The sequence below is a fragment of the Capnocytophaga granulosa ATCC 51502 genome (assembly GCF_000411115.1).
In the GTDB taxonomy this organism is placed as follows: domain Bacteria; phylum Bacteroidota; class Bacteroidia; order Flavobacteriales; family Flavobacteriaceae; genus Capnocytophaga; species Capnocytophaga granulosa.
Genome location: NZ_KE150242.1, coordinates 530,187 through 587,857, shown reverse-complemented (window position 1 = coordinate 587,857; position 57,671 = coordinate 530,187). Strand labels below are relative to the sequence as shown.

Genomic DNA, 57,671 nt, shown 5'->3' with positions numbered 1-57,671 from the left:
ACCATGCAATGAAAAACATTAGTTAGTAGTCCGTAGGGGAATCGAACCCCTGTTACAAGGATGAAAACCTTGCGTCCTAACCCCTAGACGAACGGACCATTGAGTCTGTAAATATGTTTCTCAATTGCGAGTGCAAAGGTACAACTTTTTTTTGAACCTGCAAGCCTTTTGATGAAATTTTTTTGTGTTTTTTCTCAACTTTTTTCTTTTGTATTGATTTTCAGTGTTTTGTAGTTTGAAAAACTAATCGTTAAAACTGGAAATAAATGAAAGGCTGTGGTCCTGCAGTAGCAGTGGCATAGACCAACCAAAAGACAGCCGCCACGATAATAGCTTTGCCCACCAGAGGGATTCTTTGGAAAAATAGCTTGAGGGCTTCATTCCATTTATAGGGGAAAAAGTGCCAAATAAAGCCTATGACCAATAGAATCATGACATTCTGATAACCTTCTATAATTACCCACCACTGGTGTGGATCATAACTAAGTTGGCCTATATTCCCTATAAGGGTCATTGACGTAGAAAAATCCCTTGAGCGGAAGAAAATCCAACAAAAGGCAACAAAGTGGAAGGTTACCACAACAGAGATAAGAGCAACAATACCTCTGAGGAAGGAACGCTTAGTAGGGGTTTTGTCAGGGAAAATCTCTTTGAAAGACTTGTGAAAAGACAAGGCCAAACCATGCAGGGCTCCCCATATGATAAATCGGAGATTGGCTCCGTGCCAAAGCCCTCCTAATAGCATAGTAGTTAGTTGGTTAAAATGACTTCTGAGCGCCTTTGCCTTGTCTGGGGATAGTAGTATGGATACCTCAAAGAGGATAATCACTCCTAAGGTAATAAATAGCGGGACAAGACTTTCTCCTCCTTGCATAAATGCCCAAGATAGGGTAGCTATAAAAAATAATGTAGGAAAGAAATAGCCCCAAAAAGATCCCTGACGATTGCCTCCCAAGGGGATATATAGGTAATCTTTTAGCCAAGTGGATAGTGATATATGCCAGCGATGCCAGAACTCGGTGATATTTCTTGACTGATAAGGGGTACGGAAGTTCTCAGGTAGTGTGAAGCCCATAAGTAGTGCCAACCCTATGGCTATATCCGAATACCCTGAGAAATCACAATATATCTGTAAGGCATACCCATATACTGCCAAAAGGTTCTCAAAAGAAGTATAGCTACTAGGAGCATCAAAGACCCTATCTACAAAGTTGATAGAGATGTAGTCCGAGATAACAGCTTTCTTCAGTAGTCCACCTATAATAAGGAATAGGGCTTGAGCGGTTTCCTCTTTTGTGAGGCTGACCTTCTTATATATCTGTGGGATAAAATCCTTTGCTCGTACAATAGGCCCTGCTACTAATTGAGGGAAAAAGCTCACAAAGAAAGTGAAATCCAAAAACGATCTGGCAGGGGCGATCTCTCGCCTATAGATGTCTATGGTATAGCTCATCGTTTGAAAGGTATAGAAGGAGATACCTATAGGCAAGATGATATCTTGAAGGGCAAAATGACTATGGAAAAGTTGGTTTAGGCTGTCTATTAGAAAGTTAGTATACTTGTAATAGCCTAAAATACCTAAGTTTACTATACAACTCAGTGCTAAGAAAAAGCGTTGCAATCGCTTGTTACCCCAGTTCTCATGGATTTGCTGGGCAAGAAAGTAATTAATTCCTGAGGAGAGTAGCAGTAGTACAAAGTAATTCCCTCCTGCCTTATAATAAAAGAAGAGGGAAAATAGCACTACATATACCGTACGGAAGTAGGTATGCTTGCGAGTGAGAATATATACAAAGTAAAATACAAGAAAAAGTCCTAAAAAAAGACTACTGTTAAAGAGTAAGGGCGCCTCAGCATTGTAGGCAAACCAACTCTTGAGCTGTTCCACACTACAGTGGTCAGAAAGCCACTGTTGCCAATCGTTTATTTTCAAAAGAATAGATTATTTTTGCTGATTTTTATATTGTAAATAGTTGCTCATAAGAGCGTTATAGAGCCTGCCTCCTTGTTCTTCATAACCTGAATGGGTATAGTGTACCCTATCATGAGAGATAAGATTTTCGGCTATGAGCTTGGACATACCTTCACTACCGCCCAATACATTGTACATGTCAAAGACACCATAATTTTTCTTTACAGAATTGTCTATAAGCACATGAGTATATTGCTCACAATAGGGGTTGGGTAGCTTCTTTTTGAATAAGGAAGGAGGGGGAGAGGTTAGCAGTATAGGACAATTGCCATAGTGCTCACGAATCTGTGCGATGAAATTCTCCACTTGTTTGTCATAATTCTCCGCCGATAACCTCCCAAAAGCCTCATTAGTACCTAAGGAAACAATGATAAGGTCGGGCTGTAGGGCTTGTATTTGGTCAAAGAAGAGGCTACACTTGTTATAGTCCGAAAAGCGAGCTCCATTGACTCCAATGGCATGGTATATGATTCCATTTTGATCATTCTCAAGTACTATGCCATTGAGGGCAAAGTTAGATCGTTCGCTATTGGGCGTAAGATAGATTCGATCCAGTCCGTTTAGGTTGTTATAGGTATAGCCCAGAGGGGAGATATTATCACCTGACAGAGGTTCAAAATTATTCATAGCCACTGAACTTCCCACAGAAGCAGCTGTAGAGACTACAGGCTCTTCGGTAGGGATTTTTAGCATCGCTCCCTCTCGTATGGTATTGCCTTTGAGATTATTGGCTTGTTGTATCTTACGTTCTGTGGTTTTGTATTTTTTAGACAAAGCATAGAGTGTCTCACCTTTCTGTACCTTGTGAAAGAGGTTTTTATAAGCAGTTCGCCTAACAGCAGGAGCTGGCCTGAGGGGAATGCCTGTTTTGCTGATAGCTAAATCGAATAAATGTTGATTATTAGGGGTGAGTATACGTAGGGTGTTGAATGAATAATCTTTGTTTTTTATATTGAGTTCTATCACAAAATTTTTATTATTGGTAAGCAGCGAGTATCCTGCAATACCAATAGCACCTATATTGTCTTGGCTAGTATTCTTTTGACTATCCCAAGTGATATTGGAGGAAAAGCGTACATAGCGCTCTCCATTGGTATGTATTAGCGAATAAGGAAAGACAAAACCCAAACCAGCATTGCCAAATTGGGATTGGAAGCGTTGGCGTATTTGGCTGGTCATGGCATCACCTTGTATATGAGAGTCTCCTATATGCACGATGTTGAGTTTCCTATCCTTTAAGGTGTCCAAGGCTTTGAGTTTCTCAAAGAAAGGGGTCAAGGCCTTAGCATTGTAGAGGTTCTCATATACCATAGGAATCTCTCCCTCTGCATTATTAGATGAGACTTCTCCTCCAGGAGGAGGAAAAGGAATATGTTTCATCTTAGCATAGAGTAACATAGAGGTAATCAAAGCCATAGATAAGGCAGCAAACCTTAGTACAGATGTCTTTTTTTTCATGGTTTAGTGTTGTTTGTTGTAGTCAAAGAAAATGAAGCCACAAAAATTGTGCAAATACATGGGTGTTATTATTTATTTAGTAATAAATAACATTATTTATAATTATTAGTCACTCGTCATTAGTCACTTGTCATTCGTCACTCGTCATTATCTTCGTATATTTCTTTATTACTTCCTTATCAAAGAAAGGTTCTTCCTCTATACGGCCTAAGATAGGTATTTTAGAGTAGGCTGCAATCCAGGATTCGGTAGCAGGGTTTTCTGCTCCGCTAAAGATAATCCCATAGATAGAGAGTCCTCGGTGTTGTAAGGCCTCTATGGAAAGCATCGTATGATTGATACTGCCTAAGTAGTGGCGTGAGACTAAGATCACCCTATCGGTAGGAAGGATCAGATCCATCATGATATCATGGTCATTGAGGGGTACAAAAAGCCCTCCTGCGGCCTCTATTACCAAGGGACGATCGGTTACAGGACGTATAATCTTGTCCTTTTCTATAGTAACGCCCTCCATTTGTGCTGACAGATGTGGACTGGCAGGGTAATCAAAAGCATAGCTAGAAGGGAAAAAACGAGTTCTCGAATTAGAAATTAATGATTGTACCTTCATGGTATCCGAAGCATGCTTATCTCCCGATTGTATGGGTTTCCAATAATCAGCCTCAAGTGCCTCCACTACTATAGCCGAGGTGATGGTTTTGCCTACTTCGGTAGAGATACCAGTAATAAAATAGGTGTGATTCATGGTCGTTTTTTGAGTCATTTTTTCCGCCACAAAATTACAAAAAATATCTTTCTGATACCATCAAATTATTTGAAAAAAATTAATGTTACGATGTAACTATCGGTAAAGTAACATTGATAAATAATTTTTTGGTATGTAAAAAATAATTTATACCTTTGTCCTAATAAAAGACAATCATGACCGAAAAATGTTATTTACTTAGTGGCTTAGGTGCCGATGGAACTGTATTCCAATATCTTGACTTTAAGGGTGTAGAGGTAGAATATATGGAGTGGTTGTCTCCTTTGCCTAAGGAAACACTCCCTGCCTATGCCAAAAGAATGACACAGAAAATAACGACCCCTTATCCTATTTTGGTAGGATTGTCATTCGGAGGAATGGTGGCTATGGAAATAGCCAAACAAATTCCAGTTAAGAAAGTCATACTGATTTCTTCTGCTAAAGAGCGAAAGGAACTCCCTTGGTTCTATCGCTTTTCAGCAAAGCTGAAACTACAGAAAATTCTTCCTTATACACTTATCAAGCGTACCAATGGGTTTACTTATTGGCTTTTTGGGGCTACTTCAGCTCATGAAAAAGCGCTTTTGAAAGAGATATTTAGAAAAACACCTACGACTTTTCTCAAATGGGCAATAAATGCGATTCTAACATGGAAGAATACAGAAATTTATACGCACATACTCCACATTCATGGTGACAAAGATCGCATTCTCCCATATAAAAATGTAAAAGATACTTTTTGTATAACAGGAGGTGGCCACTCTATGATAGTCAATAAAGCCCATGAAATAACCCCTTTGATCAATAAATTTTTAAATAATGCAAATGATTAAAGACAAAGACTAACCATCGGTCATTAATCATTAGTCATTAATCATTAATAAAATGCTTTCTCTTCAATTACAAACCCTCCCTGATAGCCCTGGGGTATATCAATTCTTTGATAGCTCTGATACAATTATCTATGTAGGTAAGGCGAAAAACCTTAAAAAAAGGGTCTCTTCTTACTTCAACAAGGAGCATGACTCTCCTAAAACACGGGTATTGGTCAGCAAGATTGTTCGTATAGAACATATAGTAGTAGCTACCGAAAACGATGCTTTGCTACTGGAGAATAACCTGATAAAGAAGTACCAACCGCGTTATAATATCCTACTAAAGGACGGAAAGAGTTATCCGTGGATCTGTATCTCCAACGAGCGCTTTCCTCGGGTGTTCTTTACCCGAAAGGTAGAAAAGGACGGAAGTACTTACTTTGGGCCTTATACTAATATTAAGGTGGTACGTACGCTCTTAGACCTTATCAAGGATCTCTACCCCTTGCGCAACTGTAGGTTAGACCTTTCTCAGGAGAATATAGACAAAGGAAAGTACAAGGTGTGCCTCGAATACCATATTAAAAACTGTAAAGGGCCTTGTGAGGGCTTGCAGACTGAGGAGGAATATAATCATAATATACAGCAAATCAAAGAGATACTCAAAGGAAACCTAAAGGAGGTCATCGCTTATTTCAAAAAAGAGATGAGCGAACATGCGACTGCTTTGCGTTTTGAGGAGGCACAAGAGATCAAGCTCAAGTTGGAGAGCTTAGAGAACTATCAGGCTAAATCTACCATTGTAAGCGCTAAAATCCATAATGTAGATGTGTTTTCTATTGTTTCAGACGAGGAATATGCGTATATCAACTTCCTACAGGTGGCTCATGGGGCGATTGTAAGGGGACATACCTTGGAAGTGAAGAAAAAATTGGAGGAAACCGACCAAGAACTACTCGAATTGGGTATAGTGGAACTCAGGGAACGCTTCAAATCCAATTCTAAAGAGCTGATTGTGCCTTTCCCACTGAGTATGGAGTTTTCCGAGCAACTTACAGTGCCCAAAGCAGGGGAGAAGTTCCAGCTTCTGCAACTCTCCGAGCGCAATGCACAGGCATATCGCCAAGAGAAATTCAAACAGGTAAAAATTACAGATCCTGAACGACATACCAACCGCCTACTGACTCAAATGCAGCGTGATTTGCATCTTTCAGAGCCTCCTGCTCATATTGAGTGTTTTGATAACTCTAATATTCAGGGTACCAATCCTGTGGCGGCTTGTGTGGTGTTCAAAAATGCCAAGCCTAGCAAAAAGGATTACCGCCATTTCAATATAAAAACAGTGGAAGGTCCCAATGACTTTGCCTCTATGGAGGAGGTGGTTTATCGTCGTTATCGACGTCTTTTGGACGAAGAGGAACCGCTACCTCAACTCATTATCATAGATGGAGGAAAAGGCCAATTAGGAGCTGCCCTCAAGTCTTTGGAACTCCTAGGATTACGTGGAAAAATAGCTATAGTGGGTATAGCCAAGCGTTTGGAGGAAATCTTCTATCCTGGGGACTCTATTCCTTTGTATTTGGATAAGAAGTCGGAAACGCTCAAGGTGATCCAGCACCTACGCAATGAGGCACACCGTTTCGGAATTACTTTTCATAGGCAGAAGCGCAGCGCTAGTGCCATTCATTCGGAGTTGGAGCAAATCTCTGGCGTTGGTAAGCAAACCCAAGAGACCCTACTCAAGCAATTCAAATCGGTAAAGCGCCTCAAGGAGGCTTCCAAAGAGGAAATCATCGCCGCTATAGGCCTGTCAAGAGCCCAAAAGGTTTGGGATTATTTCCATTCTACTATAGGGGCAAACGACAATTTGCCCCCAGAGAGCAATTCGTCCCAATAGCCCCCCTCCTTCGCAGAGGGGTTAGGGAGAGAAATGTTATTTCCTGTGTAGATCATACAACAAAGCTAATCCTTTGATGGTATGATACTTATCGTCTACTTGGATCTTCTTTGTGAGCTTGCTGAACACATGTCCTACCCCTCCGGTAGAGATGACCAAGAAGTCGCTCTGGTAGGTCTGCTTGATACGTTCTATAAGTCCCTCAACCATAGCGGTATAGCCATAGATGATTCCACTCTGCATACAGGTCTCGGTATCCATGCCCAAGACAGATTTGGGTTCATTAAGTTCTACATAAGGGAGTTGAGCAGTATTGTTGACCAACGATTGTAGAGAGGTTACCACCCCTGGAGCTATGATAACCCCTAGCATTTCTCCCGTTTCTGACACCCCTGTAAGAGTCAGGGCGGTACCAAAGTCTATAATGATCTTCTTTTGCCCTGGGTAGAGATAATGTGCCGCTACTGCATTAGCATATAGGTCAGTACCCATTTGATTCGAATGATGGGTGACCTCACTGGGGGTATCACGATTGACAATAAAGGGTTTTATAGAGAAAGTCTTTTGGAGCATCTTCGCGATGACTTGTGTCTGTTGGGGTACGACTGAACCAACCACAATCTTGCTGATTTTTCTAAAAGCATTTTTATACTGTTCCTTATAGGTTTGGAAACTCATATAGAACTCTCCAGCGGTACGATAGGGCTTAGTGGCAATTGTCCAGGACAGGTGTACCTCTTGGCCTTCTACCACTGCAAAACGAATATTAGAATTACCTATATTAACGGCTAATAACATAATTAGTTTAGTAAGTTAAAGATTATCAGAGGCATACCACTCAGCATAGGAGCTTTCAGTTTCCTGTAAGCGGAGGCTATATAGGGAGATATGTGCGGGTAGGTGTTTCTGTAGGCGGTGTGCAAAATCTACAATAAGCATCTCACTGGTAGGCTGGTAGGGGAGTAGTACTACTTTGTGTCCCTCCGCTTGGAGCTTCTCAGCCAAGGCCTTGTGAGGACTATTTCCATTGAAGAAAATGGTGTGATCGGCTTCTTTGACTATGTATTCATTGACAATTTCTTTGATGTCTCCAAAGTCTATCACCATGCCATTTTTCACATGTGAGGCATCTTCTATAGGACTTCCGATAACGGTTACCCATAGCTTATAACTATGCCCATGTATATTCTTGCACTTGCCATCATACCCATAGAGGGCATGCCCTGCTTCAAATTCAAACTTCTTTGTAATACGGATTTTCGTCATGCTTTATCCTATTTTATGAGTTCTCTTATAGGCATTTAGAGTGTTTTTCATCAGCATCGCAATGGTCATAGGCCCCACACCTCCTGGTACAGGGGTGATATAGCTGGCTTTCTGTTTTACTTGTTCAAAATCTATATCACCTACGATACGGAATCCTTTCTTAGCCGAAGCATCAGCAACGCGGGTAATACCTACATCTATAATTACAGCGCCTTCCTTAACCATTTCTGCCTTTAGGAAGTTGGGAATCCCCAAAGCAGCGATAATAATATCGGCTTCTTGGGTGAGTTTTGAGAGGTTTTGGGTACGGCTATGAGTAAGGGTAACTGTCGCATTCCATGGCTTTTGGGAAAGGAGGATACTAATGGGACGCCCTACGATATCTGAACGACCAATGACCACTACATGTTTTCCATCAGTGGGGATTTTGTATTGAGTGAGCAGTTCCAAAATACCATAAGGAGTAGCAGGGATAAAGGCATCTAAGCCTAAAGCCATACGTCCAAAGTTGGTGGGGTGGAAGCCATCAGCATCTTTGTCTGGATTTACAGCCAATAGCACTTCTTGCTCGTTGATATGCTTAGGCAGAGGCAGTTGTACGATAAAGCCATCTATGGACTTGTCTTTGTTGAGTTTTTCTATTTCTTCCAGCAGCGCCTCTTGCGATATATCTTCAGGCAGATTTACCACTGAGGAGGCAAAGCCTACACGCTCACAGGCGGTAACTTTGTTATTGACATAGGTCATACTTGCTCCATTATTACCTACCAGAATAGCCACTAAGTGCGGGGGTCTATGACCTTTGGCTACGATCTGGCGAACCTCTTCAGCTATAGCCTCTTGCACTAAAGCAGCTGTCTTTTTTCCATCTAATAATTCCATCTCTTTAATTTTAATTGTTAATCACTCTTCACATAAAAGAGTAGGAGCGAATAGAATAGTGTTCGCTCCTACCATTATGAATAAATTTTAAACCATAAAAATATTAAATATCAATAGCCTCTCCATAAGCAGCTGCTACAGCTTCTTTTACCCCTTCGCTCATAGTTGGGTGAGGGTGTACTGCTTTGAGGATTTCATGAGCTGTAGTTTCCAATTTACGAGCAACTACTGCTTCAGCGATCATATCGGTAACACCAGCACCGATCATGTGGCAACCAAGCCATTCGCCATATTTAGCATCAAAGATGACTTTGATAAATCCATCAGTAGTTCCTGCTGCATTGGCCTTACCAGAGGCAGTGAATGGGAACTTACCTACTTTGATTTCATAACCTTTTTCTTTAGCTTGTTTTTCTGTAAGCCCAACAGAGGCAATCTCTGGAGTACAGTAAGTACATCCTGGGATATTGCCATAGTTGATAGGTTCTACATGCAAGCCTTTGATTTTCTCTACGCAGAGGATTCCTTCTGCAGAAGCTACGTGTGCCAAAGCCTGTCCAGGTACCACGTCTCCGATAGCATAATAGCCAGGTACATTGGTTTGGTAGAACTCATTTACTTGGATTTTATCACGTTCGGTCTTGATACCTACCGCTTCCAAACCTATGTTTTCTATGTTAGTCTTGATACCTACGGCAGAGAGCAAGATATCTGCTTCAAGCACTTCTTCTCCTTTGGCTGTTTTCACATAGGCTTTCACTCCTTTGCCAGAGGTATCTACCTTAGTTACTTCAGAAGAAGTCATAACATTGATACCAAGCTTCTTGAAGCTCTTTTCAAGTTGTTTAGAGATTTCCTCATCCTCTACAGGCACTATGTTTGGCATGAACTCAACTACAGTAACTTCAGTACCCATAGAGTGGTAGAAGTAAGCAAACTCAATTCCTATAGCACCACTACCTACAATAATCATTTTCTTAGGCTGTTCAGCAAGAGTGAGGGCTTGGCGATAGCCAATGATTTTCTTACCATCTTGTGGAAGGGCTGGCAATTCGCGTGAGCGTGCACCAGTGGCGATAATGATGTGGTCAGCACTGTATTCAGTTACTTTACCATCTTTATCTTTCACTTCTACTTTTTTACCTGGTTTTAGGGTACCATAGCCGTTGATTACATCTATTTTATTCTTTTTCATAAGGAATTGTACCCCTTTGCTCATGGTACCAGCTACATCGCGGCTACGCTTTACTATAGCAGAAAAATCCTTATCAAATCCTTTGTCACTCACTTTTATTCCGTAGCTTTCAGCATGCTTTAGGTATTCAAACACCTGAGCAGACTTCAGCAGGGCTTTGGTAGGGATACAACCCCAGTTAAGGCACACACCTCCGAGGTTTTCTTTCTCAATAACAGCAGTTTTGAAGCCCAATTGTGAGGCTCTAATAGCGGTTACGTATCCTCCAGGACCGCTACCTAACACTATAACATCGTATTTATTCATTGTAAAATATTTTATGTTCTGAAAAACGGCACGAAATTACGAATTTTATTTTTGATAGAGAAAAATTTTTTGCTAAAAATTTTTCCTCTATATTTTAATTGTCTGATATTCATGTGTTTAGCTAAATAAAATATTTTTCTAAAAAAATTTTTAAATTTCTAAGTTATTTTTTATCTTTGCAGGTGAAAAACTAATTATGGGTTATGCAACATTTATATAGTAGTCTTTCGTTGGAGTTATTAGCTATATTCATTGTGCTACAGTCTTTTGTAGTTTCCTACTTAGTAATACCGCGAATTATAGCAATTGTCAGGATTAAAAACTTAATGGATAATCCTAACCAACGAAGCTCTCATAAGGAGAAAACGCCTACTATGGGAGGAGTGGCTTTCTTTGCAAGTCTGCTCAGTAGTTTGTATTTTTTGCAAGGGCATGACACTCAGGGATTAAGTCTCTCATTAGTTATTGGCCTACTGATCCTTTTTTACATAGGTATAAAAGATGACTTGGTGGGAGTAACTCCTAAAACTAAGATTATAGGGCAGATACTCGCTTTTGTATTTGTCATGGATAGCAGTGAATTGTCTATTGATACATTCAACGGCTTTTTGGGAATTTATGATCTGCCGCTTTGGTTTTCTTACTCTTTAGGAGTATTCATAATCATTTCTATTGTCAATGCTTATAACCTCATTGATGGAATTAATGGTTCTGCCTCCATGGTGGGAATCATGATTTTTAGTATATTTTCCTTTATATTTTACCAAACGAAGGATTATTACTTTGTATTACTTTCTCTGAGTGTTATAGGTTGCTTATTAGCTTTCCTTAGATATAATATTTCAAAGAAAATGGGGATCTTCATGGGCGATACGGGCTCTTTATTGATAGGTTTCATCATAGGGGTATGTGCGCTTCGTTTCTTAAATCTTCCTGTGGAGCGCCTTGAAGCAGCTAATATCAAGTATTACAATAAGTTTGTACTTATATTTATCATCCTCTTCATCCCTTTTGTGGATACTATGCGCGTATTTCTCATACGTGTTCTCAAGCATAGAAGTCCTTTCTTTGCTGATAGGAATCATATTCACCACATTATGATTGATTATATGGGACTCTCTCATATACAAGCAAGTTTGCTTTTGGCCTTGTTTAATCTCTTGGCTTTTGTCTTTTTCTATGTGGCAAACCTTTATATATCTACGATTTCGCTATTTGTAATATTTGTGTTATTTGTTATTGCTACAACGCTCCTTGTCTTTTACTACAATCGTAGCTTCGCAGTACGTAGAAACAAACAGAGAATACAGAGAATACTGGATCAAACACCTATTGGTAGAAAGAAAAAACGCAAACACTAAAACAAAAAAGTAGGGACGAATTTCTATTCGTCCCTATATTTTTACTTATCACTTTTCACTCATCATTTTTATTATCTGTTCCGCCAGTTCATCACCTACCCGCTCTTGTGCCTCAAGAGTGGCGGCTCCTATATGTGGGGAGAGGGATACTCGCGGGTGCATAAGAATACGGATAGAGGGGGTAGGCTCTCCCTCAAATACATCTAAGCCCGCAAAGGCGACCTTCTCATGTTCCAAAGCATGTAGTAGAGCTTCTTCGTCTATTACGCCTCCACGCGCTACATTGACGATGCCTACACCATCTTTCATCTGTTGAAACTCTTTCTCTCCTATGACAGCTTCCTTCTGTGCAGGAATGTGTAAGGTGATAAAATCGGCTTCTTCAAGAACTTCTTTCTTACTAATAGTCTTGATCACAAAGTCAAGACTATGCCCGTCAAAGAAGGAAAGTGTAATGGTGGCTTCTTGTTGCTCAGGATCATAAGCGATGACCTTCATACCTAGCCCTAAGGCGATGGTAGCTACCGCCCTCCCTATACGTCCCAATCCTATGATACCTAGGGTCTTTCCCCTGAGTTCATGCCCATTGGCATAGTCTTTTTTAAGTTCATTGAAGCGGGTGTCTCCCTCCAGAGGCATGTTGCGGTTGGCATCATAGAGAAAACGAACTCCTGAAAAGAGATGGGCAAAAGTAAGCTCTGCTACCGAATGGGAGGAGGCATTGGGGGTATTGATAACCTTAATGCCTTTCTCTTGGGCATAGACGACATCTATATTGTCCATGCCTACCCCTCCACGACCGATGAGCTTTAGGGCTGGACAAGCATCTATAAGGTCTCTCTTGGCTTGGGTGGCTGAGCGTACCAATAGAATGTCTATCTGCTCTTCATTGATGAAAGGTGCTAATTGGTTTTGAGCAACCTTGGTGGTGAGTACTTCAAAACCTGCTCCTTCAAGGGTTTTTATAGCTTTTTCGCTAAGGCCATCGTTAGCTAATATCTTCATAAATAGGTATTTACACTGTTTTTTCAAAATGTTGCATCACCTCTATAAGCAATTGTACACTTTCTATAGGGAGTGCATTATAGATAGAGGCACGATACCCTCCTACACTTCTATGACCCTTGATGCCGCTAATACCAGCTTCTGTCCATAGAGCATTGAAGCGATCACTAAGGGATTCATCTACCAAATTAAAGACAACATTCATGCGCGAACGGTCTTTTACATCGGCATAGCCTTTGAATAGGGGATTACGATCAACTTCTTCATAGAGCAGGCGTGCTTTTTCCTTATTCTTAACTTCTATAGCTGCAACACCGCCTTGCTTTTTAAGCCATTCCATGGTAAGCAGACAGGTGTATACAGCAAAGGTAGGAGGTGTATTGGTCATACTCTCGTTCTTGATATGTACCTGATAGTCCAGGTGGGTAGGAATCTTATGGCTTACCTTGCCTAATATATCCTCACATACGATAATCAAGGTAGTACCTACGGCGCCTATGTTTTTCTGAGCCCCTGCATAGATAAGGCCAAAGTCATCAAAAGGCATTTCCTTAGAAAAAATATCTGAACTCATATCGGCTACCAAGGGAACTGATACCTTGGGGTACTCAAAGTACTCCGTACCATAGATGGTGTTGTTGGTCGTAATATGTAGGTAATCGGCATCCTTGGGAAGGACATATTCTTTAGGTATATTGCGATAGCCGTTTTCTCTAGAAGAGGCTATTACTTCTGTAGCACCTACAAACTGAGCTTCCACTTCTGCCTTATGTGCCCAAGTACCGGTGTCTATATAAGCCCCCTTGCGTTCCAATAGGTTCAGAGCGGAGGCATAGAAGTGCAAACTAGCACCGCCTTGTAGGAATAAGGCTTGGTAGCCCTTACCTGTAAGACCTGCCAGTTCCAACGCCAAAGCTCTGGCTCGCTCCATGATAGCAACAAACTCTTTGCTGCGGTGGGACATCTCCAAGATGGAAAGTCCTGTGCCTTCCAACTCTATAACCGCTTGGGAGGCTTTCTCAAATACCTCTGTAGGGAGAATAGAGGGTCCTGCACTAAAATTATGTTTTTTCATATCTTTTTTCTATATATAGGTAGGCGGCAAAATTAGAACTAAAAAATATGCCAACCAAATTAATTAATACTATTTAAGAAAGCCATAGTATCTACGCCATCGGCATAATCGGCAAGTGACGGCACTTGGCTCTGTCCGAATCCGACGGCCTGGGGAATAGCTGCTCCCCCTACTATACACTGGATCTGTTCTTTATCCGTTTCCAAACGTTGTAAGAGACTGGGTATATTTTTATATCGCTCATAGAAAAGTGTGGCGATAGGGGAGGCGTATTTCTCATCTTCTTTTAGGAGTAGAAACCCGTTTTCTAAGAGTTGGAACAGACTCATAAGGTATACCGCCTTGTTATAATCGTAGTTATTGACGTACTTCTGATGGTCTAAAAGTGTATGATAAGGATAGATGGCCTCAAAAAAAGCAACAAAATCATAGTCTTCAGGGACAAATAGCTTAGAAATACTTCTACAGCCCAATCCAAAATACCTAAAGATGTCTTCTCCTAATAGGAACAACTCCTCTGGAGTCTCTTCTCCTGTAAGCACCGCTACCGAATTGCGATTGCGACGAATGATATGTCGCTTTTGCCCAAAGTAATACTCAAAATAGCGGGCGGTATTATTACTTCCTGTGGCAATCACAGCGTCGAAATCATGGAGTTTCTCTTCAGTAAATTGTACCTTTCCCTGAAATTCAGGAGCTATTTCCTCAAGTTTCTTAACTAAAAAGGGGAGTAATACTTTGTCATTAGAGGAGAGTTTCACCAAGGCTTTATGCCCTGAGAGCAATGCGCAGAGTAGGTCATGAAAGCCTACCATAGGAATATTCCCAGCCAAGACAAGAGCTACTTGTTTGGGTGTTTTTTCTGCTATAGTATAAGGGGAAAGCCACGTCCGTAAGCCATCTTCTTTCAAAAGACCTGCCCAGTGTTTCAGTGCAAAAAGGCAGTTCTCCCTGTCAAACCATGCGTTCTGCTGCTCCGCTTTTTCAACAGCGGCTTCCACTTCGGCATATATAGGAGCTTCCTTCCCATAGAGGAAATAGTCCCTAAGCATAGCACCTAAGGCAGCTATCCCTTGTATTCTCTGTTCTAAAGTCTGCATCAAAATCATTTTTTCAAACCACAAATATACGAATTATAATTGTTAATTGTTAGTTGTCAATTGTTAATTTTAATCGTTAACAATTAACCATTAATAATTAACAATTAAAAAAAAGCTACTTTGTTTTGCATAGTACTGAAATTATTTGTAATTTTGCAGGGTCAAATCAGATGTTTATGGAAACAATTAATTTAGAGAAGATCAAAACCCAGATGCGAAAAGGGGTCTTGGAGATGTGTATTCTTTCTATCATCCATAAGAAGAAGGAAGCCTACGCATCGGACATCATGGAAGCGCTTAAGGAGGCGGATATGATCGTGGTAGAGGGAACGCTCTACCCGCTGATGACCCGACTGAAAAATGCTTCCTTACTTAACTATTCTTGGCGTGAGTCTACCGAAGGGCCGCCGAGAAAGTATTACACCCTTACCGACAAGGGCAACACCTTCCTTAACGAAGCCCTTGCCTCTTGGAATGAATTACAAACCACAATAAACCAACTTATTTAATCATGGACAAAACACATAACATCAGTTTAGGAGGCTTTTCTTTTATCATAGAAAATGGTGCCGCTTCCCAGCTCTCTGCCTACCTTACCAAGGTGCGCCAATACTTAGGTCAATCTGCTGATACGGACGAAATACTCACCGATGTAGAACAGCGCATGGCCGAACTCCTCAGAGCACGTATGCAAAATACCGAAGTAGTTACTTCTTCTGATATAGATTACTTAATACAAGTAATGGGTAAGCCTGAACAATATGTACAGGACGATGAAGAACTTACTTTTGAAAAATCTGCTCCAGTACTCCCACTAAGAAGCAGAAAACTCTATCGTGATATAAACAAAGGGAGTATAGGCGGAGTACTCTCTGGCCTAAGCTACTATTTCCAGATAGATGTAACCCTCCTTAGAATCATCTATATGCTGCCGATCCTCTTGAATATCGGAATTTTGTCCTTCACTTTCAACGGGTCTGCCATGTCGCTCTCTACCTTCTCTATACTCCTTTATGTAGTGCTTTGGCTGGTGATTCCGCCTGCAAAAACAACTGCTGAAAAATTGGAAATGAAGGGGTTAGAGGTGAATATTGATACGATTTCCTCTCACAAAGACGAAGAAGAAGCCCCCAAAAAACGTCAGTGGCTTAGAAGCACTTCCGATAAGTGGCTGATGGGGGTCTTGGGCGGATTGGCTAAGTACTTTTCTATCTCATCTATTTGGCTGAGAATAGGGGTTATCTGCTGTATGATAGCGGCTCTTATCTCTACTCATGGGCGTGCGCTACTTTTTGTGCTCCTTTATGGGTTCTTGGCTTATGGTCTTAAAAAGGATAACGAGTCTGATAGCGGGCAGGATAAGCAGCAAGAGAGTAGTCCCATGCCATTGGCGGACAATACCGCGCCACAAAGACACTCTCGCTCTATTTTGGGGCAGTTTTTCCATATCATGTTCAAGGGGGCAAGCTATTTCTTAGTGATGATATTCATCTTTATCGTCTTTATCTTGCTTTTGGTGGTGCTCTCTGCCCTCTTAGGAATAGGAATTTTCAGTGGGGCTTCCTTGGTACTCTTGCATGATTATTTAGATTTTGTCCTAACCAAAAGCTGGCAACAGGTGTTGTTTTACCTCTCTACTACTCTTTTGATAGTGCTTTTTATCTCTATCTTTACGCTTTTGATAATGAAGGTGTTTTCTGCCAAGGGTTACCAAACACCTCGCTGGTGGTTTGCAGGAAATATCCTGATTACCTTGGTGAGCTTCTTGGGGGTATTTGCCTTGGTAACGAGTGCTTCAAGGAGTTTTATATCTTACAATACAGTAGAAGAAAAGCATCCTATTGCCTTGACTTCCGATACACTTTTTGTTCGTGAAAAAACAATAACCCCCTTCTCTTATAGCCTCTTAGTTGATAGCAAAGGAGTAGGGCGAAGTGGGAATGTACACTTCTTAGGCTTAGGCACAACCCAACAGCAAGCGCCTTATTTGCTAATAAAAACGACTTCTCAAGGAGGAGACACCGATGAGGCCATAGAGAATGCCCAAAAGATAGAATACCCCATAGAGATGGTAGGGGATACGCTAAACCTCCCCGATGGTTTCCTCCTAAAGAAAGGCAACCCTTATCGTATGCAAAGGGTATATCTCAAGCTCTTCCTTCCCCAAGGGAAAATGGCCAAATTTACCCAATTCCCTACCATGAAGCGAGGTAATCTATATCCTCGTGGCATCTATAAGGCTGTCAATGATAGCATTGTAGAAGTGAAAAAATAAATACAATTTGCTAACTTTCTAATAAACAATTTATTGCGTCTCTACCCAGACCTTAGCTAAGATAAATCCTCACCTAGCATAGTCCTCCGTAGAGACGCAATTTATTGCGTCTTAACTAATTAGATATAATTTATTGTTTATCAACTAATTAAGAAAGCGATTTTTAACCTATTGATTTACATTAGCAACTAACTCAAAATTCAAAACTTAAAGCTCAAAACTCAGAAAAAAAGTAGTATCTTTGCCCTTGTAACCATTTAACCTGTTTGTCTCCCCTCTGCTGGCGCGAGCTTGCAGCTCGTGCCTACTATAATAAGGGCTTATAGCTCATTCTTAAAGGGCTAAATCCTAAAATTATGAATTTAGTAGAATTATTACAAAGTAAAGGGATTTCTATAGAAAGGAGCGCTTATCCGATTCTATTGGAAGATATAGAAGAAGAAATCCCTTATTCATTCCTTGATAAGGAGGATTTTATAGATTTTTACTTGTTAAGCAATGGAGGGTATTTTAATAAAGCTCCTTATCTATGCTATAATGAACGAGGAGTCAAGAAAACAATAGAGGTTAGAGGATTCTATAACATACCCAAGATAGGAAGCGAATCCAGTATGAGTATAACAAGGGCACTTTCAAGAAGAGAGGGATATTCACAAGATTTTGATGAGTTTATTGATTTTCATTTTCCTTTTGCTTTTAATGATGGGGATAATGATTTTTGGATAGATATTCAAAGTGGGGAGGTGAAGTATATAGATTATGAGGATTTTGGATATGATCCCGACAAAGCTATTATAGTTGCATCTTCATTTAAGGAATTTATTACAAATTTGGAAAGCAGAGAATAATGTTATTAGGATAAAGGGCTATGACAAACTGAAAGTATTAAGTAAAGCGATTGACGGTTGTGATAGTTTCTTTATAGTCAAACAGAAGTGGTTTGCGAAAAATTAGCATGTGCAGGTGTAGGGGCAAAGTCCGCGAGAGCGGAGTATGTGAGCAATTCGCCCTTGAAAAAGAGCAAATTAAAAATTGGTCTCCTCCGCTGGCGCAAGTTTGCAGCTTGTGCCTATCATAGGAAGAGCTTATAGCTCCCATAAAGAGCCGAAGGCTCTACTGAGTAGTAGGTACAAACTGTAAGAAACACACCAACAAGGGAAATTCTGTAGGCGATTTCTGTTATACCGAACTCATGTCATTTAGAACACTTTATAGGCTTTAAAAACGCTTATCTCTATAGTGGGTAAAGGGAAATAAGGTTTTAACCATTTGTATTTTACTGATAGTTAAGTTGTTGGGATTTTGACAACACATCTGATACATTACCCAACATATAGGTTTTATTATCCATTACCTAATCTTCTTCTCCTATACATATTAATTGTAAATCTTTATCTAAAGCTTTTTTAGCACTAATATATAAAGAATCCAAAAAATAATTATTTTTTAGGCTATCATTTTTTTGTATCTTCTCTATCTCTTCTATCAGTTCTTCAATTTCCTTTTTATACAAATTGACATCTTCACTATAATCTTCTAATTCTCTAATTATGGGAAAGAGTAATTTTAACTCCTTCAATGTTCTAAATAAATTGATATGTTCTGTTTTATTAAAAATATATAATTCTATAAAATCAGATAATTTATCAATATCATTCCCAATAAATATCCTATAGCTCATTATTCTTCATTTAGTTTTGCAAAACTTCAGGTAATAGTTCCCCACTAGCACAAATGTGTCGCTTTTGCCCTCTATCAATTAGGTTTAAAAAACGTTTATCTCTATGGTAGTAAAGGAAATAGGGTTTGTTTTCTTTGTATTTTATTGATTGTAAATCTATTGAGATTTTAACATCACGTCTGAAATATTATTATCATTTTTGATAATCTATAATATCACCAAAATGTTGATATAATTTTTTAATTATAGTTTCTTCTGGAACTCCAAGAATAAGTAAATCATAAGAAGCATATTCTATTATAAGCTCGCTATCTTCTACCCCTCCCACAAAGAAACATATAAATAAATCAAACAATTTTTTCTCTACTTCTGACATTTCTTTAAAAGTCTTATATTCCAGTAAAGTACTTGAGATTTTTTTATTCAAAGTAACTGAATTATTCAGAAACTTTTGATTGTCATTCTCAATATTAGCTATTTGATATTCAATTTCTTCTATTGATATTGGGAATATAGAAAAATTTATTAAATGGAAGAATTCTGAGATAAATAACACTTCTTTTTTCAAAAAAGCGATATTGTCTGTTACATATTCATTCCAATAGTCTGTTATTTTATCAATTAAATAATCTAATCTATTTGTTTCCACTGTCCTTATTTTTGTCTTTTTACGCTTAATTTTTTTAGTATTAGTTTATAAAAGTAGTACGTTTTTGCAGGATCTTCCCCCCACTGATGTGACTCGTGCCAGCGAGGGGAAATCTTAACAACACAGCTAAAACATTACCCCTTTCTATTTTAAAAGAACAAAATACCAATTTTTAGGATATTCTTTTTCAATCATATTAAAAAGTAATTTAAAGTTGTTAGAACGTTTTTGGGTAAGTATTTCATAAAAATAATTATGGCAAATACAGCAAGCTCTTTGCTTTTGAGACACTATACCATAAAAAATATCTTTTTCATTCTCAATATAATACCATTGCCATTGATATTTAGCATTTATTAAGTTACCGAAGAGAGACCCTAATTTATAAGCATAGTCTTCCTCTAAACTATTATCACTATTATTCTCTATGAAATTATCTACAAATATATTCATTTTATTTAAGATATCAAAGATATTTGATTCATCAGATAAGTTTAATAATTTTAGAGCCTCGTTAGATAAGCGATTTATTTCATCACTTTCTTCCTTGTTAATAAGTCTTACATTTTTTACATTCATATTTATCCCATTTTATCACATATATTATCACATTATATCCCATCTGGAACCTTACTCTTTTTTCAAACGTTCTTTTACTCGAATATGTTCTTCTCCTAATAGATGAATCAGTTCTTCTGTTGAATAATCTTTTAAATATTTAATTTTTTCATAAGGTTCATAATTAGGTAATAAATGCTTTATAAAAGATTTTTCAGGAGCTTCATCTACATCAGGGTCACAGTCCCAAGGATATAATCCAAAAAAGGGATCTAAAAATGAATAAGGGTCTGTGGAGTAATTATTGTAATGACCTAACTTAAGAATATTATTTTTGTATATAATATCTGTTTCAATATTTTTTTCTCCTAACAAAATCCATCCATATATCCAAGGTTTTGAATTTATTGTTGCTATTGCAAATGGGGAAGACATATCTAAATGATACCATTTTTCTATTATCTCTTGTAATGAATTGTATTTATAATTAAAAAAGGTAAATGTATCAAAGGATTTGTTCTTCCCAAAAATATATTTATTATATAGCTGGGCTATCGTATAATTACCATCTGATAGAGGTATTGCATATACTTCCCCTTCTTTTAAGATCTTTTTATTCATAACTATTTTTTTCAATACACTTGTTCTCCCCGCTGGTGCGAGCTTGCAGCTTATGCCCAATTCAAAAATTGAGAATTCACAATTCATAATTCCCCTCGCACTATTTAAAGCACTTTATAGGCTTTAAAAGTGCTTGCCCATAAGGGTAGGTAAAGGAAATAAGGCTTTAGTTATTTTGTATTGTATTGATTGTTAATGAAATAATTTTTTAACAACACATCTGATACATTACCTATATTAGCATTTTCTTAAATCTAAAAAAAACTTTATTTCATTTAGCAATTCTTTTTCTGTTATATTTCTTCTTTCTTTTATTACTTCTAATTTATTTTCATTGATTATTTCAAAATCAAAATCATAGCTAATAATCTTATTTTGACAATAATTATAAGTAGATATATATACTAATTTATCCTCTTTCTTAATTCCTATAGCACATGTATCAGCTTCCCATAGATCTATGACTTCTACCTGTGAAATGTCAAAAGTTTTTCTTAGAATATTAATAAAATTTATTATAGTAACATCTTCCATTTTTTTATAAATCTTCCATCTGTTAATAATTTCCTTATTGTAGAATTTCCTTTTTTAGAGCTTCTTCTACAGTTTGATTAATAAACTCACCAGGCACTTCTGCTCTTATTGAGGATTTTCTATATGTTGATATAAAAGAATCTACAGACTTATCTAAACTATCAATAATCTGTTGAGTAATAGGGCTATTAATATTTAGTTTATACTTCTTTGCTAAAAATATTTTACTGTTATCTACATCGTCTATCTTTGATTCAATCTTATTACAATCCAACCCAAAGACATCCACTTGTATATTGCTATCAAACACATAGGCATAGAAGTTGGGGTTGTTGCCAGCCAGTTCTATGGGGTCTTGAGAGATATATAAACCTGTTTCGGGTGAGTAGTACTATGGTTTTAACAATACCTTTGAGATGTTACCATTACCTTTCTATTTTATTAAATTCTTGATAATCTTTATAGAATGTATTTATTTTTTCAGATTCATCTGTAAATAAATCATTATAAATATTTCTCCAATTATCTCTTATTTTTAAATCATATTTAATATATAACCATTCGTCAAAAAATAAGAATTTTTCTTCTACATTTTTTCCTGAAGTATTTTTATGAAAAAGAAAACCAATTATAAAAAAATACAAATTATCGAATTTTTCTTCTTCTCCAAAAAACATAATACTTTTAGCTTTTAAAAGTTCTATTAACTCAGATAAGCTATAATCAATGTATTCCCGTTTTGTATAACTTGTTATTTTCACCATTCTAAAATATTAATATATTGTGTTTTATACTTATTGTTAAAATGAAAATCTATATCATCCAACCAATCATCCAATTTTACTCCTTTTGTTTCTAAATTATCAAAAACTATACTATCAATTTCGATTGCTTCATGAAACTTATTTTTACCTATAATTCCATTCTTTTTTGATATTATATTAGGGGCTATTACATTTTGAATTTGAATATGCTTACCTGTTATTCCAGCTTCTTTCATCAAACTTTTCAATTTTTCTGCAAAATCCTTACATTTGAATATTGCTTTATCTTCATCAGGTATTTTATCTACTAATTCTCTAACTTTCTCTATAGTGTTACAATCCAACCCAAAGACATCCACTTGTATATTGCTATCAAACACATACGCATAGAAGTTAGGGTTGTTGCCAGCAAGACCTATGGGGTCTTGAGAGATATATAAACCTGTTTCGGGTGAGTAGTACCTAAAGCGGTTGTAACACAGCTTGGTTTCTTTGTCATAGTATTGCCCTTGGTATAAGAAATTACAAAAGTCTTTATCTCCTTTTAGTTTTCTTTATAACAAAATCTCTTTTTTCTTCTCTTTATTTATATCTGTATAGTATATTAATTTACTACTATACATACAATCTATATAAATTAGACTTTCTATTTTGCTAATATAATGAATTTCTAATGTATCTAAATTTATTTTTGTAATAATAAAACCAGATAAACAAAAACGCTTTATAAACATCGGAATGTATAAATACTTTTCAAAATATAAATATGGACTACTAAAGAAATTATTTTTTAACAATTCTTTATTGTTTACATATAAATTTCCTATCAAAGGAGAACCCTGACTAAATTCAATAATATTCTTATATTCTATTTTAAAACCATCTATTTCATCACAAAAATTAAAATTCCACGGAGAATAAGATGTTTTTAATTTATTTATGTTTTGCATTTTACTTTGTTTCTATCAATTTTTCGAGTTTTTATATTTTTAACATCACTATTGTTTACATTAAATTGTAGTAATCCTCCTAAATATTTCAATCCCCCCTCGCTGGTGCGAGTTTGCAGCTCGTGCCTATCATACTAAGAGCTTGTAGCTCCCATAAAGAGTCAAAGGCACAAACTGTAAGAAACACACCAATAAAGAAAAATCTGTGAGCAATTTCTATTATACCGAACTCACTTCATTTAGAGTGTTTTTATAGGCTTTAAAAACGCTTATCTCTATGGTATAAAGGAAAATAGTGGGGCAGTTCTTTTTGTATTATATTGATTATCAAGTTGTTGAAATTTTAACAACACATCTGATACATGACCCCTTATTATCAACTTTCAGGATAAATAATTTGTTCAGGTATTAATATGATATTTTTACGTTTAATTTCATATATTTCTTTTATATAATTCTCTTTTGAAAACTCAAAAAAATAGCTCTTTTCTCGAAAAAAACGCCATTCAATAGAGTTCTCTTTATGAGTAACATTGACATAATCCCATCCTCCATCATCAGCTACACCGCAAGCACAAGTAAAAATTAAAAACTTCCCACTATTCTGAGCACTTGCATATAACTCTGAATAAACGATCAAAAAATCATCAAATTCATCAAACAATCTTATGTCAATATCATCTATCAACAATTGTAAGTAACTACAATTATTAAATTTAATATTGTCAAAAATTACACAATCAGTAGATTCTAAGTTTATTAAATTAATTTTTATATTATTCATTATCTTTTTTGGTTTTTCCCAAAAATAAAAAAGTTGTTCATTTGATTAAAAAATCGTATATTTGATTGAATTTCAAACAATTAAATATAATGAACAACTTGGAGCAAAGTTACAAAAAAATTATTGAAGTATTATTAAATCTCTTTGGAAAATAAATCTCAACCCTACCAAAGAAAGAACCTAAAAATATTTGATTTAGAGGTGCTTAGCTTGACTCTAATAGCAGAGAATATAAGCTTTTCCTCTGAATGTCAGCTTTTTAGATAGCTTCCTTAATCCTTTAAGTGCCAGATTGAAAAGGAGCGTTTTTAGTTGTACAAAAAAATAATTAGAACTAAAAACTAACTACCAAAAACTAAAAACTTTTTTGTATTTTTGCACCCGCAAAAAGAAATGATATGTTAGCGAGATTAGATATTGTAAAGCAACGATTTGACGAGGTTTCCGACCTTATTATACAACCCAATATCATAGCCGACCAAAAGCGCTATGTACAACTTACTAAGGAATATAAGGAGCTGAAACAGCTCATGGACAAGCGCCAAGAATATATAATTGTAACAGCCAATATCGCTGAGGCCGAGGAGATTATCAAGGACGGAAGCGATGAGGAAATGACCGAAATGGCTCGCCTTCAGTTGGAAGAAGCTAAGGAAAGACTCCCTCAGCTGGAGGAAGAAATCAAGTTCTTACTTATTCCTAAGGATCCTGAAGATAGCAAAAATGCAGTCATGGAAATCCGTGCAGGTACAGGTGGGGACGAGGCGTCTATCTTTGCAGGCGACCTCTATCGTATGTACAATAAGTATTGCCAGGACAGGGGTTGGAGTGTCTCTGTGATGGATATGAACGAGGGTACCTCTGGCGGGTTCAAGGAAATCATCTTGGAAATCAATGGGGAAGATGTATATGGTACGCTCAAGTTTGAAGCGGGCGTACATCGTGTACAGCGCGTGCCACAAACCGAGACACAGGGGCGTGTACATACTTCCGCCGCTACCGTAATGGTACTCCCCGAAGCGGAAGAGTTTGATGTGGAACTGAATATGGAGGATGTCAAGATCATTCGTACTACTTCCACAGGGCCTGGTGGTCAGTCGGTTAATACGACTTACTCGGCTATTCAGCTACAGCACATTCCCACAGGGATAGAGGTGCGTTGCCAAGATGAGAAATCCCAACATAAAAACTTAGATAAGGCCTTAAAGGTGCTCCGCTCTCGTCTTTACGAAATGGAATTGGCCAAGAAAATGGAAGCCGACTCTGCTCGTCGTAAAAGTATGGTCTCCAGTGGTGATAGAAGTGCCAAGATACGTACTTATAACTATCCACAAGGTCGTGTAACAGATCACCGTATTGGACTAACGCTTTATGATTTAGGTAATATTATGAACGGAGATATCCAGCGCCTGATTGACGAACTCCAACTGGCCGAAAACACCGAAAAACTCAAAGAAGGCGACATCTTTTAATGACTAATGACAAGTGACGAGTGACAAATACCATAATAGGAATTAGTCACTCGTCACTCATCACTTGTCACTATCAAAGAATATTGAGCACTTGCTCCTTTATCTTCTCCAATTCATTTTTCATCAGCACGACGATTTGTTGCATTTGAGCGTGGTTGGCTTTGGAACCTAAGGTGTTGATTTCGCGCCCTATCTCCTGAGCGATAAAGCCCAATTTGCGCCCATTGGACTGGGGTTCTTCCAGCGTGGTAAGAAAGTAATTTAGGTGATTGGCAAGCCGTACTTTCTCCTCGGTGATGTCCAATTTCTCAAGATAAAAGATAAGCTCTTGCTCGAAACGATTCTCATCTACTCGGTCTCTAATTTCTTCCACAGCGCGCTCCATACGACTACGGATGGCGGCAAGTCGCTCTGTGTCAAGTGCTTCTACTTGGGTCAGCAGTTGTTGTATGTTCCTGATACGTAGCTCAAAATCTTTCTGCAAAATAGCGCCCTCACTACTGCGAAACGCTTGTAATTGCTTGAGGGCTAAGACTAACTGCTCCTCTATTTGGGCAAACTCCCGCTCATCTACTTCTTCCACAGGGGTGGTCAGCGCATCGGGCATGCGTACGGCCATCTTGAGAAATTCTACATCAGGCCCATTGGGCGAAATGGCTCGCATCTGCTCTATATAGCCGCGAACAACGGGGGCATTGAGCGTGGAAGTGCTTGAGGCAGAGGTGTTTTCTACCGTAAGAGTAAAATCAATCTTTCCCCGCTCTAGGGTGTCGGAAATGAGTTTTCTAAGAGTTAATTCTTTTTCCTTATAGGCTTGTGCAATACGGGTGTTGAGGTCTATGGCCTTGCTATTGAGGGACTTTATCTCTATAATGATTTTCTTATCAGCAAGTTGCAATAGGCTCTTGCCAAAGCCTGTCATGGATTGTATCATGGTTGTATGCTTTGATGAGTGCAAAGGTACTAAAAATATCGCTTAAATCGCGTAAATATCTTACTTAAATTGTATATTGTAAATTAATTTTGTACATTTGCAGAGTTTTTCATATCTTAAACTAAAGGTACTCCATAACATGGATATTCAATCTGTAAAACAACGTTTTGGTATTATAGGCAACGATTCCAAGCTGAATCTAGCCATAGAAAAAGCCGTTCGTATCGCCCCTACCGATGTCTCTGTGCTCATCACAGGGGAAAGTGGCGTGGGTAAAGAGGCTTTTGCTCGGATTATTCACACGCTTTCAGCTCGTAAACATGCAAAATATATAGCTATCAACTGTGGGGCTATCCCCGAAGGTACCATTGACTCGGAACTATTTGGTTTTAAGGCGGGTAGCTTTACACACTCTGGCAAGGAGGATAAGAAAGGCTACTTTGAGGAGGCCAATGGGGGCACGATTTTCCTTGATGAGGTGGGCGAATTACCTCTTTCGGCACAGGTACGACTCTTGAGGGTCTTGGAAAATGGGGAGTTTATCCGCGTAGGGGACTCCACTCCTCGCAAAACCGATGTGCGTATTGTGGCTGCTACCAATGTAAAGATGCAGGAGGCTCTCAAGAAGGGGCGTTTCCGTGAGGACTTGTACTATAGGCTCAATACAGTGGAGATCTTCCTCCCGCCTCTTAGAGAACGCAAAGAGGATATCTATCTGCTATTTAGAAAATTTGCCTCAGATTTTGCTCAAAAATATCGTATGCCTACTATCCAACTTTCTCCAGAGGCAGTCAAGGAACTCTTACACTATCGTTGGCCTGGTAATATAAGACAGTTGAGAAACATAGCCGAGCAAATATCTGTAGTGGAACAGAAAAGGGAAATCTCTGCCGAAACACTGCTTTCTTATCTTCCTGAGGATAAGGTAAGTCACTTGCCTGCTACGGTCTCTCAGAGCAAAGCTGAGAGTGATTTTGCTTCCGAAAGAGAAATCCTTTACAAGGTGCTTTTTGATATGCGTAATGACCTCAATGATCTCAAACAGCTTACATTTAAGCTTATACAGGAGGGAAATACCCCCAAAGTACAGGAGGAGAACCAGACGCTTATCCATAAGATCTATGGCTCTGAGGTGACCTATCCTACTGATATGAATGAACCTGCTATGATGCTCCTCTCTCATGACAAAGCGCCTTCGCATGTGGGCAAGCATGGTAACTATGATTTTGCTGAGGAAATACAGGAGGAAGAACCCATTTCTTTGCAGGACAAAGAGGTGGAGCTGATACAGAAATCCTTGGAACGGCATAGGGGTAAGAGAAAAGAAGCGGCTAAGGAACTAGGGATCTCCGAGCGAACCCTTTATCGGAAAATAAAACAATACAATATAGAATAGATATGCTATTTTTTGCATCTTAATGAATAAATATTACATCTTAACAAATGAGTTGTATATGAGAAACATATTATTTTTTATTTCGTTTTTATACTTACAAATAGCGGTGGCTCAGTCCTATGATGCTTATTTCACTAAGGAGGCACTCCGATTGGATTTTTTCCTTTTTGGGACTAAGCGTACCACTCAGGTAGCTCTCAAAGGACTCAAGCAGGAACCGCTTTTTGGAGGTTCTCATACGAACTTGATACACCCCAATCAAGGGGAATACCGCATACAAGTATTAGAGCCTGTATCGGGTAAGGTGTTGTATTCCAAGGGGTTTATTACGCTCTTGGAAGAATGGCAAAGCTTAGAAACCGATGAGGCTAAAACGGAGTTTTTTGAGGTTCCTCTTCAAGTACCTTATCCTAAAGCACAGGTTAAGGTGAATTTCGACCATAGGAAAACCGATGGAAATTTCGCAACTCTTTTCTCTACTTCTGTAGACCCTACCGATTATAGGATTGTCAAAGATACTCCACTGAAGTTCCCTATCAAACAGCTGCTCAACAATGGAGCACCTCAGCGGAAAGTCGATATAGTAGTACTTCCTGAAGGATACACTCAAGAGGAAATGGACAAGTTTGTCGCCGATACCCAGCGCTTATTTGATTATTTGTTCTCTATAGCCCCTTATAGCAAACACAAAGGGGACTTCAATATTTGCGCAGTGTTGGCGCCTTCTCAAGAGAGTGGTACCGACTTGGCTGGGGTGTTGGCCTATAAAAATACGTTGTTTGATAGCCATTTTTATTCCTTTGGCATGGACAGATACCTCACTTGTCCCTCATTCTTTAAGGTGGCTGATGTAGCAGCGGCTGTGCCTTATGATCAACTCTTTGTGGTGGTCAATACCAAAGAATATGGGGGTGGTGCTTTTTATAATCTATTGAATCTCAATGTGTCGGATAATTCTTTAGCTGAAAAAACCTTTGTACATGAGTTTGGCCATGGTTTTGTAGGCCTTGCCGATGAGTACAGTTACGAAGAGGGAATGGGAAGCCGCTACAACCTTAAAATAGAGCCTTGGGAACCCAACATTACCTCTTTGGTGGATTTTGGGAGTAAGTGGAAGGATATGGTGGAGAAACGCACTCCTATTCCTACACCACGTATAGCCAAGTACCAACAGAAAGTGGGAGCCTTCGAGGGGGGCGGCTACTTATCTAAGGGTATGTATAGCCCTATGCAGGATTGCAGAATGAATTCTATTGATAGTAATGATTTCTGCCCTGTGTGCACTCGTGCTATTGAGAGAATGATACGCTTTTATACAGAATAAGATTTTCAGTTCAGATATATGAATACTCACATGGTTAAAGGTTTTTCTAAACTCACTAAGGAGGAAAAACGTCAATGGATATGCCAAACCTATCTTGACAAGGAGCCTTCTGCTGAGCAGGTTTTTGCAACTTATGATTTGGCCGATAGTAACTTGCAAAAGTTACATGATGATTTTATAGAAAATGCTATAGGTAACTATGTCCTACCCTTTGCCGTAGCGCCTAATTTCTTAATTGATGGTCGCAATTATACAGTGCCTATGGTGGTAGAGGAAAGTTCAGTGGTGGCTGCCGTAAGCAAAGCGGCCAAATTCTGGTCTGAACATGGAGGTTTCCACTGTCAGGTACGTAGCATGGAAAAGGTAGGCCATATTCATCTGTTCTTTGACGGAAACAAACAGGAACTCTTCCAATTCTTTAACCAAATAGACGCGCTTTTATACGAAGACACAAGTGCGCTTACTGAAAACATGCGCAAAAGGGGAGGAGGGATCTCTTCCATTATGCTCAAGGATATGACGGATTCCTTGGAGCATTATTATCAGGTATTTGTTACTTTCCTTACAGGAGATGCCATGGGGGCTAACTTTATCAATTCATGTTTGGAGCAGATGACTCAAACCATTGAGCGCGAAGCACTCACACATATCACCCATGGAAATCTCGAAGTACTCATGAGTATTCTCTCCAATTATACTCCTCAGTGCTTAGTAAGGGCTGAGGTCTCTGCACCTACTAGCCAAATGTCCTATAATGACATTACAGGGGAGGAGTTTGCCTCCGACTTTGTCCGTGCCATCGCAGTAGCCAATGCCGATGTATATCGTGCGGTAACTCATAACAAAGGGGTTATGAATGGTATAGATGCCGTGGTTATTGCCACAGGAAATGACTTTCGAGCCGTGGAGGCAGCCGCTCATGCCTATGCCGCCAAAGAAGGTAGGTATAAGAGTCTTACCCAAGCCTCCCTTACAGATGGTATCTTCCATTATAGTATAGAGATACCTTTGGCTATAGGTACTGTAGGGGGACTTACCAAACTACACCCTATGGTAAGAACAGCCCTAAAAATACTTGAAAACCCTTCTGCAGAAGCTCTGATGAGGATTATTGCTTGTGTAGGACTAGCACAGAACTTTGCCGCAGTGAGTTCCTTGGTAACCCATGGTATCCAAAAGGGGCATATGAAAATGCACTTAGTCAATATACTAAACCAATTAGGGGCTACCCCAGAGGAAAAACAACAACTGATGGACTATTTCAAGGATAAAACCGTTTCTCATAGCGAAGTAGTACAAGCATTTAACCGAGTTAGAGGTCAGTAGTAAGTTGTCAGTGGTTAGTGGTTAGTTGTTAGTCTCTAGAAACTAACTACTAATCACTGTTCACTAATCACTGTTCACTAACCACTAATCACTGAAATAATTGTTTCTTTCAGTATATCATAGTAAGAGATAGACCCACTTTCAACCCCTTTGCTCTTGAGGTCAGCTTGTTTGATAACTTCCATACAAAAGCTGATTTTCTTCAATGGGTAGAGGGAGGCAGCTTGTCGGTAATCTTTTAAGAAATAAGGGTTTACTCCCATTTCTCTAGCCAGTTCAGCATCGGTACGGCCTGTAAGGCTAGAGAAGATAAAAAGGCTCTTAAAATAGCGGTACAGGTTCTCTGTAATCATGGGCATGGGGTTATCCTTCTGGTTTTCATTGAAGTACTTGATGATCTGCATAGCCTTAGGAAGGTCTTTCCTGCCAATGGCATTTTGCAATTCAAACACGTTGAAATCCTTGCTGATACCTATATTTTCCTCTATATGGGTAGGGGTGATTTCAGTACCTGGCTTGAGGATAATCTTGAGTTTGTTTAGTTCGTTGGCTATACGACTCAGATCGGTACCCAAGAAACTTACCAATAGCTGACAAGCCACTTGGTTGATGCTATATCCGTTTTCTTTCAAAAAACTATTTACCCACTTAACAGTGTCACTCTCATAGAGTTTTTTACTCTCAAGAGTGGTGTATTTCTTGAGTTCCTTGGCTAGTTTGGTTTTTCCGTCTATCTTGCCATATTTGTAACAAAGTACCAAAATAGTAGTTGGAGACGGTTTTTCCACGTAGGGGAGTAGCTGACCTATGGTGCGGCTAAGCTCTTGGGCTTCTTTGACGATGATCACTCGGCGTTCGGCCATCATGGGATACTCGCGTGCATAGTGAATAAGGGCATCTATAGTGATATCTTTGCCATAAACCACTTGCTGGTTGAAAGCCTTTTCATCATCACGGAGTACATTTTGTTCTATATAGTTACTGATTACGTCAATAAAATAAGGCTCTTCCCCACATAGATAGTAGATGGGACTATAATTTTGTTTTTTTAACTCAGCTAAAATTTTTTCTACTTCGTTCATGCTATACGTTTCTAATTTTCTTTTTGTATATTTGCACCCATGCAAACATTGAATTTCCCTACGTACGAATTTCGGTTCAAAAGTAATGAAAATAAACGATATATTTTTGATATAATCCGAAAAAAATTTGTGGTGCTTACTCCTGAAGAATGGGTACGGCAACATGTGGTACGCTTTCTCTTACAGGACAGGGGCTACCCTCAGTCGCTCATGAATGTGGAAAAACGCATACAAATCAATCACTTAACCAAGCGCTACGACATTGTTATCTATCGCCCCGATGGAAGTATTTTCTTGGTGGTGGAGTGCAAGGCACCACAGGTGGGGATCACCCAAGAGGTCTTTGACCAAATAGCTCGCTATAACCTTACTCTAAAGGCTGAGAACCTCATGGTAACCAATGGATTACAACATATTTTCTACCAGATAGACTATGAAAGGAAAGCCTATATATTCTTGCGAGAACTACCCAGTTTCTACCCACTCGATGAAAATCAAAAAAAATATGATAAATCTGTAATTTTAAACCATTAAAAGTTGTATCTTTGCCCCACTTTTACACCCGTGTTATGAAGTTATCCCACGCAGGCCTTATTATATTCTTGGTGTTATTGTTAGACCAAGCCAGTAAAATATATATCAAAACCCATTTCATGATAGACCAGTCTATTCATGTATTTGATTGGTTTCATATACATTTTATTGAAAATCCAGGAGCTGCTTGGGGAGTAGGAATTCCCGGGAAATATGGCAAACTTATATTGAGTATTTTCAGGATTGTAGCCATCATAGGGATTGGTTACTGGTTATGGCAATCAGTGAAAAAGAAAGCCCCTAAAGTGCTGATTATCTCTATAGCACTCATCTTTGCAGGTGCCTTGGGCAATATCATTGATTCAGTATTCTATGGAGTGATTTTTGACCATAGTGTAAATAATGTAGCGACCTTTATGAGTAAGGAACCTTATGGCTCACTTTTCCATGGTAAGGTAGTGGATATGCTCTATTTTCCGCTCATAGATACGCAACTTCCCGACTGGATTCCCTTTTATGGAGGACAAAGATTCACTTTTTTTGACCCAATTTTCAACATTGCTGATACAGCTATCTCCGTAGCGGTGGGATTGTTGATTATTTTCAATAAAAAAGCATTTAAAAAGTGATTAACTTTTTATTGATTTATTATTGTAATTTATCGGATAAAATAGCTGATTTAGGATTATATATTAATAAATAATAACAATTTAAACATTCTTCTTCTTAACATTTGTATGGTTGAAAAATATGTTGAAAACCATGTTGAGAAAAAAAGCAAAAAAAAAGTCGCAAAATATTTTTAAATAAGAAAAAAGTTTATACCTTTGTGCAAAATTTGAACAAGTAAATAAATAGTAATTTTATGGATACAAATCTATTTGAAACCTATGTAAAGGCTATGCGCCAAGAGGTGCCAGGATTTATTTCAATCACTGTGGTAAGTACAAATGATGGTAATACTATTGCTTATGAAGCAGCTTCTAACGTGGATAACCGTTTATCAAGTGCTTTCCAAGTAGAAATCTTACGTCAGGCTACTAAAGCAATGGGATATGTGGAAGGGCTTAACGATAAGAATATAGATCGTATTGAAATCGCTCTTAAAGAACAATTGCACGTACTCTTCTCATCAAGTAATCGTCAGTTCTTGGTACACCTAATTTTGGATGAAGCTAAACAAAATATTGCAATCACCAAGATGTTGCATAACAAGTTCTTCAAAGTAGTGGAAGACAGCTATGTACCTACTGCCGAAGAACAACAAACAGTAAGAAGAAGATTGTTCTTCTAAAATAATAAATATGAAACCATAATATGCAAAAATGCTCTTCTACTGAAGGGCTTTTTGTGTATTATCTTATAATTATTAATTAGAATCATGAAATATCTAACCTTATCAGTTCTATTATTAGCACTTATGGGCTGTGCTAATAACACAGCAAAGACTCCCCAAGAAGCTGCTCAACAAGAACAAAAAGCAGCTACTGACAATACACAATTACAAGAGGTTACTCTCAAGATAGAAGGTATGACCTGTGCTCATGGTTGTGCCGCTACTATAGAGAAAAATCTCAACAAAACCGATGGAGTAGCCAAAGCCTCTGTGGATTTTGATGCCAAGACGGCTACCATATCCTACGACGCTCACAAGCTCTCCAAGGAATCACTCATTTCGGTAATAGAAGGTTCCAATGGTGGAGACACTTATAAGGTATTGCCTTAGTCCACAAAGGGCTATAAGGTAAGACTTGAGCTTGCCCACTAAAAAGATTAATCTAAACACTGAGAAATGTTATCAAATTCAAGCAAATATGCAATCAATGCGGTACTCTATTTAGCACTGCATTCCTCTATAGAAAACAAAAAAGGAGTGAAAGAAATATCCGAGGCCTTACATATTCCTACCGCTTTTTTGGCTAAACTCTTACAGATATTGGCTAAGAAAAACGCTATCTGTTCGGCTAAGGGGCCAGGAGGAGGTTTTTATCTTACAGAAGAGAAAATGAAAGCACCTTTGGCTACTATTGTTCATCATATAGATGGGGTGGATAAGTTCTCCGTTTGCTTCTTGGGAATTAGAGCTTGCTCTGAGGAAACACCTTGTCCTATGCACTATGCCGTAAAACCATTCAAGGAAGAGTTTCTTAGAGAATTGGAAAAGCATGATATAGAATATTTTGCAGATAAAATCAGAAAAGGAGAAGCTTATCTAATTGTCTGATATAATTTATTAAAAAAATATATTTTTTTCTTGTTATTTTGCAACAAAAATCGTATATTTGTGCTCGTAAAAATTTCTATCGCAAAGTAATAAATTAATATACAAGATGCAAAAAACAATTAAAAAAATTGCCCTTACACTATTATTAATAGTGTCCGTGGTAGCTTTCGCACAGAAACCGAAAGTACGTATCCTTGCAACAGGTGGTACTATTGCAGGAGTGAGCAAGTCCGCTACTGAAACTAATTACAAAGCCGGAGAACTAGGTATTAACCAACTCCTACAAGCAGTACCCCAAGTGAGAGACTTAGCCGATGTCTCTGGAGAGCAAATTGTAAAAATTGGCTCCCAAGATATGAATGATGATGTATGGCTAAAGCTCGCTAAGCGTATCAATGAACTCCTTAATAAGGAAGGGTATGATGGAGTGGTAATCACTCATGGTACCGATACGATGGAGGAAACCGCTTACTTTCTAAACCTTACAGTACATAGTAACAAACCTGTGGTATTAGTAGGGGCTATGCGACCTGCTACAGGAATGAGTGCCGATGGTCCTTTGAACTTGTACAATGCAGTAGCTGTGGCCGCTGACAAAAATGCACAAGGTCGTGGAGTTATGGTATGTATGAATGATATTGTTCTTGATGCCAAAGACGTTATCAAAACCAATACTACCTCTGTAGATACTTTCAGAGGAGCTAATTATGGCTCTTTAGCTTATATTCACAATGGAAAAGTATTCTTTGGACGTACTCCTGACAATAAGCATACTGCCCAATCTATTTTCAATGTGGATAACCTAAAAGAGCTTCCTAAAGTAGGAATTGTATATAGCTACTCCAATGTATCTGAACTTCCTATGAAGGCTTTCATGGATGCGAAGTTCGATGGTATTGTGCATGCGGGGGTAGGAAATGGTAATTTCTACCATACTATCTTTGACTTAGCTGTGAAAGCACAACAAAGTGGTATCCAGATTGTGCGTTCTTCTCGTGTACCTACAGGAGCCACTACTTTAGATGCTGAAGTAGATGATGCCAAATATCACTTTGTAGCCTCTGGTGCCCTTAATCCTCAAAAGGCACGTGTGCTACTGATGTTAGCGCTTACTAAGACTAAAGATTGGCAACAGATCCAACAATATTTTAATGAGTATTAATACTTAAAGGTAAGGCAAAAAGTAAAAAGAGACATTTCTTTGTACTTTTTGCCTTTTATGCTTATAGAAAAACACAAAGAATACACAGAAATGAAAAGACTATTTATGTCAGCTATGTTCCTATCCGTTATGGGAGCATTTGCACAAGAAGATTTACAAGGACAAATCAATCAATTAAAGGCTGAATTGGAGCAGATCAAGCAAGCACAATCCATGCCTGTAACCTCACCAGAGGGTATTAACCCTATTGATAAGCGATTCAATATGTACTTTAACTTCCAATCCAGTCTTGATGCTGAAAAAGCAGAAGGAGCAGATATGACAGCCAAATTCAAAGCTCGTCAGTTGCGTTTGGAAGTAAGAGGTAATATTACCGATCGTATCTTCTATCGTTTCCGTCATCGCTTGAATCGTCCTACAGCTGCGGTGAAGTTGGACAACTTAGCAACGGCTACCGACATGCTCTATGCTGGTTTTCATATAGATGATAAGTGGGCACTTACTGTGGGTAAGATGTGCCAAGCATGGGGTGGCTATGAGTTTGATTTGAACCCAATGAATATCTATGAATATTCTGATTTTATAGATAATATGGACAACTTTATGCTTGGTGGTATGATTACCTATGCTCCTAATACCAATCATGAGTTCAACTTACAAGTAACCGATGTGCGTAATGATAGCTTTGCGAATATCTATGCAAATAGTACAGGGTTAAAACAAAGCAATGTACCGCTTACCTATATACTCAACTGGAATGGTTCTCTCTTTGATGGCGTACTACAAACTCGCTGGGGAGTAGGTCTACAAAGTGAAGCGGACGGTTATAACAATACTATGGTAATGCTTGGTACTCGTGTAGCTTTACCTAAGTTCCAAGCTTTTTTGGACTACATGAGAGCTGATGAACAATTGGACCGACTTAACTATACCCCAATGAGCAACAACGGAAAAGGACAGCCTCTCAAAGATACAAAGTATAACACCTTTGTACTTAAGGGCGAATACCAACCTATACCTTCGCTTAACCTATTTGCCCAAGGAATCTACGAAACTGCGGAAAGTGATTTAGCAGGCAATAAGATGACTGGCTTAGGTTATTACGGAGGAGTAGAGTACTTACCTTTCCCTTCACAAGACTTGCGCTTCTTCTTAGCCTATGTGGGCAGAAGTCGTGAAATATCGAGTGTAACAAAAAGCACCAACCGTGTGAGCTTGGGTATGATGTACCGTATCAAGGCTTTCTAAGTCTCTCATACGTAAAATAACTAAAACTTCCCTCCCACAAGGAGGGGAGGTTTTGTGCTTACTTTATTTATTATATAGATTTTTAGAAATAATCGTTAAACATATAAGATATGAAACTCAGAAAAATATACACAAACCTATTATTCAAGGTATTCTGTGGAATACTCTTGGGAATTCTTTTGGGCTGGCTCACGCTCAAGGGCTGGTTCCCTCAGTGGATTTATAGAATACTACTGACCTTCAAGGGGCTTTTTGGTAGCTTTCTAGGCTTTGCAATACCGCTGATTATTATGGGGCTTGTGATGCCCTCCATTAGCAAATTAGGCAAGAGTGCAGGACGCTTGCTGCTCATTACGGTGGGAATTGCCTATTCATTCACTTTATTTTCAGGCTTTTCTACCTATTTTGCTTCAGAGGCGATATTCCCTTCGTTACTTGAAAATCAGCATATAAAACCTATGGGAGATGAACAGGTACTCACACCTTTCTTCTCTATCCAGATGCCCCCTATAGCTGATGTGATGACCGCCTTAGTGCTTTCTTTTATCATGGGGATCGGTCTCTCTCTCAAGGAAAAATCAGTACTCTCTGGAGTGATAGAGGAGTTTGGTGAGATCGTTAGCTGGCTCATTGCCAAGGCCATTATCCCTGTATTGCCTTATTATATCATGGCTATCTTCGCTGAAATCACCTTTGGAGGGAAAGTAGTTTCCGTCATAGAGGTGTTCTTTAAGCTCATTGTGGTACTCTTTATCATGCACATACTCCTTTTGATTATACAATACCTAATAGCAGGAGGGATTGCAGGGAGGAATCCATTCAAATCACTTATAACCATGTTGCCAGCTTATGCTACAGCCTTGGGTACCCAATCCTCCGCAGCAACCATTCCAATTACCCTACAACAAGCCATAAAGATGGGGGTATCGCCTCGTATTGCAGGTTTTGTCATTCCACTGTGTGCTACTATACATCTTTCGGGAAGCACCATGAAAATCACCGCTTGTGCTATGGCTTTGATGCTTTTGGAAGGTATGCCTTTTGACTTGGAACTCTTCTCAGGCTTTATCATGATGCTAGGCATCATTATGGTAGCTGCCCCAGGGGTACCAGGGGGAGCAATTATGGCTGCACTGGGTATCTTAGGTTCTATGTTGGGCTTCAATGAGGAGCAACAAGGACTGATGATTGCTCTCTATGTGGCTATGGATAGCTTTGGTACCGCTTGTAATGTAACAGGCGATGGAGCTGTAGCCTTGATAGTCAATAAGATAGAGGAAGGTAAAAGCGCATAAACGCAAGTTATAAAATATTTGCTAATCCAAAAATTAGTAGTACCTTTGCGTTTTCATTAAAGAGATTTTCAATAGAGATGAACAACAAACTACTTACAGTAGGAACTTTAGCCTTTGATACTATAGAGACGCCTTTGAGCAGGGTGGAGCGCACCATGGGAGGAGCCGCCAATTATAGTGCTTTGGCAAGTGCTATCTTTGATGTAGAACAGGCCGTCGTATCGGTCATAGGGGAGGACTATCCACAATCTTTTTTGGACTACCTTATAGAACGTGAGATAGATATTTCCCAAATAGAGAAAGTACAAGGAGGGCGCAGCTTCTTTTGGAGTGGGCGTTATTTTACCAATATGAACAAAAGGGAGACGCTTGAGACTCAGGAAAATGTACTTAGTGGCTATACGCCTAAAATAAATCCAGCGTTCTCCGATGCCTCCTTTGTACTGCTGGGAAACCTACACCCTAAAGTACAACTTCAGGTATTGGAGCAACTCTCTTCAAGACCAAGCCTTGTGGTTTCTGATACCATGAACTATTGGATAGATCATACACCTGAATTGTTAGAAGAACTTATCCGAAAAACCGATGTGCTTACCGTAAGTGATGAGGAAGCCTTTGCCCTTACAGGAGAGACTCTTTTGCTTAGGGCTGTAGAGAAGTTACAACAAAAAGGAGCTTCTTATATCATTATCAAAAGGGGAGAGCATGGCGCTATGCTTTTCCACGAAGAAAAAAGATTCTTCACGCCTGCCTTGCCCCTGACACAGGTATATGACCCTACGGGAGCAGGAGATACTTTTGCAGGAGGTTTTATAGGCTATATGGCACAAACAGGAGAAGTCTCCTTTGAAAACATGAAAAATGCCTTGGTATATGCCACTACCTTGGCCTCTTTCTGCGTAGAACAGATGGGAGTAGAGAGACTACTTTCTCTAACCAAGGAGGAAGTGCTTCGACGCCTTTTCTGCCTAAAAGAATTGACCCAATTTGAAATAAAAGTCGTCTAAAAAATGAGTGATGCTATCAAACACGAATGCGGAATTGCACTACTTCGCCTTCTTAAACCTTTAGAATATTATCAGCAAAAGTACGGAACCCCCTTCTATGGGTTGCATAAGATGTACTTGCTGATGGAAAAACAACACAATCGCGGGCAAGATGGGGCAGGAATCGCCAATATTAAGCTCGATATGCAACCAGGCGAGCGCTATATAGGACGTGTGCGCTCAAATGATTCCCAACCTATTCAGGATATCTTCAAGCAAATCAACTCTCATATCAACGAACTGCTCAAGAGCCATCCAGAGGCTAAGGCAGATGTACAAGCCCTTAAAAAGCTCATACCCTACTTGGGCGAGGTGTATTTAGGCCATGTGCGCTATGGTACTTTTGGGAAAAATAGCATAGAGAATGTACACCCTTTCCTTAGGGAGAACAACTGGATCTATCGCAACCTTATCTTGGCTGGAAACTTCAACCTGACCAATGTTAATGAACTCTTCAACAAGTTGGTAGAGCTTGGCCAACATCCAATTGCTAAGACCGATACAATTACTGTTATGGAACGTATTGGTCACTTCTTGGACAACGAAGTAGAGGAGTGTTATCGCCGACTCAAGCAGGAGGGTATCAGTAAGCGAGAGGCTTCTCCGCTGATTATGGAGCAATTGGATATGGTCAAAGTACTCAAGAGGGCTGCCACACGCTGGGACGGAGGTTATGCCATGGCAGGTATTGTAGGGCATGGGGTTTCCTTTGTAATCAGAGATCCTGCCGCTATCCGCCCTGCTTATTATTACAAGGACGACGAAGTGGTGGTAGTAGCTTCCGAACGAGCCGTCATACAAACAGCCTTTAATGCACCTTTTGAGCAAGTGGAAGAGCTACCCGCAGGAGCCGCTATTCTTATCAAACGAGACGGCTCCTCACAGATAGAACAGATCTTGGAACCCACAGAGCGCAAGGCATGTTCGTTCGAGCGCATCTATTTCTCTCGCGGTAGTGATCAGGAAATCTACTTAGAGCGAAAGAAATTAGGCGCTTTGCTTCTGCCACAGGTACTTCGCTCTATTGATAATGATCTGAAGAACACCGTCTTTTCCTATATCCCCAATACGGCAGAAACGTCCTTTTATGGACTGATAGAGGCTGTATCTGAACATCTTAACCAAAAGAAAAAGCAGCAAATCCTTCAGCAAGGTGCCACTCTGAATGAGGCATGCCTTAATGAAATCCTTTCAGTACGCCCTCGTATAGAGAAGGTAGCCATTAAGGACGTAAAGCTACGTACCTTTATCACTGAAGATGCAGGTAGGGAGGATATGGTTGCCCATGTGTATGATATTACCTATGGTTCGGTAAGAAAACATGAGGATAATTTGGTGATTATTGACGATAGTATCGTACGAGGTACTACGCTCAAGAAGAGTATCCTCAATATCCTCAACCGCTTAGAACCCAAGAAAATAACAGTACTTTCCTCAGCCCCTCAGATTCGTTACCCTGACTGCTATGGGATAGATATGGCGCGCTTGGAAGACCTTATAGCCTTTGAGGCAACCCTTGCTCTACACAAGGACGCAGATACCTACGGGGTAGTGGAGGCCATTTATAAGAAATGTCTCGCTCAAAAAAACAAGCCCGATGAGGAAATTATCAATTATGTCAAAGAACTTTATGCACCTTTCACCACAGAGCAAATATCTCTAAAGATTACTGAGCTTTTGCGACCAGAGGCAATGCAGTGCGATTTAGATATTATCTTCCAAAGTGTGGAAAACCTACACAAGGCTTGTCCTAAGAACTTGGGAGACTGGTATTTCACAGGCGATTATCCTACCGTGGGAGGTAATAGAGTAGTCAATCAGGCCTTTATCAACTTCTATGAAGGGAATAAACAACGCGCATATTAGTGACTAATGACAAGTGACAAGTGACTAATGACCAATGACTAATCAAATTATTGATTATTAAAGTGTTGCGACAAAAGTGAAAAAAATATTGTGTTTTTCAAAATAAATGTGTATATTTGCATTACGATTTGAGAATAGGTAATTTTCTGATTATCAACTTAAAATACGCTGTAAGGTACCAATTTAGCTGAGAAACATCATGGAAAATAATCTAAAAATAAAAGGGAATATCTGGATAGAGACCGATACGGGGCTGGAAATTAATGCAGTTAAGGCATTACTTTTGGAGCAGATCGATGTTTTGGGTTCTATCTCAGAAGCTGCAAAAGTGTTAAATATTCCTTATCGTCGCGCATGGGGCATGATTCAAGAAATGAACCGAAATTCCTCCTTTGAAATTGTAGCCAAAGAAGCGGGAGGAAAAGCAGGAGGTCATAGCATCCTTACCGAGGAAGGCAGAGATATTCTCCAACTTTTCAAAGATGTAAATGACAGCTTAAAGCAATATAGCAAGGGGGAAAATGGCTGTTTCTCAGGCTGGAAAGAGAACTAACCCCCCTCATCCGTAGAAACGTAACAATTTTTAGGTTAGCTACAATAAAAAGAGGAACAAGGATATGCTCCAAGTGAGGGCTTTTCTTGCTCCTCTTTGTGGTAAATGCTCATAGTAAACAAATTTTTGTTAATAATAAACGATAGGGTATTTTATTAGAGAAAAAATAGTATTTTTGCACAAGAAATAAAAAATATAAATCTGAAAATGACACGAAAATTATTTATTATTGGTTTTGCCCTCTCTTCTTTACTAGCGACAGCACAGAGTGAGACAGAACAACAACAAGAACTTACACCAACACGCTCTCGTACAACAGCGGAAGCACCCCAAGAGGAAAAGCAATATCCTGCAACCATAGAAGGTCAGTTTGATGAACTGGTGGATAAGTCAGGAAACTGGGAAAAGTTCAAGCTCGTAAAGAAAGAAAGTATATATACCTTTAAAAAATCATTACTTGATAGTCTTAGTGGACAAAAAACATTACTTCGTGAGAAATTGGACACTATCAGTGCGCAATCCTCTCGTATAAAAGAGCTAAATCTCAATATACAAAACCTCCAAAGTGAGCTTGATAAAGAGAAAAATCGCAATGATAGCATAGATTTCCTAGGAATTACCATAGAAAAAGGGGTATATTCCATTATTGTATGGGGGATTATCGTGATTTTAGTTATACTTTTGGTGGTATTTATTTCTCGCTTTACCAGTTCCAACAGCATTACTCGTGGGGCACTGAAGGATTTGGAAGATTTGCAAAACGAATACGAGGAATATCGTACCAAAGCCATTGAGCGCGAACAGAAAGTACGCCGCCAATTGCAAGATGAGATTAACAAACATCGTTCTTAAATGCGTATTGATATTATAGCGGTTGTTCCAGAGTTACTCCAAAGCCCTTTTCAACACTCTATTTTTAAACGAGCTGTGGAAAAGGGATTGGCTAGTGTCTATTTCCACGATTTACGCCAATATGGTCTGGGCAACTACAAGCAAATAGATGATTATAGTTTCGGTGGGGGAGCGGGCATGGTGCTGATGATAGAGCCTATTGACGCTTGTATCTCGGCACTCAAGGCAGAACGCAACTATGACGAAGTCATATACCTTACTCCCGACGGACATACCCTCAATCAGCCTATGGCCAATGCGCTTTCTCTGAAGGAGAATATCATCATTCTCTGTGGCCACTACAAGGGGGTAGATCAGCGTGTGAGAGACCACTTCGTAACCAAAGAAATATCTATAGGAGACTATGTGCTTTCAGGAGGCGAGCTGGCCGCAGCAGTATTGGCTGATGCCATTGTGCGCCTCATCCCTGGGGTACTCTCCGATGAGACTTCTGCTCTGACGGACTCTTTTCAGGATAACCTCTTGGCCCCGCCCGTATATACACGGCCTGCTGAGTATAAGGGCTGGAAGGTGCCTGATATACTCCTAAGTGGCAATACGCCCCAAATAGATGCTTGGCGCGAAGAACAGGCCTATAAGCGCACCGAGGAGCGACGACCTGACTTATTAACTTAAAAAAAGGAACCAACATTAATGAAAATTTTAGAATCAAAATATTACAGGGAAATAAAAATACTGGGCGTAAACGGAGATGACGAACTCGAACTCTTTGACAAGAATCGTTATCTTACCTCCAAAGCCCCTTTCAGATATTTGTTATCGGACTTGATGTGCGACATCTATCTCTCGAATGACGACCTGATTATCCAGCGAGATAAGCTCCAACATTTTGTGAAATGTACAGATTTCTATACCTTGGACTATTCTTCTAAGAACAACAAACTCTACGAAGATGAGGAATGTTATTTTCACCCTAAGTTGGAGGTATTTATTCTTATTTCACACAACCTGACCAACGAATATGACTCCGAAATGTTCGAAGAGGGACTCTATAAGGTCAATTATGTGTATTATAACAACAATCAATCTGCTTCAGTAGAGGGACTAAAGGCATTATTCTCTGAATACTTAGAGAAATATCAGCCTAAAAAGGCAAAAGTTTCCATTTTGCTCAAATCTCAGAATGGTTTTGATGTAAAAACACATACAATCAAGCCTTTCCGTATTGATTTTGATAGAATGTACAACGATGATTTCTTGGAAGTACACAACCGAGTGAAGAAGAGTATCACCGATGAGAACAAGGGCATTGTACTCTTTCACGGGATTGCGGGTTCTGGTAAGACCAACTACATAAAGTGGCTCACTAGCCAGATACCTAACAAGAAATTTATCTTTGTTCCTACCTCTATGATCGCCTCTCTTACGGATCCGTCCTTTATAGGAGTGCTTATAGATCATAAGAACTCGGTTTTGGTCTTGGAGGATTGTGAGAACTATATAGCTGAGCGTACTGCACTTAACAGTAATACCGATGTGGTCTCCTCCATACTGAACATAGCCGATGGTATGCTTTCCGATGTGCTTGAGTGTCAGCTTATCTGTACCTTTAACTCGGATATATCTAAGATTGATTCTGCGCTTTTGAGGAAAGGGCGCTTGATCGCTGAATATAAGTTCAAGGAACTTTCGGTGGAGAAGGCCAATAATTACCTACGTTCCATAGGAAAAGAGCCTACCATCACCAAGCCATGTTCCTTAGCCGAACTCACCAACATGGAAACCAAAGCTCTAAAAGAGGATACTGATACTCCTAAAATAGGCTTCAAATAGAAAAAACTATGAATTTTTTTAAAAAATTATTCTCCTCCGAAAAAAAGGAAACCTTGGACAAAGGCTTAGAGAAATCAAAGACCTCATTCTTTGATAAGCTCACCCGTGCTATTGCAGGCAAATCCAAGGTAGATGACACTATTTTGGACGAACTGGAGGGCGTTTTGGTCAGCAGTGATGTGGGGGTGAATACCACTCTGAAAATCATTGAGCGTATAGAGAAGCGCGTAGCCGAGGATAAATACTTGGGCACAAGCGAACTGAATAAGATTCTTAGGGAAGAAATAGCAGGACTGCTCTCACAAACAGAAAGAGGAGAAGCGGTGGATTTCTTTGTCCCTACCGAGCGCAAACCTTATGTGATCATGGTGGTCGGTGTCAATGGGGCAGGGAAGACCACAACCATAGGTAAGCTCGCTTATCAGTTCAAAAAGAAAGGCCTCAAGGTAGTCTTAGGGGCTGCGGATACTTTCCGTGCGGCGGCCATAGACCAGCTGCAAGTATGGGCAGATAGGGTAGGGGTACCCCTTGTCAAGCAACAGACAGGCAGTGACCCTGCTTCGGTGGCTTATGATACGCTTTCTTCGGCACTCTCTCAAGAGGCCGATGTGGTAATTATAGATACAGCGGGACGTTTGCATAATAAAATTAATTTGATGAATGAACTCAGTAAGGTAAAGCGCGTGATGCAAAAGCTCTTGCCTTATGCCCCTGATGAGGTACTCTTGGTACTCGATGGCTCTACAGGTCAAAATGCCTTCGAACAAGCCAAACAATTCACTTTGGCTACGGAGGTTAATGCTTTGGCTATCACTAAGCTTGATGGTACAGCCAAGGGTGGGGTAGTTATAGGTATCTCCGATCAGTTCCAGATTCCCGTCAAGTATATAGGTGTAGGGGAAGGAATTGAGGACTTGCAAGTGTTCAACAAATACGAATTTGTAGATTCTTTCTTCAAATAGTTATGATAAAAATGAGAAAAAGAGTACGCTTTTTCGTTGTAATCCTCTCTTGTATGGTACTGCTTAGTGCCATACGTGGGGGGCTTTTTTTCTCTTATTACCTAATCAATCCTACACAATTCATCACTCTTTTCTGTGAGAATAAAACCAATACACAAAAACACTGCGATGGTAAGTGCTTTTTAGCCAAAGTATCTTCTGAAAACACACAGGAACAGACTGATGTAAAATTTGATTTTACAAAACACCAAACAGAGGTTTTTTGTGTAAAAATTCCTACATTTGAAACGCTTGTCCTCTGCACTACAGAACAAACACTTCTTTTTTATTATCATTTTTCTACTTGGGAAAATATAGTTAAGGAAACACTGAGACCCCCCGTTTTTTTAATCATTAATGGTTAATGATTTAAGTTTCGCAAGTTGTTTTTAGGTTGCTATTGAAATTATAAGTAACTGATAAACAATTATTTGTAAAAACCTCCCCCCAACCCCCCTCCAAAGGGGGAGCTTTAAGGGCGTTGAAATGGTCTAATTTGTTTATTAAATTAGAAAATTTCCCTTTTATAACTTATTGAACCTCTATTACTTACTAACTCTCCCCTTGAGGGGGGTAGGGGGGATGTTTTGAGAATCAGTTGATTACAGAGCTTGCGAAACTTAAGTTAATGATTAATGATTAATAAGTTTGGTATTAGTCATTATTGGCATTAATCATTATTTACGTTTCTACTATTTATAAATCAGAAAAAAATGAGAAAAATATATATCCTTATACTTATTGCTATAGGGCTGTCCTCTTGTACCGTGGAGAAAACACCCTTTGGCAATCGTCTTCACTTTGCCTCTCGTGGTGAGCTGCAAGAAGTAACACAAATAAAAGAGAATGAGCACCTTATCTCTGTTGAATCCTCTGGCGGAGAGTTTTTGCGTGGTTATAATGCCTTGGCAGTGAAAATCACTACAGCACAAACCTTTGAGAAGCTCAATGTGGAAAAAGTAACCCTTTCTATAACTCGTACCAATGAGCGTGGAAAGTCCAGCTATATCCCTTATAGCCAAGTACTTGACAACAGCGAAGATAGCCGTATCTTCAAAGGATTTGCTGTGTTCGATACTCCTAAAAAATATTCGGTACTTAACGCCACTCATACAGGTATCAAAACGCCTTGGCACCTGCACCTTACTTATGTCATAGAAGGTAGGGAGTATCAGGCAGAAAAAGAGATTACAGTATGGGACACGCGTAACCCTAATCTTAATATGACCCAGTTTCAAGGTCGTGATGGCAAGAAATACATGATTGCCCTCACGGCACCAGAAATTCCTAAGGTAGCCCTCAATGACCTTTCCGCGGGGATATGGGTACAACAGCCCGATAGCACTTATGCTGTGGCGAACCATTACCTCTTGGAGCTGGATCCTCGTATGCCAGGGGAGGATATGGGAAACCATTCGTCTCCAGACAACCAAAACTTGACTCAAGGGGCAGATGGCTTCTATCATGGGAAGGTGAACTATACCATGACAGGTTATTGGACACTTAATTTTATTCTTAAAGATGCTCAAAAGAGAGTCATCAAAGGCACTGAAGTACCTAATACAGTGAAAATGGGCGTCTTCGGTGAGCAAAGTGAACTTCATATTGATATTTTATTCTAAGAAACACATGAAAATATATATAACGTATTTTTTTTTATTAGTGATAGGGTCTGCTTATGGACAAATAAGCAAAAAAGACAGTATAATTCGCCTTAAGGAAGTCGTAGTAGCTGAGAAATTTCGTAAAAAACAAATCCAGTCGGACGTAAAACTTTCTTGTTCGGTAGATGAATATTTGGCCACTTCCGATAACATTAGCTTTATCAAGCGTGGGGCTTACGCTTGGGAGCCTATGCTTAACAATATGAATACGGAGCGCTCCTCCATCACCATAGAGGGCATGCACATCTTTGGGGCTTGTACCGATAAGATGGACCCTGTAACCTCCTATGTGGAGACGAACAACCTCTCTAAAATAGATGTACATTCGGGACAGGAAGGCGGCATGCATGGGGCAACTATCGCAGGGGGGATAGACCTCAAGCGCAAGCGAGTGGCTTTCTCTGAAGCGCCTACCTATGGAGGCTCGGCTCAGCTGGGTTTCCAACAAAACAATGCCCATCGCTTTGGTATGGCAGACCTCTATTATTCCTCTGAGAAATTTGTAGCCGACGGAACTGCTGCTTATCGCAAGGCCGAGAGCTACAAGGACGGACATGGAGATAAGGTCAAGCACTCCCAATTTGAGAAATACAATACCTCCCTGGGTTTGGCCTACAAAACCAGTGAGCTCTCTGCCCTGAAAGCCGATGCCATCTTTGATGTGGCTAAGGATGTGGGTTATCCTGCCCTGCCTATGGACACTTGGCTGGCACGCGCCTTGATATCTTCACTTTCCTTTAAGCAACTCTTTGAGGAAGGTATGCTCAAGGTTTGGGACTCTAAGTTCTATTTCAATGCCATAGAGCACTATATGGACGATACCACACGCCCTGAAAACCTTGTACATATGGACATGCCAGGCTGGACAACTACTTATGGGCTTACTTCTAAAATCCTCCTTAAGAAAGACAACTATACCGCTGATATTCAGCTTAATGGTTATTCTAACTATTCGCTAGCAGAAATGACTATGTACCCTAAGGACAGGAGCAAGGTCAATGGCTTTGCCTTTACTTGGCCTGGAGTCACGACCAACTATGGAGGGCTTTCGTTCTCCAATCAGTGGGAGCTGACCGATAGGGAACAATTTACCTTAGGCGGCACGCTGGGGGTACATCATAACCATATAGAATACTTGGATTTTATTCGTGTATTCAATCAAAATACGGCTGATTCTCCTGAGAACAAGACCCGTTTTCTGCCCAGCTTACATGCTACTTATCAGCTGAAATTAGCCCCTTTCACCCTTTCCATGGGAACAGGCTATGGGCATAGGGCACCTTCTGTTTCGGAGGCCTATGGGTACTATATATACAATAGCTTTGACCGCTATGACTATATAGGTACTCCCAACCTTAAGAATGAAATTTCCTACGAACTCAATGGAAGTCTTAGCTATGAAAACCAAGCCCTTATAGTGGAGGCTAAAGTGAATCACTTCTATATAGAGAACTATATATTGGGTAAGATCTTGCGTATAGCCTTTCCTATGAATGCGGCATCGGTAGGGGTGAAAAAGTACGAAGCACTGGCACATGCCAAGATTTTCAATGCTTCGCTGAACCTGAGTTACCATTTCTTAGAGCACTTCCACTGGAAAGGAGGACTTAACTATGCCAAGGGTACGGACTTTGAGGGGGAAAACCTTCCTTTTATTCGTCCGCTTAGCTATCAGTCTTCCTTGCAGTATAACCAAGGAAGCTTAGGGGCAACTTTCTCATTCAATGGAGACTTTACACAAACTGCCTATTCACCTCAATATGGAGAAGACCGTACTCCTGCTTATATAGTGTATAATCTTTCGGCCAACTATCGTTTCCCTATAGGCAAGCAGACCCTAAGGTGGGAGGTTGGCGTGGAAAATATCCTCAACAACTATTACAGCACCTATGCCGATTGGGGAAATATCCCTCGTATGGGGAGAAATATCTTTACCAGCGTAGGAATCACATTTTAGTGAAAAGTGAAGAGTGAAAAGTGAAGAGTGAGCGCCTGAATAGCGTTTTTCACTTTTCACTATTCGCTTAAATCCTTCCAAACATCTCCGCCACACTGACTCTCTTGGGGGGCTGGCGGCACTCTATGGAGCCTGTAAGGGCATCAGGCGCATCGTCATGAGCGTTGGTGCCCACACGAAGGTAACCCGTGAGGTCACGGGCAAACTTCGGGAAGCGCTTTTTCCAATCCAAAGGCATCTTGATGAGCTTCTGCACCGAGGCGGAGGCCGCAAAAATCCTTGCGGTCTTGTTCTGATTCTGATGAAAAGGATTAAAGCGCGTCAGTCGGTTGCCCATATCCCATGAGCGTTGTTGCAGGTTGCTGACAAACAAATTTCCGCCGTTGTTACTCTCAATATGGCAGCGCTCTACTTGGTGTTGCTGCAACATATAAGTCAGCGTGGTTTCGGTAACCTCCATAGGGTCTTTGGTGTAGAGTACATCGGTAATGTAATTGCCGTCCTCTGCTTCTTTGTAGAACAAAGCACATAGGTAATCCGCCCCACTATCGGCCGCGTCAATATATGCTACTGAGTAGGAACGAGAAGGCAAGTCGGTATAACAGCTGAACTCTTCGTACATCAATCCTTGGGAAGGCTGTGGATTTTGTTGGTACAAACTCTCAAAGACTGTAGGGGAGCGACCTTTTATCTCCAATAGTTTTTCCAAACTATGTCGTTCAGGCCATAGAGGTTCTCCTTCTGCTATAGGGTCTTGTTCGCTTGGCGGCCTGTTCTGTATAGCAGGAAAGCTGACGAGTAGCCAACCTTGCGGGTTTTCTATAGGGTCATATACGCCCTCTTGTTCTAAGAGTCTGCCTGCTAAATCTTCCATGTGCCAGCGGGTAAAGACTAACAGCTGTTGGCTATCGTTGTGCAAACGTGTGGAAGCTACCGTATCGTACCAGTCGGCCACATTTTGGCGAATTACTGGCGACCAAGCCGACGATGCATCTTTGTATAAGTCGTCCATAATCAGCATATCCACAGGTTCGCCAGTTAGGGAACCTCCTACGCCAATCGTCTTGAAACTACCTTGGTAGCCTACAATCTCACACTCATCGGAATTGCGGGCGTAGTTGCGACTGCGTCGGCCTTGTTCTTGGTAGCTTGCCTGACCTGCGAGGAGCGTTTGTGGAAACAGCTCATAGTAGTGATCATCGTCCATGATACGTTGGAGTTCGCGGTTGAACTTACGCGCTTTGATAGCGTTGTAGGAAACAATAACAATACGTTTGTCTGGGTCTTGTCCTAAGACAAAAGCAGGCAAGCGACGGGTAGCACCCTCGCTCTTGCCGTGTTGGGGCGGCATGGTGATCATTAGCTTTTTGATTTCTCCCATGGCAAAGCGGGTTAGCACCTCGTAATAGGCAATGTGGAAAGGGGCAGGCGCAAAAGAAGGGAGTGTATGGCGGGTGAAGGAGAGGAGGTTCCTCTCCCCCAACCTCCTCTCCGAAGGCGAGGGGGCTACTAAGCAGGTGCAGGCTTCGGAGGGGTAATTGTTGTAGACTGTATTGGGTTGGGGATATTGGGGTTGGGCAGGTGTAGGGGCAAAGTCCGCGAGAGTGGAGTATGTGAGCAATTCGCCCTCATAATTGTTCGTGTTATTATCCGTGTTGTATTGGGTATTTTGTGATTGAGCATATTGGGGTTGGGCGAATTGCCATTCGCCCCTACGATGGGACGCTGGCTTATCAGACGTTGCATAAGCAGGCGTTGCCCGCTTTTCACTATTTCCTTTTCGCTTTTCACTTCCCATAGCCCATCCTTCTAAACGCATAATGATACGGATAGCGGCAATACTATTGTTGATGGTAGGGACTATGGTCTCTCCATTGCTATCTAAAGGCTCACGACGAGCGTATGTCCAAAGAATTTCTAAAGCCTCTTCCATAATTTCAAGGTAAAAAGTAAAAGGTAAAAGGTAAAAGGTAAAAAGTAAACTACTTGCAATCCTTATAAGACGCAATAAATTGCGTTTCTCCCCTAACGCTGGCTAAGACAACTCCTGATGAGCGTAGTCATCCGTAGAGACGCAATTTATTGCGTCTTAATGAATTGGACTATACAATTATTTTTTACTATTGATTGGCATTTGTAGTTTCTTCATAAAGAGCCAAAGGCTCTAATCATATAGGCACGAGCTGCAAGCTCGCGCCAGCGAAGGGGGGGCAGTGGTCAGAAGTCTGACGTCGGTAATCAGCCATTAGTCGCAATAGACTGAAAACTGACCACTGACCACTGATCTCTGAATAACGCAGCAAAATTACAACATTTAGGACGGGGAAGTCAAGGAAATGGCTGGTGAGAAGTAAGAATTTATACAATAAAAAATAATGTTAAGCATTTAACAGTAGGTAGAGGTCAGAAGACTATAGTCAGTCTATGGTAGCTTAAGATTAAAAACTCAAAATTTTCCTTGATTTTTTTGTGAGAATATTGTATTTTTGCAGTTCAGATCAGTGGTGAGAACTACTCACTAACAGCTAAAATATAGAAAATGAAAAGACTAACTTTATTATTATTCCTCTTAGCTACAGTGTCTTATGGTCAAGGAGCGAAATTTGGAGTACGTATTGGTTTTACGGTTGCAGACTTATATATAGACGGGCGAGGCTTTGATACGGCCAATGTGCTCAATAGCAATCGCAGAATGGAGTATGTAACAGACCTTATCTATACAGGTCATGTGGGAGGCTTTGTGGAGATAAAACTTCCTAAAAGATTCTATATAGAACCAGGAGTAAACCTAACTGTCTTGGGCGCAGAATATGGAAACGTTAAGGTTTTTAAGGGAAGAGATGACGACTATGAAAGTGATAACTACTACAGAAGAGACAAAGTATACATCACCCAGCTGAACCTACCTGTTTGGATAAAATACAGAGCCGTAGCAGGCTTACACCCTAAAGTGGGCGCTTATGTCGGTTATTTGGCCGCTGTCAAAGAAAAGAGAGACGGAAAAACCACTGAAGTGCATCCCAAGTACCGCAATGGCGAGGTTGATTTTGGCTTGGGAGCAGGCGTAGAGTACCATTTCCCAAGGGGCTTTTTCTTGGATACCAATTTTAATGTAGGCCTATCCAATCTTTCCGCCAGGGGAGAGGTGCGAAACTTTTTCTTACAGACAGGGATAGGGTATAAGTTCTAAAAGAGGTACGTAAAAAGAGAAAAATTTTTAGGAAATTTGTTGGATATTACAAAAGAAAGTTGTACCTTTGTCGGACACAAAATCCTCCAAATGGATTACTTTTTAACTGATTATTTTATAATTAAAAATTTTTTCTATGAGTACAAAAACTCTTTCCATAGACAAATATGGAATTAAAGGCGCTAATGTGCGTTACCAACTCTCCGCAGATGAGTTACATGCAGAAACCCTTGCAAAGGGATTAGGAAAAGAAGCTTCCTCTGGAGCTTTGGCTGTAAATACAGGAAAGTTCACAGGGCGTTCTCCTCAAGACCGTTTCATCGTAGAAGATGCTATTACCAAAGATCGTGTATGGTGGGGAAAAATTAATATTCCATTCGCTCCTGAGAAGTTCGATGCTTTGTATGAAAAAGTAGTAGCTTTCCTCTCCAATAAGGAAGTATATGTACATGATGGTTATGTATGTGCAGACCCTAAATATCGTACCAATGTACGTACTATTACTGAGCTTCCTTGGAGTAACCTCTTTGCCAACAACATGTTTCTTCGTATAGACGACAGCGAATTGGCTGGTTTCAAAGAAGATTGGTTAGTGATTAATGCACCAAGTTTCTTAGCTGACCCTGCTGTAGATGGTACACGCCAAGGAAACTTTGCAATCCTAAACTTCACTCGTAAGATTGCTCTTATTGGAGGAACAGGATACACAGGAGAAATCAAAAAAGGTATCTTCTCTGCCATGAATTTTGAACTACCTGTATTCCGCAATACTATGCCAATGCACTGCTCTGCCAACGTAGGTAAGGATGGTGATACAGCGATCTTCTTCGGTCTTTCTGGTACAGGTAAAACAACCCTTTCAGCTGACCCTAACCGCCATCTTATCGGTGATGACGAACACGGTTGGACTCCAGAGAATACCGTATTCAACTTTGAAGGAGGTTGCTACGCTAAGGTAATTGACCTTACAGCTGAAAAAGAACCTGAAATCTTCGGAGCTATCAAAAAAGGAGCTATCCTCGAAAACGTGATTATGGATGAGAAGGGAGTGGTAGATTTCTCTCGTACCGATATCACTGAAAACACCCGTGTTTCTTACCCTATCTATCACATTGCCAATATCCAACCAGGCTCTATAGGACACAATCCTAAAAACATCTTCTTCCTTACTTTCGACGCCTACGGAGTATTGCCTCCTATCTCCAAACTTACACCGAATCAAGCTGCTTACCAATTCATCTCAGGATATACCTCTAAGGTAGCAGGTACTGAAGTAGGTATCACTACCCCACAAAAGACTTTCTCTGCTTGTTTTGGTGCTGCTTTCATGCCATTGCACCCAGCCGAATACGGAAAAATGTTGGCTGCCAAGATCAAAGAATCAGGTGTAAATGTATGGCTTGTCAATACAGGATACAACGGAAAGATGAAACGTTGCAGCCTTAAAGATACTCGTGCTCTTATCACAGCAGCTCTTACAGGGGCACTTAACAAGGTAGAATTTAAGGAACTTCCTATCTTCGGATTCCAAGTACCTCAGTCTTGCGCTACAGTATCTGACCAAAATATCCTCAACCCTGAAAATACTTGGGATGATAAAGCACAATTCGCTGCTAAATCTAGAGAATTGGCAGAAGCCTTTGTAGAAAACTTCAAGAAGTTTGAAGCAGGTGCTGATGCAGAAGTACTTAAAGGTGCTCCTAAATTATAGAATCAGTCATCATTTCTTATAATTAAAGTAGAAAGAGGCTGCTGGGATTCCAGTAGGCCTCTTTCTTAAAATTAAATGGTTTCTTTCTTAGAATCCTCTATAAACTCCTTAAGAATAGGAAGTTGGCAATGATTAACATCCTTACTTGCCGTAAGTAGCGTAACGACCGCTTTCCCTTGAAGGAGTTGCAAGAAGTCTGTTATGTGCGGATTCTCAGAGAGTTCCTTCCTATAGGAAGTCTTAAAGGTCTCAAAATCATCACTTGTGTGGAAAGCCTTGCGCACAGCATCGGAGGGAGCGATCTCCTTGTCCCATAGATCCACATCTAAGTTCTCTTTTTTAATACCTCTAGGGTAGATTTTATCTACTAAAATACGAAAGCCATCAGCATCCTCTTTAGCCTGATAAATACGTTTTAACTTGATTTCCATAAGATAAGCTATTTTTCAGTAGCAAAAATAGTACAAATTTTCCAAAAAAACACTCTTATATCATTCTTTTTTTATACCTTTGCAGCGAATTTAAAATAACATCCTATGAAACATTTGTTTATGTTATTCGTAATGGCTATGGCACCACTTGCTATGAGTGCTCAAGATAATAGCCAACAGGTACAACCAGAGAAAGCTACAACTAAGGCCTGCTGCAGCAAAGACAAGAAAGATGGCGCTGCATGCGACAAAGACGGCAAAGGCGAGAAAGTAGCTTGTCACAAAGATGAAAAACCATCTTGCGATAAAAACAACAAAAATTGCTGCAAAGACAGTAAAAATTGTTGCAAAGACAGCAAAGAAGAAAAATCTTGCTGCAAAGATGGTAAGGCTTGCTGCAAAGATGGCAAAGATGGAAAATCTTGCTGCAAAGACGGCAAAGGTAAAGATGGTAAGTCTTGTGGAAAAGACCAAAACGGCGTAGCTTCTGACAAAAAAGAAGATTGCAAGAAAGACGGCAAGAAATCTTGCTGTGCTGCAAAAAAAGCCGCTTAAGCGTATTTTTACAAAGAGACAAAGAGCTATCCTATGGGGTAGCTTTTGTCGTATAAATAATATAATAACTCATACAATATAAATGATTTCCACTTATCAGCAGCTCTTAGAAGAAGCTACGCTCTCTTTCAAGCAGCTCTCACAAAAATCCCATGTGATAGGCACCTTGCGCCTTGTAGTAGCATTGGCCATCTTGGTATCTATTTACTTTGCTTTTAGGGAAAAATCATGGTTAGTAGCTGCAATAATACTCCTTTTGCTTATACTCTTCTTCTATTTGGTAGTTATTCATAAGAAAACAAATCTTTTTCGCAAGATAGCTCAAGAGAAAATAGCTATCAATGAAAAAGAAATAGCCTTTTTGGAGAAAAATCAGTTTTTTTCAGCCAATGGAGAAGAATTTCAAGATGATACACACCCGTATTCTTATGATTTGGATATCTTTGGAGCACATTCTCTGTATCAATATATCAATCGAACCCATACTTTCCTAGGACGTAAGAGTTTGGCCACTCATTTCTTATCACCTAAAGCAGATGAGATATCTCACCTGCAAGCTGTAACCCAAGAACTCTCAGCGGAAGAACATCTTAGATGGCGCCAGGAGTTTATGGCTACTACTGCCTTAATAGGAGATACCCAAGAGTTCTATGAGCAAATGGAGCAATGGGCAGCAAGAGAAGAAAAAGCCTTTCCTCGTCTGCTAAGATTCTTTCTTTGGGGAGCTTCACTGCTTGTGATTCTTAGCCTGATTGCAGGGTATGGATGGGGATATGAGAGATTTAAGGTTGTGTGTAATACATTGATAACCATCAATTTGTTCATATTTCTAACCTTTATCGGAAAGATGCAAAAGAGCAAACTTGGATTTGAAAACACCTATCACCTGTTATACACCTTCAAGAGAAGTATCACCCTGATAGAGAAAGCCACTCAATTTAAATCGGCTAGGTTTGAGCTTTTACGAGAAAAACTGCATGAGGGAGATGAGAGTGCCAGCAGAAGTATTTCCCAGCTTTCTCGCCTGTTGGACGACTTGGATAATGTAGGAAATATATTGGTCTCTATCCCTTTGAATATCCTCACTTTCTATCACTTGCACACCTACCGAAAGCTCCTAAAGTGGAAGCAGGCACATGCCAAGCACATTGCCTTGTGGCTCTCCGTTATTGCAGAGGTAGAAGTATTACACAGTTTTGCCAATTTCAGCTATAACAATCCTAGCTTTGCTTATCCCACGCTGAATGACCAACAACTGATTTCCTTTGAATCTCTTGGTCACCCACTTATTCCTGCCAAGGGGCGTGTATGCAATACTATTTCCTTTGCTTCGCATCGTTTTGTCATCTTGACAGGTTCCAATATGTCAGGTAAGAGTACCTTCCTCAGAGCCCTTGGGGTGAATATGCTATTGGCTACAATGGGACTTCCAGTATGTGCTCAAAAAGCCACAGTACACCCTATGAAACTGTTGGTATCCATGCGCCTATCCGACTCGTTAAGTGATGGAAAATCCTACTTTTACGCAGAGATTAATCGCTTACGCACTATCATGGAACAGCTGGAAAAAGCCCCTTGCTTTGTCCTTCTGGACGAATTGCTCCGAGGTACAAACTCCGAGGACAAACAATCAGGTACTTTCCGAATTATAGAAAAAATGGTAGCTCTTAAGGCCATTGGAGTTATTGCCACTCACGATTTGGAGGTATGTACTCTTAGTGATAAGTACCCTGATATATTGCAAAATAAGTGTTTTGAGTCCCAGATTATTGCAGGAGAACTCTATTTTGACTATACACTGAAAGAAGGCATTTGCCAAAACAAGAACGCTACCTTCCTTATGGAAAAAATGGGCGTTATCTGATAGGAAAGTCCAAAAAAATATGTATCTTTGCCCCTTGAACAGTTATTAGTTGTTAGTGATTAGTGGTTAGTTATCGAAGGCTAAGTACCAATCACTAATAACGAACAAACTAAAGAAAACCGAATGAAAAATATCCGTAATTTCTGCATTATTGCACATATTGACCACGGCAAGAGTACTTTGGCCGATCGTCTGCTTGACTTTACCCAAACGGTAACCGAACGTGAAAAGCAAGACCAATTGCTTGACAACATGGACTTGGAGCGTGAGCGTGGGATTACCATCAAGAGCCACGCCATCCAAATGGAATATGTGTACAAAGGCGAGAAATATATCCTCAATCTTATTGACACCCCAGGCCACGTGGATTTCTCCTATGAGGTATCCCGCTCTATTGCCGCCTGTGAGGGAGCACTCCTCATTGTAGATGCTGCCCAAAGTATTCAGGCACAGACCATTTCCAACCTCTACTTGGCATTGGAAAATGACCTTGAGATCATTCCTATTCTCAACAAAATAGACCTGCCGAGTGCCAACCCAGAAGAGGTAAAGGACGACATAGTAGACCTATTGGGCTGCTCACCTGATGATATTATCCCTGCCAGTGGAAAGACAGGTTTGGGAGTAGAGGCTATTTTAGAGGCTATTATTGAGCGTATTCCAGCTCCGACGGGTGATCCTAAGGCGCCTCTACAAGCGCTGATTTTTGACTCTGTATACAACTCTTTCCGTGGGGTGGAGACCTACTTCCGTGTGATGAATGGCGAGATACGCAAGGGACAGAAAATCAAGTTCATGTCCAATGGCAAGACCTATGATGCCGATGAGGTGGGTACCCTCAAGCTCAACCAAGTACCTAAGCCTGTCATCTCAACCGGAGATGTGGGATACCTTATCACTGGTATCAAAGACGCTCGCGAGGTAAAAGTGGGGGATACGATCACCTCCGCTGTAGATGGTTGTTCAGAAGCTATAGACGGCTTTGAGAACGTAAAACCGATGGTCTTTGCCGGTATCTACCCTGTAGATACCGAAGATTACGAAGAGCTACGTGCCTCTATGGAAAAGCTCCAACTTAATGATGCCTCCTTGGTATTTACCCCTGAAAGTTCAGCTGCTTTGGGCTTTGGTTTCCGCTGTGGTTTCTTAGGGATGTTGCACTTAGAAATTGTACAAGAGCGTTTGGAGCGTGAGTTTGGTATGACTGTAATTACCACGGTGCCCAACGTAAGTTACCACGCCTTCACCAAGAAAGAGC

At 39.9% G+C, this 57,671-nt stretch carries 57 protein-coding genes, 2 tRNA genes and 1 pseudogene (2 of these 60 cut by a window edge); 33 read left to right on the top strand and 27 right to left on the bottom strand.

Features of this window, described 5'->3' with window-relative positions; translation table 11 throughout:
* From HMPREF9331_RS02635 to bioD, 5 genes are all read right to left on the bottom strand, one after another.
* A tRNA-Glu gene (locus tag HMPREF9331_RS02635) sits at window positions 1–3 on the bottom strand; it reaches 69 nt to the left of the window's first position.
* A gap of 23 nt (window positions 4–26) precedes the next feature.
* Window positions 27–98: transfer RNA gene (locus HMPREF9331_RS02630), tRNA-Glu, on the bottom strand.
* Window positions 99–250: 152 nt separating this feature from the next.
* The gene (locus tag HMPREF9331_RS02625) at window positions 251–1,933 is read right to left on the bottom strand and encodes an MBOAT family O-acyltransferase (protein ID WP_016419609.1); all 1,683 of its coding nucleotides are present in this window, start codon (window positions 1,931–1,933) and stop codon (window positions 251–253) included.
* Window positions 1,934–1,942: 9 nt separating this feature from the next.
* Window positions 1,943–3,430, bottom strand: coding sequence for a LysM peptidoglycan-binding domain-containing protein (locus HMPREF9331_RS02620; RefSeq protein ID WP_016419608.1), 1,488 nt, complete (start codon window positions 3,428–3,430; stop codon window positions 1,943–1,945).
* Between the two features lie 130 nt (window positions 3,431–3,560).
* Complete coding sequence (gene bioD, locus HMPREF9331_RS02615) at window positions 3,561–4,175, bottom strand: dethiobiotin synthase (protein ID WP_016419607.1); 615 nt, start codon at window positions 4,173–4,175, stop codon at window positions 3,561–3,563.
* 176 nt (window positions 4,176–4,351) lie between these two features.
* On the opposite strand from bioD, the gene HMPREF9331_RS02610 reads away from it, so the two are divergent.
* Both HMPREF9331_RS02610 and uvrC read left to right on the top strand, forming a co-directional pair.
* On the top strand, window positions 4,352–5,008 hold the full coding sequence (locus HMPREF9331_RS02610; protein ID WP_016419606.1) for an alpha/beta fold hydrolase: 657 nt from the start codon (window positions 4,352–4,354) through the stop codon (window positions 5,006–5,008).
* Between the two features lie 52 nt (window positions 5,009–5,060).
* Window positions 5,061–6,887 (top strand): excinuclease ABC subunit UvrC, encoded by a 1,827-nt coding sequence (uvrC, locus tag HMPREF9331_RS02605; RefSeq protein WP_016419605.1) that lies wholly within the window; start codon window positions 5,061–5,063, stop codon window positions 6,885–6,887.
* Between the two features lie 36 nt (window positions 6,888–6,923).
* Here uvrC and HMPREF9331_RS02600 read toward each other — a convergent pair whose 3' ends face one another.
* From HMPREF9331_RS02600 to lpdA, 4 genes are all read right to left on the bottom strand, one after another.
* Window positions 6,924–7,685 carry a type III pantothenate kinase gene (locus HMPREF9331_RS02600; RefSeq protein ID WP_016419604.1) on the bottom strand — a complete coding sequence of 254 codons (762 nt, stop codon included), beginning with the start codon at window positions 7,683–7,685 and terminating at the stop codon, window positions 6,924–6,926.
* Window positions 7,686–7,700: 15 nt separating this feature from the next.
* A complete protein-coding gene (locus HMPREF9331_RS02595) occupies window positions 7,701–8,153 on the bottom strand; it encodes a 6-pyruvoyl trahydropterin synthase family protein (RefSeq protein ID WP_016419603.1) in 453 nt (150 codons plus the stop codon).
* A gap of 3 nt (window positions 8,154–8,156) precedes the next feature.
* Window positions 8,157–9,035 (bottom strand): bifunctional methylenetetrahydrofolate dehydrogenase/methenyltetrahydrofolate cyclohydrolase FolD, encoded by an 879-nt coding sequence (gene folD / locus HMPREF9331_RS02590; RefSeq protein ID WP_016419602.1) that lies wholly within the window; start codon window positions 9,033–9,035, stop codon window positions 8,157–8,159.
* Between the two features lie 103 nt (window positions 9,036–9,138).
* On the bottom strand, window positions 9,139–10,536 hold the full coding sequence (gene lpdA, locus HMPREF9331_RS02585) for a dihydrolipoyl dehydrogenase (RefSeq protein WP_016419601.1): 1,398 nt from the start codon (window positions 10,534–10,536) through the stop codon (window positions 9,139–9,141).
* Between the two features lie 203 nt (window positions 10,537–10,739).
* Here lpdA and HMPREF9331_RS02580 point away from each other — a divergent pair, with 203 nt between their 5' ends.
* On the top strand, window positions 10,740–11,897 hold the full coding sequence (locus tag HMPREF9331_RS02580) for a glycosyltransferase family 4 protein (RefSeq protein WP_016419600.1): 1,158 nt from the start codon (window positions 10,740–10,742) through the stop codon (window positions 11,895–11,897).
* Between the two features lie 48 nt (window positions 11,898–11,945).
* Here the strand turns inward: HMPREF9331_RS02580 and HMPREF9331_RS02575 are convergent, their stop codons facing one another.
* The 3 genes from HMPREF9331_RS02575 to HMPREF9331_RS02565 are packed head-to-tail and all read right to left on the bottom strand — an operon-like array spanning window position 11,946 to window position 15,077.
* Complete coding sequence (locus tag HMPREF9331_RS02575) at window positions 11,946–12,902, bottom strand: D-2-hydroxyacid dehydrogenase (protein WP_016419599.1); 957 nt, start codon at window positions 12,900–12,902, stop codon at window positions 11,946–11,948.
* 10 nt (window positions 12,903–12,912) lie between these two features.
* Window positions 12,913–13,977, bottom strand: coding sequence for a 3-phosphoserine/phosphohydroxythreonine transaminase (gene serC / locus HMPREF9331_RS02570; protein ID WP_016419598.1), 1,065 nt, complete (start codon window positions 13,975–13,977; stop codon window positions 12,913–12,915).
* Between the two features lie 59 nt (window positions 13,978–14,036).
* Window positions 14,037–15,077, bottom strand: coding sequence for an acyl-CoA reductase (locus tag HMPREF9331_RS02565; protein WP_016419597.1), 1,041 nt, complete (start codon window positions 15,075–15,077; stop codon window positions 14,037–14,039).
* Window positions 15,078–15,253: 176 nt separating this feature from the next.
* Here HMPREF9331_RS02565 and HMPREF9331_RS02560 point away from each other — a divergent pair, with 176 nt between their 5' ends.
* The 3 genes from HMPREF9331_RS02560 (at window position 15,254) to HMPREF9331_RS02550 (ending at window position 18,200) form a co-directional block, all read left to right on the top strand.
* Window positions 15,254–15,586, top strand: coding sequence for a PadR family transcriptional regulator (locus tag HMPREF9331_RS02560; protein WP_040356876.1), 333 nt, complete (start codon window positions 15,254–15,256; stop codon window positions 15,584–15,586).
* Between the two features lie 2 nt (window positions 15,587–15,588).
* Window positions 15,589–17,352, top strand: coding sequence for a PspC domain-containing protein (locus HMPREF9331_RS02555; protein WP_016419595.1), 1,764 nt, complete (start codon window positions 15,589–15,591; stop codon window positions 17,350–17,352).
* Window positions 17,353–17,708: 356 nt separating this feature from the next.
* A complete protein-coding gene (locus tag HMPREF9331_RS02550) occupies window positions 17,709–18,200 on the top strand; it encodes an SMI1/KNR4 family protein (protein ID WP_016419594.1) in 492 nt (163 codons plus the stop codon).
* A 506-nt stretch (window positions 18,201–18,706) separates the two neighbouring features.
* Here HMPREF9331_RS02550 and HMPREF9331_RS02545 read toward each other — a convergent pair.
* From HMPREF9331_RS02545 to HMPREF9331_RS02500, 11 genes and pseudogenes are all read right to left on the bottom strand, one after another.
* Window positions 18,707–19,033, bottom strand: a complete 327-nt coding sequence (locus HMPREF9331_RS02545) for a hypothetical protein (RefSeq protein ID WP_016419592.1) — start codon at window positions 19,031–19,033, stop codon at window positions 18,707–18,709.
* A 193-nt stretch (window positions 19,034–19,226) separates the two neighbouring features.
* Window positions 19,227–19,682, bottom strand: a complete 456-nt coding sequence (locus HMPREF9331_RS02540; RefSeq protein ID WP_016419591.1) for a hypothetical protein — start codon at window positions 19,680–19,682, stop codon at window positions 19,227–19,229.
* A 144-nt stretch (window positions 19,683–19,826) separates the two neighbouring features.
* Window positions 19,827–20,261, bottom strand: coding sequence for a hypothetical protein (locus tag HMPREF9331_RS02535; RefSeq protein WP_016419590.1), 435 nt, complete (start codon window positions 20,259–20,261; stop codon window positions 19,827–19,829).
* Between the two features lie 51 nt (window positions 20,262–20,312).
* Complete coding sequence (locus HMPREF9331_RS02530; RefSeq protein ID WP_016419589.1) at window positions 20,313–20,861, bottom strand: hypothetical protein; 549 nt, start codon at window positions 20,859–20,861, stop codon at window positions 20,313–20,315.
* 237 nt (window positions 20,862–21,098) lie between these two features.
* On the bottom strand, window positions 21,099–21,395 hold the full coding sequence (locus HMPREF9331_RS02525; protein WP_016419588.1) for a hypothetical protein: 297 nt from the start codon (window positions 21,393–21,395) through the stop codon (window positions 21,099–21,101).
* Between the two features lie 34 nt (window positions 21,396–21,429).
* Window positions 21,430–21,705 carry a hypothetical protein gene (locus tag HMPREF9331_RS13270; RefSeq protein WP_040356872.1) on the bottom strand — a complete coding sequence of 92 codons (276 nt, stop codon included), beginning with the start codon at window positions 21,703–21,705 and terminating at the stop codon, window positions 21,430–21,432.
* A gap of 115 nt (window positions 21,706–21,820) precedes the next feature.
* A complete protein-coding gene (locus HMPREF9331_RS02515; protein WP_009411958.1) occupies window positions 21,821–22,159 on the bottom strand; it encodes a hypothetical protein in 339 nt (112 codons plus the stop codon).
* The gene (locus tag HMPREF9331_RS02510; RefSeq protein WP_009411957.1) at window positions 22,153–22,539 is read right to left on the bottom strand and encodes a papain fold toxin domain-containing protein; all 387 of its coding nucleotides are present in this window, start codon (window positions 22,537–22,539) and stop codon (window positions 22,153–22,155) included. Before HMPREF9331_RS02510 ends, HMPREF9331_RS02515 begins: the two co-directional genes overlap by 7 nt.
* A pseudogene (locus HMPREF9331_RS13420) lies at window positions 22,516–22,674 on the bottom strand (RHS repeat-associated core domain-containing protein); the annotation flags it as partial. The gene HMPREF9331_RS02510 and the pseudogene HMPREF9331_RS13420, both read right to left, overlap by 24 nt.
* Window positions 22,675–22,713: 39 nt before the next feature.
* Complete coding sequence (locus HMPREF9331_RS02505; RefSeq protein ID WP_016419587.1) at window positions 22,714–23,109, bottom strand: hypothetical protein; 396 nt, start codon at window positions 23,107–23,109, stop codon at window positions 22,714–22,716.
* 376 nt (window positions 23,110–23,485) lie between these two features.
* Window positions 23,486–23,893, bottom strand: a complete 408-nt coding sequence (locus HMPREF9331_RS02500; RefSeq protein ID WP_016419586.1) for a hypothetical protein — start codon at window positions 23,891–23,893, stop codon at window positions 23,486–23,488.
* 398 nt (window positions 23,894–24,291) lie between these two features.
* Here HMPREF9331_RS02500 and prfA point away from each other — a divergent pair, with 398 nt between their 5' ends.
* Window positions 24,292–25,365 (top strand): peptide chain release factor 1, encoded by a 1,074-nt coding sequence (prfA, locus tag HMPREF9331_RS02495; RefSeq protein WP_009641035.1) that lies wholly within the window; start codon window positions 24,292–24,294, stop codon window positions 25,363–25,365.
* Between the two features lie 73 nt (window positions 25,366–25,438).
* Here the strand turns inward: prfA and HMPREF9331_RS02490 are convergent, their stop codons facing one another.
* Window positions 25,439–26,299 (bottom strand): YicC/YloC family endoribonuclease, encoded by an 861-nt coding sequence (locus HMPREF9331_RS02490; RefSeq protein ID WP_016419585.1) that lies wholly within the window; start codon window positions 26,297–26,299, stop codon window positions 25,439–25,441.
* Between the two features lie 139 nt (window positions 26,300–26,438).
* On the opposite strand from HMPREF9331_RS02490, the gene HMPREF9331_RS02485 reads away from it, so the two are divergent.
* The 3 genes from HMPREF9331_RS02485 to HMPREF9331_RS02475 are packed head-to-tail and all read left to right on the top strand — an operon-like array spanning window position 26,439 to window position 30,345.
* The gene (locus HMPREF9331_RS02485; RefSeq protein ID WP_016419584.1) at window positions 26,439–27,695 is read left to right on the top strand and encodes a sigma-54 interaction domain-containing protein; all 1,257 of its coding nucleotides are present in this window, start codon (window positions 26,439–26,441) and stop codon (window positions 27,693–27,695) included.
* A gap of 58 nt (window positions 27,696–27,753) precedes the next feature.
* Entirely contained in the window at window positions 27,754–29,019 is a 1,266-nt protein-coding gene (locus HMPREF9331_RS02480; protein ID WP_016419583.1) for a M64 family metallopeptidase, read from the top strand.
* An 18-nt stretch (window positions 29,020–29,037) separates the two neighbouring features.
* Window positions 29,038–30,345 carry a hydroxymethylglutaryl-CoA reductase, degradative gene (locus tag HMPREF9331_RS02475; protein WP_016419582.1) on the top strand — a complete coding sequence of 436 codons (1,308 nt, stop codon included), beginning with the start codon at window positions 29,038–29,040 and terminating at the stop codon, window positions 30,343–30,345.
* A gap of 77 nt (window positions 30,346–30,422) precedes the next feature.
* Here the strand turns inward: HMPREF9331_RS02475 and holA are convergent, their stop codons facing one another.
* On the bottom strand, window positions 30,423–31,427 hold the full coding sequence (gene holA / locus HMPREF9331_RS02470; RefSeq protein ID WP_016419581.1) for a DNA polymerase III subunit delta: 1,005 nt from the start codon (window positions 31,425–31,427) through the stop codon (window positions 30,423–30,425).
* A gap of 39 nt (window positions 31,428–31,466) precedes the next feature.
* Here holA and HMPREF9331_RS02465 point away from each other — a divergent pair, with 39 nt between their 5' ends.
* The 18 genes from HMPREF9331_RS02465 to HMPREF9331_RS02380 all read left to right on the top strand — a co-directional run bounded on the left by HMPREF9331_RS02465 (window position 31,467) and on the right by HMPREF9331_RS02380 (window position 48,662).
* The gene (locus tag HMPREF9331_RS02465; RefSeq protein WP_051113210.1) at window positions 31,467–31,961 is read left to right on the top strand and encodes a type I restriction enzyme HsdR N-terminal domain-containing protein; all 495 of its coding nucleotides are present in this window, start codon (window positions 31,467–31,469) and stop codon (window positions 31,959–31,961) included.
* A gap of 35 nt (window positions 31,962–31,996) precedes the next feature.
* Window positions 31,997–32,590 carry a lipoprotein signal peptidase gene (locus HMPREF9331_RS02460; protein ID WP_040356864.1) on the top strand — a complete coding sequence of 198 codons (594 nt, stop codon included), beginning with the start codon at window positions 31,997–31,999 and terminating at the stop codon, window positions 32,588–32,590.
* 236 nt (window positions 32,591–32,826) lie between these two features.
* Window positions 32,827–33,255, top strand: coding sequence for a hypothetical protein (locus HMPREF9331_RS02455; protein ID WP_016419578.1), 429 nt, complete (start codon window positions 32,827–32,829; stop codon window positions 33,253–33,255).
* A gap of 87 nt (window positions 33,256–33,342) precedes the next feature.
* Window positions 33,343–33,687: a heavy-metal-associated domain-containing protein gene (locus HMPREF9331_RS02450; RefSeq protein ID WP_016419577.1), complete on the top strand. Its 345-nt coding sequence runs from the start codon at window positions 33,343–33,345 to the stop codon at window positions 33,685–33,687.
* A gap of 66 nt (window positions 33,688–33,753) precedes the next feature.
* On the top strand, window positions 33,754–34,185 hold the full coding sequence (locus HMPREF9331_RS02445) for an RrF2 family transcriptional regulator (RefSeq protein WP_009641020.1): 432 nt from the start codon (window positions 33,754–33,756) through the stop codon (window positions 34,183–34,185).
* A 106-nt stretch (window positions 34,186–34,291) separates the two neighbouring features.
* Window positions 34,292–35,347 carry an L-asparaginase 2 gene (gene ansB / locus HMPREF9331_RS02440; protein WP_016419576.1) on the top strand — a complete coding sequence of 352 codons (1,056 nt, stop codon included), beginning with the start codon at window positions 34,292–34,294 and terminating at the stop codon, window positions 35,345–35,347.
* Window positions 35,348–35,437: 90 nt separating this feature from the next.
* A complete protein-coding gene (locus HMPREF9331_RS02435; RefSeq protein ID WP_051113214.1) occupies window positions 35,438–36,595 on the top strand; it encodes a porin in 1,158 nt (385 codons plus the stop codon).
* A gap of 110 nt (window positions 36,596–36,705) precedes the next feature.
* Complete coding sequence (locus tag HMPREF9331_RS02430; RefSeq protein WP_016419574.1) at window positions 36,706–37,890, top strand: dicarboxylate/amino acid:cation symporter; 1,185 nt, start codon at window positions 36,706–36,708, stop codon at window positions 37,888–37,890.
* Window positions 37,891–37,967: 77 nt separating this feature from the next.
* Window positions 37,968–38,897 (top strand): PfkB family carbohydrate kinase, encoded by a 930-nt coding sequence (locus HMPREF9331_RS02425; RefSeq protein WP_016419573.1) that lies wholly within the window; start codon window positions 37,968–37,970, stop codon window positions 38,895–38,897.
* Window positions 38,898–38,900: 3 nt separating this feature from the next.
* Entirely contained in the window at window positions 38,901–40,802 is a 1,902-nt protein-coding gene (locus tag HMPREF9331_RS02420) for a class II glutamine amidotransferase (RefSeq protein ID WP_016419572.1), read from the top strand.
* A 199-nt stretch (window positions 40,803–41,001) separates the two neighbouring features.
* The gene (locus HMPREF9331_RS02415; protein WP_016419571.1) at window positions 41,002–41,355 is read left to right on the top strand and encodes a winged helix-turn-helix domain-containing protein; all 354 of its coding nucleotides are present in this window, start codon (window positions 41,002–41,004) and stop codon (window positions 41,353–41,355) included.
* Window positions 41,356–41,562: 207 nt separating this feature from the next.
* Window positions 41,563–42,207: a hypothetical protein gene (locus tag HMPREF9331_RS02410; protein WP_016419570.1), complete on the top strand. Its 645-nt coding sequence runs from the start codon at window positions 41,563–41,565 to the stop codon at window positions 42,205–42,207.
* Window positions 42,208–42,882 (top strand): tRNA (guanosine(37)-N1)-methyltransferase TrmD, encoded by a 675-nt coding sequence (gene trmD / locus HMPREF9331_RS02405; protein ID WP_009641031.1) that lies wholly within the window; start codon window positions 42,208–42,210, stop codon window positions 42,880–42,882.
* Between the two features lie 18 nt (window positions 42,883–42,900).
* Complete coding sequence (locus HMPREF9331_RS02400) at window positions 42,901–44,040, top strand: AAA family ATPase (RefSeq protein WP_016419569.1); 1,140 nt, start codon at window positions 42,901–42,903, stop codon at window positions 44,038–44,040.
* Between the two features lie 8 nt (window positions 44,041–44,048).
* A complete protein-coding gene (gene ftsY / locus HMPREF9331_RS02395; RefSeq protein ID WP_009641032.1) occupies window positions 44,049–45,002 on the top strand; it encodes a signal recognition particle-docking protein FtsY in 954 nt (317 codons plus the stop codon).
* A gap of 11 nt (window positions 45,003–45,013) precedes the next feature.
* Window positions 45,014–45,406 carry a hypothetical protein gene (locus tag HMPREF9331_RS02390; RefSeq protein WP_040356987.1) on the top strand — a complete coding sequence of 131 codons (393 nt, stop codon included), beginning with the start codon at window positions 45,014–45,016 and terminating at the stop codon, window positions 45,404–45,406.
* A 348-nt stretch (window positions 45,407–45,754) separates the two neighbouring features.
* On the top strand, window positions 45,755–46,663 hold the full coding sequence (locus tag HMPREF9331_RS02385; protein ID WP_016419567.1) for a hypothetical protein: 909 nt from the start codon (window positions 45,755–45,757) through the stop codon (window positions 46,661–46,663).
* A 7-nt stretch (window positions 46,664–46,670) separates the two neighbouring features.
* Window positions 46,671–48,662: a TonB-dependent receptor gene (locus HMPREF9331_RS02380; protein WP_016419566.1), complete on the top strand. Its 1,992-nt coding sequence runs from the start codon at window positions 46,671–46,673 to the stop codon at window positions 48,660–48,662.
* A 67-nt stretch (window positions 48,663–48,729) separates the two neighbouring features.
* On the opposite strand, the gene terL is transcribed toward HMPREF9331_RS02380, so the two are convergent.
* Window positions 48,730–50,595, bottom strand: coding sequence for a phage terminase large subunit (terL, locus tag HMPREF9331_RS02375; protein ID WP_016419565.1), 1,866 nt, complete (start codon window positions 50,593–50,595; stop codon window positions 48,730–48,732).
* Window positions 50,596–51,201: 606 nt separating this feature from the next.
* Between terL and HMPREF9331_RS02370 the strand changes: the two genes are divergently transcribed.
* The gene (locus HMPREF9331_RS02370) at window positions 51,202–51,852 is read left to right on the top strand and encodes an outer membrane beta-barrel protein (protein WP_016419564.1); all 651 of its coding nucleotides are present in this window, start codon (window positions 51,202–51,204) and stop codon (window positions 51,850–51,852) included.
* A gap of 136 nt (window positions 51,853–51,988) precedes the next feature.
* On the top strand, window positions 51,989–53,563 hold the full coding sequence (gene pckA / locus HMPREF9331_RS02365) for a phosphoenolpyruvate carboxykinase (ATP) (RefSeq protein WP_009641401.1): 1,575 nt from the start codon (window positions 51,989–51,991) through the stop codon (window positions 53,561–53,563).
* Window positions 53,564–53,634: 71 nt separating this feature from the next.
* Here the strand turns inward: pckA and HMPREF9331_RS02360 are convergent, their stop codons facing one another.
* Window positions 53,635–53,994 carry a DUF488 domain-containing protein gene (locus tag HMPREF9331_RS02360; protein ID WP_016419563.1) on the bottom strand — a complete coding sequence of 120 codons (360 nt, stop codon included), beginning with the start codon at window positions 53,992–53,994 and terminating at the stop codon, window positions 53,635–53,637.
* Between the two features lie 105 nt (window positions 53,995–54,099).
* Here HMPREF9331_RS02360 and HMPREF9331_RS02355 point away from each other — a divergent pair, with 105 nt between their 5' ends.
* From HMPREF9331_RS02355 to lepA, 3 genes are all read left to right on the top strand, one after another.
* On the top strand, window positions 54,100–54,549 hold the full coding sequence (locus HMPREF9331_RS02355) for a hypothetical protein (protein ID WP_016419562.1): 450 nt from the start codon (window positions 54,100–54,102) through the stop codon (window positions 54,547–54,549).
* 82 nt (window positions 54,550–54,631) lie between these two features.
* Window positions 54,632–56,413 carry a MutS-related protein gene (locus tag HMPREF9331_RS02350; RefSeq protein ID WP_016419561.1) on the top strand — a complete coding sequence of 594 codons (1,782 nt, stop codon included), beginning with the start codon at window positions 54,632–54,634 and terminating at the stop codon, window positions 56,411–56,413.
* Window positions 56,414–56,536: 123 nt separating this feature from the next.
* Window positions 56,537–57,671, top strand: the 5' portion of a protein-coding gene (gene lepA / locus HMPREF9331_RS02345) for a translation elongation factor 4 (protein WP_016419560.1). The gene runs 662 nt beyond the window's last position; the window shows 1,135 of its 1,797 coding nt (coding positions 1–1,135); its start codon is at window positions 56,537–56,539; its stop codon lies off the right edge, out of view.

Bases quoted from the DNA above. Each gene is read 5' to 3' on its own strand.
- HMPREF9331_RS02610 (WP_016419606.1), top strand. From the start codon at position 4,352: ATGACCGAAAAATGTTATTTACTTAGTGGCTTAGGTGCCGATGGAACT.
- HMPREF9331_RS02435 (WP_051113214.1), top strand. From the start codon at position 35,438: ATGAAAAGACTATTTATGTCAGCTATGTTCCTATCCGTTATGGGAGCA.
- HMPREF9331_RS02415 (WP_016419571.1), top strand. From the start codon at position 41,002: ATGGAAAATAATCTAAAAATAAAAGGGAATATCTGGATAGAGACCGAT.
- ftsY (WP_009641032.1), top strand. From the start codon at position 44,049: ATGAATTTTTTTAAAAAATTATTCTCCTCCGAAAAAAAGGAAACCTTG.
- HMPREF9331_RS02430 (WP_016419574.1), top strand. From the start codon at position 36,706: ATGAAACTCAGAAAAATATACACAAACCTATTATTCAAGGTATTCTGT.
- HMPREF9331_RS02545 (WP_016419592.1), bottom strand. From the start codon at position 19,033: ATGAGCTATAGGATATTTATTGGGAATGATATTGATAAATTATCTGAT.
- HMPREF9331_RS02460 (WP_040356864.1), top strand. From the start codon at position 31,997: ATGAAGTTATCCCACGCAGGCCTTATTATATTCTTGGTGTTATTGTTA.
- HMPREF9331_RS02525 (WP_016419588.1), bottom strand. From the start codon at position 21,395: ATGGAAGATGTTACTATAATAAATTTTATTAATATTCTAAGAAAAACT.
- HMPREF9331_RS02620 (WP_016419608.1), bottom strand. From the start codon at position 3,430: ATGAAAAAAAAGACATCTGTACTAAGGTTTGCTGCCTTATCTATGGCT.
- HMPREF9331_RS02450 (WP_016419577.1), top strand. From the start codon at position 33,343: ATGAAATATCTAACCTTATCAGTTCTATTATTAGCACTTATGGGCTGT.
- serC (WP_016419598.1), bottom strand. From the start codon at position 13,977: ATGAAAAAACATAATTTTAGTGCAGGACCCTCTATTCTCCCTACAGAG.
- pckA (WP_009641401.1), top strand. From the start codon at position 51,989: ATGAGTACAAAAACTCTTTCCATAGACAAATATGGAATTAAAGGCGCT.
- HMPREF9331_RS02370 (WP_016419564.1), top strand. From the start codon at position 51,202: ATGAAAAGACTAACTTTATTATTATTCCTCTTAGCTACAGTGTCTTAT.
- HMPREF9331_RS02580 (WP_016419600.1), top strand. From the start codon at position 10,740: ATGCAACATTTATATAGTAGTCTTTCGTTGGAGTTATTAGCTATATTC.
- HMPREF9331_RS02410 (WP_016419570.1), top strand. From the start codon at position 41,563: ATGACACGAAAATTATTTATTATTGGTTTTGCCCTCTCTTCTTTACTA.
- prfA (WP_009641035.1), top strand. From the start codon at position 24,292: ATGTTAGCGAGATTAGATATTGTAAAGCAACGATTTGACGAGGTTTCC.
- uvrC (WP_016419605.1), top strand. From the start codon at position 5,061: ATGCTTTCTCTTCAATTACAAACCCTCCCTGATAGCCCTGGGGTATAT.
- trmD (WP_009641031.1), top strand. From the start codon at position 42,208: ATGCGTATTGATATTATAGCGGTTGTTCCAGAGTTACTCCAAAGCCCT.
- folD (WP_016419602.1), bottom strand. From the start codon at position 9,035: ATGGAATTATTAGATGGAAAAAAGACAGCTGCTTTAGTGCAAGAGGCT.
- ansB (WP_016419576.1), top strand. From the start codon at position 34,292: ATGCAAAAAACAATTAAAAAAATTGCCCTTACACTATTATTAATAGTG.
- HMPREF9331_RS02535 (WP_016419590.1), bottom strand. From the start codon at position 20,261: ATGAATGTAAAAAATGTAAGACTTATTAACAAGGAAGAAAGTGATGAA.
- HMPREF9331_RS02530 (WP_016419589.1), bottom strand. From the start codon at position 20,861: ATGAATAAAAAGATCTTAAAAGAAGGGGAAGTATATGCAATACCTCTA.
- HMPREF9331_RS02480 (WP_016419583.1), top strand. From the start codon at position 27,754: ATGAGAAACATATTATTTTTTATTTCGTTTTTATACTTACAAATAGCG.
- HMPREF9331_RS02400 (WP_016419569.1), top strand. From the start codon at position 42,901: ATGAAAATTTTAGAATCAAAATATTACAGGGAAATAAAAATACTGGGC.
- HMPREF9331_RS02595 (WP_016419603.1), bottom strand. From the start codon at position 8,153: ATGACGAAAATCCGTATTACAAAGAAGTTTGAATTTGAAGCAGGGCAT.
- holA (WP_016419581.1), bottom strand. From the start codon at position 31,427: ATGAACGAAGTAGAAAAAATTTTAGCTGAGTTAAAAAAACAAAATTAT.
- terL (WP_016419565.1), bottom strand. From the start codon at position 50,595: ATGGAAGAGGCTTTAGAAATTCTTTGGACATACGCTCGTCGTGAGCCT.
- HMPREF9331_RS02465 (WP_051113210.1), top strand. From the start codon at position 31,467: ATGCAAACATTGAATTTCCCTACGTACGAATTTCGGTTCAAAAGTAAT.
- HMPREF9331_RS02355 (WP_016419562.1), top strand. From the start codon at position 54,100: ATGAAACATTTGTTTATGTTATTCGTAATGGCTATGGCACCACTTGCT.
- HMPREF9331_RS02390 (WP_040356987.1), top strand. From the start codon at position 45,014: ATGAGAAAAAGAGTACGCTTTTTCGTTGTAATCCTCTCTTGTATGGTA.
- HMPREF9331_RS02485 (WP_016419584.1), top strand. From the start codon at position 26,439: ATGGATATTCAATCTGTAAAACAACGTTTTGGTATTATAGGCAACGAT.
- HMPREF9331_RS02380 (WP_016419566.1), top strand. From the start codon at position 46,671: ATGAAAATATATATAACGTATTTTTTTTTATTAGTGATAGGGTCTGCT.
- HMPREF9331_RS02575 (WP_016419599.1), bottom strand. From the start codon at position 12,902: ATGAAGATATTAGCTAACGATGGCCTTAGCGAAAAAGCTATAAAAACC.
- HMPREF9331_RS02425 (WP_016419573.1), top strand. From the start codon at position 37,968: ATGAACAACAAACTACTTACAGTAGGAACTTTAGCCTTTGATACTATA.
- HMPREF9331_RS02500 (WP_016419586.1), bottom strand. From the start codon at position 23,893: ATGAATAATATAAAAATTAATTTAATAAACTTAGAATCTACTGATTGT.
- HMPREF9331_RS02505 (WP_016419587.1), bottom strand. From the start codon at position 23,109: ATGCAAAACATAAATAAATTAAAAACATCTTATTCTCCGTGGAATTTT.
- lpdA (WP_016419601.1), bottom strand. From the start codon at position 10,536: ATGAATAAATACGATGTTATAGTGTTAGGTAGCGGTCCTGGAGGATAC.
- HMPREF9331_RS02560 (WP_040356876.1), top strand. From the start codon at position 15,254: ATGGAAACAATTAATTTAGAGAAGATCAAAACCCAGATGCGAAAAGGG.
- HMPREF9331_RS02360 (WP_016419563.1), bottom strand. From the start codon at position 53,994: ATGGAAATCAAGTTAAAACGTATTTATCAGGCTAAAGAGGATGCTGAT.
- HMPREF9331_RS02600 (WP_016419604.1), bottom strand. From the start codon at position 7,685: ATGTTATTAGCCGTTAATATAGGTAATTCTAATATTCGTTTTGCAGTG.
- HMPREF9331_RS02555 (WP_016419595.1), top strand. From the start codon at position 15,589: ATGGACAAAACACATAACATCAGTTTAGGAGGCTTTTCTTTTATCATA.
- HMPREF9331_RS02350 (WP_016419561.1), top strand. From the start codon at position 54,632: ATGATTTCCACTTATCAGCAGCTCTTAGAAGAAGCTACGCTCTCTTTC.
- HMPREF9331_RS02550 (WP_016419594.1), top strand. From the start codon at position 17,709: ATGAATTTAGTAGAATTATTACAAAGTAAAGGGATTTCTATAGAAAGG.
- HMPREF9331_RS02420 (WP_016419572.1), top strand. From the start codon at position 38,901: ATGAGTGATGCTATCAAACACGAATGCGGAATTGCACTACTTCGCCTT.
- HMPREF9331_RS02475 (WP_016419582.1), top strand. From the start codon at position 29,038: ATGAATACTCACATGGTTAAAGGTTTTTCTAAACTCACTAAGGAGGAA.
- HMPREF9331_RS02385 (WP_016419567.1), top strand. From the start codon at position 45,755: ATGAGAAAAATATATATCCTTATACTTATTGCTATAGGGCTGTCCTCT.
- HMPREF9331_RS02445 (WP_009641020.1), top strand. From the start codon at position 33,754: ATGTTATCAAATTCAAGCAAATATGCAATCAATGCGGTACTCTATTTA.
- HMPREF9331_RS02455 (WP_016419578.1), top strand. From the start codon at position 32,827: ATGGATACAAATCTATTTGAAACCTATGTAAAGGCTATGCGCCAAGAG.
- HMPREF9331_RS02565 (WP_016419597.1), bottom strand. From the start codon at position 15,077: ATGCAGACTTTAGAACAGAGAATACAAGGGATAGCTGCCTTAGGTGCT.
- HMPREF9331_RS02490 (WP_016419585.1), bottom strand. From the start codon at position 26,299: ATGATACAATCCATGACAGGCTTTGGCAAGAGCCTATTGCAACTTGCT.
- bioD (WP_016419607.1), bottom strand. From the start codon at position 4,175: ATGAATCACACCTATTTTATTACTGGTATCTCTACCGAAGTAGGCAAA.
- HMPREF9331_RS02515 (WP_009411958.1), bottom strand. From the start codon at position 22,159: ATGGTGAAAATAACAAGTTATACAAAACGGGAATACATTGATTATAGC.